The organism is Thalassorhabdus alkalitolerans, assembly GCF_042656525.1.
Classification (GTDB): Bacteria; Bacillota; Bacilli; order Bacillales; family Marinococcaceae; genus Thalassorhabdus; species Thalassorhabdus alkalitolerans.
Genome location: NZ_JBHSOZ010000003.1, coordinates 1 through 57,671, shown reverse-complemented (window position 1 = coordinate 57,671; position 57,671 = coordinate 1). Strand labels below are relative to the sequence as shown.

Genomic DNA, 57,671 nt, shown 5'->3' with positions numbered 1-57,671 from the left:
TAGCAGGCACGGCAGAATTATTCTTGCAGCACAGCAATCTAACTGTCCAGAAGCAATGGACATAGCAAGGGAGAGCTTTTTATGGATTCTTGTTTTGAACAGGATTTACAGATGATAAAAAAAGAGACAAATAGTGACTTTGCCGCTATTGCCTGGACTGAGGAAGGGGGCAAAACCCACCGCTGGAAGGATGCTGTCGGCTTTTCAAATGACAGATATAAAAATATTTGCAAAAGAAATGGCTCAGGTCTTGCAGGTGTAATCTTTACTGCAGGAAGGCCGTTTCGATTAGATAGTGAGAATCCCAATTTAGAGCGTAAGAGGCTGGAATCTCCAATTATGCTTGCAGAGAACCTTTTTGCCGCAGCTGCTGTGCCAATTAAAATGAATGATAAAGTAAAAGGAATTCTTCTCGTCGGAAGCCGGGCTGAAAGACTTTATACGAAGTCGGACCTCTCCCATATGACCAAAACTGCAGAAAAAATCGGTGCCTGGCACCCTGCTCGAATGTCATAAAAAAATGGCAGAATCCTTCTTATGAAAGGATTCCACCGTTTTTTTCTGTTACAGCTGAATCGGGTGCCAGGTACCAGGAAGAAAATTCCATTATTTCAAGAATGTCTTCTTCGGAAATATGGAGCATGCGTGCAATTTCGGCAACATATGGGCTTTTTGATTCTCTTGTAACCAGTACATCGTTTGTTTCTTTTATATCCCTGGGGCTTGGCAATGCTTGCCCCTGCAGTTCTTTTCTTTTATGTTTCATACGCTTTAAAGCGTTTATTCTTATGACTGCCATTACATCTTTTTTGCTGTAGGTCTGGCATGCCTGCAGCTCTTCAATAGAAAAATACATTCCAGCTGATCGGTACAGCGGTATTTCCTCCGTTGATTTGGCAAAGGTTAAAGCAAGGTGTTCAATCTCTTTTTCTACTTCAAGCATTATATACAAAGGTGCACCAATAGAATCAAGAGCCAGCGCTTCAGATGGAATCATCCCCATTGTTTTCCTCCTTTTTTTACCTTTATCTTCATCTTAAGCAAAGAATATATAATATCTAGTGAGAAATGTCACTTTTAGTAAAAAAAGGTACTTATCTCCTACAAACAACCACCTGGACTCCTGGGCCCTCTGTCATATAATAGCGTTCAACACTTTCATATCATCTGTTTTTCTTTCAGAATATTACAAGTGCCTTGGGTGTTATGCACCCTGATAGCGGTTTGGAGGCAGGCCGGTTACGTGTTCCAGAGTGATGACAAAGGTAAACCCTGCCATAGGCTGTTCTTTTTTCTCCTTTTCTGTCAGCTTCACATCGGCTGTAGTGACAAAAAGCTGATTTAAGTCCTTCCCCCCAAAAGTACAAGACGTTACCAGGGAAACGGGAAGATTAATTTCTTCCTGTTTTTCTCCTGTATCAGGATCCCACCTGCTGACTTTTCCACCTTCAAAGTGAGCAATCCACAGTTTCCCTTCTGAATCAATTGTCATACCATCTGGTTTTCCTTTTTCCTCAGTAAAATCAATCACAGGCCGAGGCGTAAAAATATCTCCAGTCTGGAATTCATAGTTAAACACGACAACCTGCTGTTCAGGAGTGTCTATATAGTACATGCAATTCCGGTCTCTATTCCAGGCCAGCCCATTAGAAACTGTGACAGGGGAATGCATTTTTCTCACTTTCCGTCTTTTATTGAGACAATATAAGGCTGCGGCTCCTTTCTCCCTCGTTAAGGAGATGGTTCCTGCCCAAAATCGTCCTTCCGTATCACATTTTCCATCATTAAAGCGGTTATTGGATTTCTCTTCTTCCGGGTCTGAAAGAAAGTGAAAATCGTGGTTATCCATATCAACGATATAAAATCCATGCTGCATCGCTGCTACGAGTTTTCCTTGTGAAGTAGGAGCTACCGCTCCCACCATCTGTCCTGTCTTCATGGAACGAACCTTTCCATTTTCTGGATTGTACTCATGAATCCGCTCCCCGGTAATGTCCACCCAGTATGCTTTCTTTTTTTCATCATCCCAGATCGGACTTTCTCCTAATTCTGAATGGTGGGCAATGACCTGGGCATCCACTTCTCTCTGCCTCACGTTGCATTTCACCTCTCTCCTTGATGTCCATTTACCAATCTCTTTTCACACCATTCCCAAGAGAGGAAGGATTTAACCGGTATTTCTCCATAACATCCTTTTCTCCGGGTTCAAATAACGTAAAATATTTTTAGTTTAAAACATTTGACAGCAGCGCATAAAAAAACGCGGCTCTGAAAAGCCGCGTTTGTCAGGAGGGTGGACTATTTTATCTTTGAAAATTACACAGTAGCTCGTCTGCGAATGGTTAACAGCACTGCAGCCCCTGCGGCAGCTAATGTGCCCATAAGCACCATGAAAGGATTAGCTGTCGCTGTTGCAGGAAGGGCTCCTCCCTCTTCTTCAGAACCATTGTCCTCTTTTACCGGTGCTGCTGCCTCTGCATCTTCCTCAGATGCTTCTTCCTCTGTGCCATCTTCTTCTGTTGCTTCTTCAGCAGCATCCTCTTCTTCTACTGCCTCTTCTTCCTCAGTGGCATCTTCTGTTGTGTCTTCCTCGGTTGTACCAGTCATGGCTTCTTCATGAGCCGTGAATTCTGCTTCATAGTCTGGAAGAGTCAGGCTTTCACATGGGATACCGTCACTGTCACCATCCAGGCCATGTGGATCATTTTGAGAATGATACCCATTAGATTCCCAGAAGTCCCATACTTCAGAACCGGAATTAAAGTCCCCGCAGTTTCTGTCCTGAGCTCCTGCCGGCAATGCAAAAGCCAGAGCGGCCATCAATAAAAATACAAAACCAAATAACGAGATTGATAGTTTTTTCACCATAACTTATAACCCCTTTATTAAGTATTTAGTCCACCCCTTCTTTCATCCTATCAATCTACTACCTTATTTTACAAGTAATATACTAATATGGCATGAAAGATTATATTTCCCAATTTTTCGCTAGTTTAATAGATATGTTTTTTTCCTTACTGAAATGAACTTTCTTCACCGTTTTCTGGAAAATTCCTGCATACAGTCCTGCCTGAAATAAGAGCATGGAAATCTTCTTCCGTTCCTTGGTATAATAGAGGAATTACAAACTTCTCAAGGAGTAAGATATGTTTCCACTAACCTTAGACGACATTAAAAACCTGGCAGGTGTTCCCATTTACTCTAGGGGCCTCACTTATTATCAAAAAGGCTCTGTCCATAAATTTAATATAGATACAGAAGAAGAAGAAACAATCGTAACTGCAAAGGTTACGGGCAGGAGGATCTATGAGGTTGACTTGTTTCTAGAGCATAGGACCGGCCAGGTATCAGGACATTGCAGCTGTCCGGCAGCTGAGATGATGGATACCTGCAAACACATGACTGCTGTGCTGATTAAAGCTGTGAATGCTTTCTCACATGACGATATGCTTCCATACGAGACAGATCCTCTCGTAAATAGAGCAACGGTATCCTACGATCCTCACGTGAGTGAATCATTTACTGAAGAAATTATTTCCCAGCTGACAGATGAACAAGATCCTTCTTTCCATCCTGAGATCCCTTTAACAGTCCAATTCACAATCAAGCCGGATGTGGGAATCACGTACTGGAACAAAGGGACTTTTTCCTTGCGGTTAAAGGCAGGTACGAACAGCAAGCTTTACGTGGTGAAAAACGCTAAAGATTTTCTTGAATCAATAGCCGAGAAAAGAAATCACTATTTTACACCTTATTTCACTTATGATCCGAGTGAACATTATATTGCTGAGCCTTTAGGGCAGTTTTTACAGCTGCTGAAAGAAATCTCTGATCATAATGACTGGTACGGTGAAGACCACTATCGTTACAGCTCGAAAAAGGATGAAATCAATATCCCTCCTATGTTTTCTCAACAGACAATAGACCATCTACTCACCTTAGAGGAAGTCTATGTCCAAGACGACAGGGATTTTTTTCCTTTACAGGTAAAAGAAAGAACCTTCCCTCTTTTGTTTTATGTAAAAAAGGAGAACGATTATATTGTTCTTTCCCTTTCCGATTCATATAAAATCCTAACAAGCCTGGAAGGGACAGACTTTATAATGGATCAGGGAATCTTTTACAAAGTAAATGAAGAGCTTCAATTTTCTGCTTTTTCTCTATATAAAGCCATAAAGAAAACCCGCTCCTCCTCCATGGCTCTTACAAGGCCTCAGTTTGAGAAGATAGCGGGTACCGTGATTCCTATTTTAGAAAAATACAACCTTATCCTTCTTGACCAAAACATTATGACTAACATCCAAACAGAAAAGTGTAACCCTGTTGTAGACATTGAAAAAGACGGAAGCCAGCTGCTTGCTCGTTTGTCGTTTCAATACGGAAGACAAGTCATCTATCCATTTGAAGAACGAGAGGATCAAGAGGTCCTCATTGCACGTGACATGAAAACAGAGCGAAAAGTAGTCTCATTAATTGAAGAGGCCTATTTCCATTGGAACGGCAGTAGATTATCCTTAAACGGTGATGAAAACATCGGGCGTTTCTTTTACCGCATCCTTCCTGACTTAAGAAAACATGCAACCGTTACGCTTTCCGACGAAGCAGAAGAGATGATTGCCTATGAGCTTCCCGACTCTGTCCTTACTTTTGATATTGACCCTTCTAATCAATGGTTTGAAGTCAGCTTCAGAACAGATGATATTTCCGGAGATGAAATAGAGTCTATTTTATCTTCACTGAAAGAAAAAAAGCATTATCATACAACAAAAGAAGGAAAAATCATGTCTTTGGATCAAGATCATTGGAAAGATACCTTGCATTTTTTAGAGAGGACAGGGCTGCATCCGGAAAGCTTAGCTGACGGTCCTTCACTCCTTCCAAAGTATCAGGCTCTTGAAGCAGATGAACTTGCGAAAGGAAAGGGGTCGTTTCACCGCTCTCAGGCATTTGAAACGTTAGTTCAGTCCATTCTCCACCCGGAAACAACAGAGCATAGGATCCCGGCCTCCCTGAATGCCGAGCTTAGAGATTACCAGCTCAGAGGTTTCCAGTGGCTGAAATCTTTGTCTCATTACGGTTTTGGCGGGATATTGGCTGATGATATGGGTCTTGGGAAAACTGTACAGGCCTTAAGCTTTATTCTGTCTGAACAAGAAGAAAAGAAAACCGGACTTCCCTTTCTCGTGGTCACACCCTCTTCTCTTCTATATAACTGGGAAAGAGAAGGGCAGACGTTTTCTCCCTCTCTGCGAATAAAAGTAATAGCCGGAAGTAAAGAAGAGAGAAAAGAGATGCTCAGTGATCTTACAGACACAGATGTATGCATAACTTCCTACCCTCTCTTACGAAGAGATACCGATTTATATGAGCCTTTATCCTTTCAGGGACTCCTTTTAGATGAGGCACAGACCTTTAAAAACCATGCTTCACAAACCTTTAAAGCGATCAAAAAGGTAAAAGCCGCCCAGGCATTTGCTCTTAGCGGTACACCTATTGAAAATCGCATGGAAGAACTCTGGTCATTAATGGCGGTAGTTATGCCTGGCCTCTTTCCTGACAGGACAGAATTTAAAAAAGTATCGTTAGACACGATCCACAGAAAAGCGGCTCCGTTTGTCCTCCGCCGGACAAAAAAAGAAGTGTTAACAGAGCTTCCTGATAAAATTGAACAGACACGCTACTCTGAGTTGACGAAGGAACAGCGTAAGCTTTATTTAGCTTACCTTGAGAGAATCCAATCTGAAACAATGCAGCAGTTAAGCACAGAGGGCTTTCAAAAATCCAGGATGCAGATTCTCGGCAATTTAACCAGGCTGCGCCAGCTCTGCTGTCACCCTTCTCTTTTTATAAATGACTACGAAGGCGAGTCGGGAAAAATGGAAGAACTGATGTCTATACTGGAAGAGTCTCTAGCAAATCAAAGCCGGATTCTTATTTTTTCCCAATTCACCACCATGCTTTCTTTAATTGGAGAAGCCTGCGAGAAAGAAGAAATCTCATACTTTTACCTTGATGGAAGTACACCATCGAGGGAACGGCTTGAATTGGCCAGCCGTTTTAACAACGGAGAAAAGGAAGTGTTTCTTATTTCCTTGAAGGCTGGCGGGACCGGGCTCAATTTGACCGGGGCAGACACAGTCATTTTATATGATTTGTGGTGGAACCCTGCGGTGGAAACTCAGGCTGCCGACCGGGCTCACCGCATGGGACAAAAGCAGGTTGTCCAGGTCCTGAAGATGGTCACTAAAGGAACAATTGAAGAAAAAATCCAGGCTCTGCAGGAAAAGAAAAAATCATTGTTTGACAACCTTATTCAATCAGGAGAAACAAATTTAACCTCACTCTCAGAAGAAGATATAAGAGACATCTTATCCTTGTAGGACGGGCTGGGCCCGTCCTTTTTGTTATGTTACAGAAGCATTACAATCCTTTCGGGTGCCAGGCACCTAAAGAGGGGCGGCGCAGGCTCAGCCGGTTAGCAATAAAGGCTCCTACGGAAAGATTGATGATCATATTAATGATGGGGGGAAGAGCTCCTAATTCTCCGATAAACTCAAAAGCAAGAATAGCCGCAAGTGCTGTGTTGCATAAACCGACGTGAAATAAAACTGCTCTTGCTTCCTCTTCCTTTACTCCTATTTTCTTAGCAATGACGTAGGCGAGCCCCATAGGAAGAACAACCTGTAAAAAGGCAGCTAAGACAATTAGGGGAAGGATCTCTGCTTCTCTTGCAATCGTGTCTTTTCCATCTCCAACGATGGTATGTATGATAAGGAGCAAAGAAACGGATGACCCAAACCTTGTCAGAGACTTGGAGTGTTCTCTGGCCGTTGGGAAAAGGCGCTGAACAATAATGCCAAGAAACAAAGGAATAACCACAATGAATAGAAACGATTGAAGAAGACTTACAAATGATATCGTTACTTGATTTCCTGGAAGCCCTGCCATCGCCAATAAAGTAACAATGGGGCTGATTCCTACATCAAGTAAGGAAGCGGCAATCACAAGTGAGGTATTCCCTCCTGCCAAAAAGGTATAAAGAGTGGCTGCCGTTGCGCTTGGAACCGTCCCTGACAAAATCACTCCTGCCGCTATTTCAGGTCGGCTGGAAAAAAAGAGATAAGCAAGACCGAGGGACACCCCTACCGTTAATGTCCACTTTAACATTGACGCAATAAAAAGCTCTTTTTTCTTTTTTCCCACATCCTTAATTGCTGTGATATCCATGGAAAGCCCGGTAAAAAATATGACGATTCCAAGAAGAACCCCTGGGACCCAGCCAGGAGCATCCCAATAAATAGGGGAAAAATAAGTGAGGATAGCTGCTAAGATGATAAGCAAAGGCAATTTTTTTGAAAGAAATTCAGAGATAAGGTTCATAATTTAATTCCTTTCTTGTTCACATCCACTATGTAAAAAGGAGCTCTTTAGAAACGAGCTCCCTTGCTGCGTAAAACCTAAGGTGTTTTGGCAAACTTTTAAAGCTCCTAGACAGAAAAACGATCATGTCTCTCTGCTTCAACAGGTGTCACTGTACAGCTATGAGCCTGCTGAACAAATGAACTCATTACTTCTTATCTTCAACCATTACTAAAAATCTTTTCTCATCGAAACCGCCTCTGACTCTTGCTTTTTCCTTTCTTATTTCCTCAAGCTTTTCCGGAGAGGCCCCATGTTGATTTGATAAAGCATGGAGAAGTTCAAGAATATCAGCTAACTCATTTAGTGCTTCTTCATCTGTTTCAGCAGATAGATATTCATTTAATTCTTCCTGAAGCTTCTTTTGAGCTTCTTCCTTATACTTCTCGTCTGACAGCTCTTCGGCCTGGTACCCTTTTCCCGACAGCCGGATCATATCAGGAATATGATCACGTACCAGCTTGTTGTAAATTGGCATCCAATCATCCTTTCAAATAATCTGTTCTATAGTATACCTGTTTTTATAGTGTGCGTAACATATCATTTTATCTTCTGGTTTAATACAATTTGCTTTTTCTGTTTTCATTATTCTTTCTCTGAATGAAGAATGATTCCTTTCGATTTGTGACATAGTAAGAAAAAAAGTGGTGATAACAATGTTACGATACAACGTGCCCCGTCTTGTTGTCTGGAGCATGATCCTGACTTCAGTCCTTAACCTGGTAATTATTATGATGACCACCATCCATCACGGACAAGTCAAGCAGCAGTTTCGAGACATCAAAAATATTTTAAAAATAAGGATTCAATAAACAGGAAAAGGAAAAGGAGGGTCTTTTTATTAAGACTCTCCTTTATTACAAACGTGTTACATTCTCATGAGGTGCCAGGCACCCGTTTCTCGTGTTCCTTGCGTATTTTTTTAATTCTTCGATACATTGTTTTGTCGGTGAGCTTATTGAAATTTCTAATGCCAGGGCACAAATTCCCTTCGATGACCCACACGTGTCCCCCTTTATCCACTCCGATATCAAAGCCCATGATGGTATGCTTTTTCCACCGTACAGCCAGTCTTTTGGCAGCGAGTAATGAGACTCGTTCTGCTTCTTCCATTATTTTTTTTCTGCTGACTGACGGATCGATGCTCGCTTTTTTTAATGCTTCGGGAACGGGCAGAATTATACCCTTGCTTATTTTGTTATTCGTTACAATATAGCCTTTTCCAGCAACCTTTGTTACCATCCCGGTCGCTTCCCAGTTTTTCGTCACTTTTCTTTTTTGAACAATAACCCTGATATCAAAGGGACTGTTATTATATTCGGCCAGATCAATGTATCTTTGAACAATGTAGTTTCGCTGCAGTGGATGTTTCCTGGTACTGATATACTTGTAAATAAATGCCAGCATTTTATCTCTGCTGCTGTATGTGACCTTATGACTTCTTTCCTGAACTTCAAATTTGTTATTTTCAAGCTGTGTTACTTTTAAAATATTTCTCCCTCTTCTTCCAATCACAGGCTTTACCATTACCTGGTTGTATTCTTTTAGAAAATTCAGCAACATTGTATGAGTATATTTTTCCGTAGCTGGCAAATGAGGCTGAAGCTCTTTTCTTTTTTGCATGAGTTGATGCTTCTTCCACTTGCTTCCTCCCGTATATCTCATGCCTCTCCCTCTTTCATGAAGACTCAGCCCGTCCGTTTCATTACAACCCATCTTTTTCATGGATGCAGTTCAAGTATTTTTTACGAGACGGATACTATTACTGTTACTTGGTATGATTACTATACGCTTCAGGAAAAAAACAGTTTAGTGAAAGCAACCAGCCAACAATTCAAAATAGAAAAAAAAGACAACAGCCTTTTCTGGAAAACTAGCTATATTTCTTACGGGGAAATGCAAAGAAGCGCAGACCTGAACGGCCTGCACTTCTTTTCCTAAGATTATTTGGCCACCGTCTGTAAAAGCTCATATAAATTGGACTTTGCTTCAAATCCAATTCCGGGCACATCTGGAAGACTTACGTAACCATCTTCTACCGGATGGTTATCAGCAAATCCACCAAAGGGCTCAAACACTCCCGGATAGGATTCATTTCCTCCAAGTCCCAGACCTGCCGCAATATTCAAGGACATTTGGTGCCCTCCATGAGGAATACACTGTCTTGGCGACCATCCATAATCACCAAGCATATCAAGAATTCTTAAATATTCTACGAGTCCATAGCTGAGTGCACAATCAAATTGGAGAATATCCTTGTCTGAGCGCATTCCACCGTAGCGAATAAGATTGCGGGCATCTTGCATGGAAAATAAATTTTCTCCGGTGGCCATCGGGTTTTTGTAATACTTTGCAAGCTCAGCCTGTAATTCGTAGTCAAGGGGATCACCTGCTTCTTCATACCAAAACAGATCATACGGCTCCAGTTCTTTGGCATATTCAATTGCCGTTCCTAAATCAAAACGGCCGTTAGCATCAACAGCCAGATTCTTCCCTGATGGCACTACGTCAAGCACCGCTTCAATTCTCTTTATATCTTCCTTTAAAGAATCTCCTCCTATTTTCATCTTTACGACATTGTAGCCAAGATCCAGGTAGCTTTTCATTTCTTCCTGAAGCTTATCCAGTCCTTTATCAGGCTGATAATATCCGCCCGCTGCATAAACAAAAACCTTCTCATCAACCTGTCCGTTTCGGTATCTGTCAGCAAGCACCTGGTATAACGGCTTTTCTTCTATTTTTGCCACGGCATCCCATACAGCCATATCCAACGTTCCTACTGCAACTGAACGCTCGCCATGTCCTCCAGGCTTCTCTCCTGTCATAAGAACATTCCAAATTTTGTGTGGATCAAGGTTTGTTTCTTCTTCATTTAAGATGTCACCAGGTGATGCATCTAACAGCCTGGGGATAAATCGCTCTCTTAGTATCCCGCTTGGTGCATATCTTCCATTGGAATTAAAGCCATATCCGATTACTGGTTTGCCATCTCTTTCAACATCAGTCACAACAGCCACGACAGAAGCAGTCATTTTACTAAAATCAATATAGGCATTGCTTATGTCAGATTTAATGGGTACTGCCTTTTCTTTAATATCTACAATTTTCATTTTTCTTTCACCTCTGTGTTTATTGTCTCTTGTAGTCACGAAGAGCTGCCTAATTAAATATGCAATATTTGTGCCAACATTTTTAAAACCATGAAAAAAGTGCAGAAACAATACATCCAAGCATTGTGTCTGCACTTTCATTTGCCTATATATTTCATATTTGAAATATCACTTTTCATTATTGAAACTCAACTTCCTCCATAACGTTGATTTACTGATCCTGTATTGTCTGCAGACTTCTTCTTTATCGCCGTCATACTGATCCAGGATTTTTTCCCAAAGTTCTTTTTCCATCAGCTTAATGTCCTGGGTCACTGAGAGCTCAACTTTTGCTGATTTCGTGAGCGGCCTCTTGTTTAACTGTTTTTCAACAAACCCCTTTGAAATATCTTCAGCTGGTGATAACAAAACTAAGCGGTGAACAAAATTTTCAAGCTCCCTTGCATTACCTTTCCATTTATGAGCAAGAAGAGGAGAAAATACATCCTCGCTTTGCCAGCGGAGAGGTTTGCGACCCGACTTCTTCTCTTTTTCAAGAAAAGAAAGCGCTAACGGAACAATATCCTCTTTTCTCTCACGAAGAGGAAGAAGTTCAACCTCTAGTATAGCGAGTCGGTAATAAAGGTCTTCCCTGAATTTCTCCTCTTCTACAAGCTGGGACAGCCTTTGATTGGTTGCACATATCACTCGTACATCCACTGGAGTAATACGGCCGCCGCCAATTCTCTTGACCTCTTTTTCCTGAAGGACACGAAGAAGCTTTGCCTGAAACTCAAGAGAGATTTCACCTATTTCGTCCAGAAATAACGTGCCCCTGTGTGCTAATTCAAACAGGCCTGGTTTTCCCCCTTTTACAGCTCCGGTAAAAGCACCTTCCTCATAACCAAACAGCTCACTTTCAAGAAGAGTTGGTGAAAGAGAAGCACAGTTTATCGAAACAAATGGTTTCTCTTCGCGCTCACTTGCATTATGAATACTCTGGGCAACAAGTTCCTTGCCTGTTCCGCTTTCCCCGTATATCACCACGGTCCCTTCTGATGCGGCAAACAGTGCTGCCTCCTCTAATGCCTCTTTCATTTCTTTATTTTTTGTTACGATATCTGTAAATCGATGCTTTGCTGTGAGTCCTTTCTTATTTAGTTCCTTTCGGATTTCAAGTTCGAGCTTTTGCAGTTTTTTTGTTTCTTCAAAAATAAGGACTGAGCCTTGAAAATTGCCATCTATGTATATGGGGAGGGTAGTGTATATAATTCTTTTGCCTTGAAGTAATTTATTTCTTTGTTCTTTTTTTATATTAATATCCTTAGCCTCAGGGATTGCTTTTCTCACATCGCGGCCTGTTACCTCTTCATTTTCCTTTTTAAAAATATGCTTTGCCGCTTCATTAAAAACAGTAATTCTCCCTTCTTCATTTACTGTAATGACGCCTTCATTTACATAATGAATAACGGCTTCAAGCTCTTTTCTCTTTGCTTGCTCATTTCGCTGAATGGACAGTAAATGCTGTGCGGTATCTAAAGCAGTGTGAAGAGCTTCTTCACCTGATAACAACAGTTCACTGAAAACACCTAGCTTTGTCGCCGCTTTTACAGCCGCTTTATCGCCAATGACAGCTTTCACGTTATTCTTTTCTATCAGACTTTCTATTTTTTTCTTTATCTGTTTTTTGTTTTGATAGCTTTCAAATGTAATTTTAGCATCCTTTGACAAGGAAAGATTTTCTGTGAAGGTCAACAGGTTCTCAGGAGTGACCACGGCAACATCGGTAAACCCTTTATTTACTGTGCTGCTCACTGAACGAAGAACGTCCTTAACCGAGACAGGGATATCAATGACTGGCACACTTCCCTTCTCTCTCAATAAGCGAGCTGTGCCTCCGCGGGAAATAAGAACTTTTGCTCCCCTCACCTTTTCCGGCAAGTCCCTCTCATCCTTTAGGTCTTTTTCCAGGGAAATCAGCGAAAATGGAACATCAGTCTTCAGCCGAAGTCCTTCAAACCGTTCCGCAAGCTCAGCAAAGGGTGTAATCACCACAACGTCTTCCATGAAACTCCTCCTTTCTGACATGTCTATTTATTCTTGCCTTGTAAATGAAAGGCTTTAGAAAGAAGCTCATAAGACCTTATTCTTTTTGCCTTGTCATATATATTTGTTATAATCAACAATTCATCTGTCTGGTAACGGCGGCTCAGGACTAAAAGCTCTTCTTTAACCTGTTCAAGGGTTCCGATAACTGCTCTTTTTCTGTTTTCTATGATTCTTTCCTTGTCATTATCACTCAATAACCTGGCTTTAGCCTCTTCAACAGAAATAATTTGGGTGTTGCCTCCTTTTTCTACAGCTAGCAGCCAGTGATCCTGACTGACAGCAAGCTCCTCAGCTTCCTCTTTGCTTTCTGCACAGACTACGAATACACAGGCATTTACCTTGGGATGCTCCATTCTTGGAGATGGCGTGAAAGATTTCAAATAACTGTTCACTGCTTCTGCCCCGTTATATGGATTAATAAAATGGCCGTACGTAAATCCGGCACTATTCCTCCCTGCTACTTTGGCCCCTCTTTCCGAAAGTCCAAGAACCCAGGTTTCAGGCAGCGTTGAAGTGACTGGGTTGGTGTTAATTCCTTTATAAGGATGGTCATGAGGAAGATTTGAGTCTAAAAAGCCTTGCAAATCAAAGAGCTGGCGGGGAAAATCAATCAAGTTCTTTTTTACTCCGTCAGTAAGGGCTAAGCGTATCGATGGCCCCCCCTCCAGGTGAACGCCCTACCCCTAAATCAATTCGGCCAGGAAAAAGAGCTTCCATTGTTTTGAAATTTTCCGCTACTTTGTAAGGGCTGTACTGGGGAAGAAGTACTCCTCCTGACCCTACCCGTATATGATTAGTATTTGAAGCAATGTGGGTCATCAAGATTTCTGGAGAGGAGCTTGCCAAGCCTGCTGTGCTATGGTGTTCAGCGACCCAGTAGCGGCTGTATCCTAATTGTTCAGCTCGTTGAGCCAGGAAAACAGAATGATTTAGTGCTTGACCTGCACTTTCACCCTTAGAAATAGGAGATTGGTCAAGAATGCCTAACTTCATGTGGACTCCTTTCTTTCCTACGTTTCTATGTGGTTAAGTTTTGATAAAAATAATAATGGAAGTGTGCTGCTAATTCACTGCCAACCCCCGGTACATTTATTTCTCTCTATCATGAATATGAGTAATCCAGCATCCGGATGAAATATGTTCAGCCGTCCCGGCTGGATGGTTCCAATAATAAGTATAAGCTTTGGTTTTCTTTCCAGATGAAGATTCGACAATAATGGTTCTTCTTATATAATCACTGCCCTCTGGTTGTTCGGGATCATATCCTTCTAATAAATCAAGATTTTTTTGGACTTCTTCATAGTACTCAGGGCTTATATATAATAAATCTCCTTTGATTTTCTCTTCACCCTTGCGCATGCAAGGAAAGGCACCACCTAATACCGAATAAAGCACGCCCTTCGCCACGGCTGGAACTTCATCTATCGTTTTGCCTCGAATAAAGGATTCATAATTGTAAAGACCTGGCCGGAGAGTTCCATAAACAAAAAAAGGAATCTTGGATTTCACCTGATTATTCTTCTCCTTCCCGCTTCGATATTTATTCTTTAATTTTTTCATTATACAATACAAGTTTTTTTCTAAAAATAATTCCTATTTAAGATTATTTACCTAAATGTCCTCTCTAATAAAAATAGACGATACAGGAAATTTGTGCTACCATTAGTAGGTATTTTGACTCATAAGATAGATTGGAGTGTTTTGATGAAGGTACATATCTTGTTTCCTTTTGCTCTGCTAATCCTTTTCCTTTCGGGATGCGCAAAGCATGAAATGGTTCTGGACCTCAAGGAGGATGACAGTGCTCAATTTGAGATGAGCGTCTCAGTGGATACTACTCAGGTACCGTTTGGTGAATCTGAACTGAGAAGAGAAATCGCTGAAGCTTCCCAGGAAGCAGAGGAGGAAGGCTTCACCGTTCAAGTTATTGATGAAGAAACTGAAGCAGGGCTCATAGTTTCAAGAACGATTGAGGACGTCACACAATTAGAGGCTGATGATCTGCTTGATGACGCAGCGGAGTTCATAGAGGTCCAAGCTCTTGATGATCACACAAGAGTTCTGAATATCCAGTTTACCGGTGAAGAAGATGAAATGGCAGCGGCTATGCTTGACTCTTCTTTGGTGGTACATTTTCCTTCTGTCCCTGTAAGTCATAATGCTCATTCTGAAGATGGGCAGACTCTTACCTGGTATATTGATGTCGCGGAGGGAACCGAAGTCCATGCTGAATACGAAACAGGAGGCAGTACTTCAATGCTCTTAATTGCCGGGATTATTGCTATTCTATTGGGAGGTATAGCAGTCTTACTCTTAAAAAGAAAGAAACCAAGGAAAGATGAAGCACAACCACCGAAACAAACCGCCTAAATATAATAAGACTGCAGAAGAACTGAACCATACATGAGAAGCATAGCCCCATGTAGAAGCAGTTCAACAGCAGTCTGTTTTTATTACTCTGATTCTTCTCCTTCTTCTTCATCCTCCAGTAGCTCATCTTCTATCAATTCTTCTACCGGCGGCTCCATGTTTTCAGCAATTGTATTGACTATCGTAGGATTTAACTCTGCTCTTTCTATCACTTCAACCTGTGTTTCAGGGGGATCAGTCTTTACCAGCCACTCTACCATTATGAAACCTAATAATAATCCTGCAAGCACCGTACCAGCCGTCACTGCCGCAACTTTCTTCAATGGCATCCCTCCCTTTTCCCTGCTTAAATTGTATCACCGGGCCTGAATGCACAACAACTAGATTCGTCCTCTATAGATTTCTCTTTTTCTCACTTAAACTTGTATTATTTACATTTTTCATCTATTACTATGAATATTCAATCACTTTTTACTTTTTTAACTTTTTTTACTTACAAAACAAATTTCAACAAACTTCTACATATCTGATATCTTATGATTAAGAAAGTGTTTGATCAACCCACCTTAGAGAACTCAGCTCAGACCCACGTAAATATTATTCATGGGAGGCCAGCTGGAAAAATGGAACTAATCGTGCTGAACAGGCAGATAAAGAGTAAAAAGAAGGAAATGTATCATAAAGCCAAGCAATTTGGGATTAATGATCCGAAGACGATTCAATGCAGCCAGGAACTTGATCTGCTGCTTAATCAATATCAGGAACTAAAGATCCCCTCTAAAGAACCATCATTAGTTTAATGGCTCACAAATACTTATTGATGTATGCAGAATTACTTGTCTGAGAAAGAAAAACAAAAAGAAGTTTTTGTTTTTCTTTCTCTTTTTTTAGGTTCATTCGAAATCTTCATCACATTGCCGGCTCCGTCTCTTCAACTATGTAACTTTTTTCCTTGCCTTACTCTCTTACTCTCTTTCTATTTTTCTCCATAAAGATCTCATTGTGAGAGGAAACTCTACCTTTTTCTTCAGCTTGAGGCTCGATAAATTGCTTTGCTTTATTAACAGCGTTTGCTGCATCCTGAAAGGTACCGGCAATTAAATTCAGTTTTCCGTTATGGGAAAGCACATCTCCTGCTCCGAAAAGACCTGGCTCAGAAGTTTCACTGGCCGCATTTCCCGCAATAAGCTTATTATTTTTTAAAGTAAGAGTAAGGCTGCTTTTCTGAAGCAAATCCGAGTCCCTTTCATATCCGTGATTTATAATCACCTCATCCACTGGTAAACTTATTTTTTCCCCGGTCTCAATATATGTTAACTCTACTTGGTCAATAGTTTCTTTATTTACAGCAGCTATAAGTTTGGAAATGAAGGTTTGGAAGTAGCATGTGACAGAACTATTTAACATCTGGCTTACCTGTGATTCATGGCCTTTTAATTCACCATTACGATAAGTAACAAATACTTTTTCAGCAAGAGGTTCCAGCTCGTTTGCCCAGTCTATTGCTGAGTTTCCTCCCCCCGAAATCAGTATCCTTTTCCCTTTAAATGCTTCTAACGATTTCACTGTATAGTGAAGGTTAGTGATTTCAAATCTATCAGCTCCTTCTATGTCAAGCTTTTTAGGGTTCAGTATTCCTCCTCCTACAGCCACAATCACCGTTTTTGATCGGTGAAGAGCACCTGATGAGCCATAAAGGAGATAATGACCCTCCTCATTTTTTATGATATTTTCAACTTTTTCATTCAAGACAACCTCTGGATTAAATGTCATGCCTTGTTCTATCAGCTGCTCCATTAGCTTTGCTCCGGTAATGGGGGTAACTCCCCCGACATCCCAAATCAACTTTTCTGGATAGACGTTTAATTTTCCGCCAAGCGTTGGCTGATATTCTATCAATTTAGTTTTCATTTCCCGCAAACCACTGTAAAAAGCTGAGTAAAGCCCGGCTGGCCCTCCTCCAATAATCGTTACATCATAGAGCGGAGACTGGTTCATCATTACTCACTCCTGCCTTCTCAATTATAAATGATTATCATTATCAATTAAGCTTACTCGTTTTTAACTGTTTTTACAATACAAAATAGTGTTGACAATCATCGAGGGCAGAATTATAGTGTTGTTGTAGTGATATTGATAATCATTTTCAACAAAAGTTATGTAGAGCTGGAGGTAATTTTATGGAACGACTTTTTGCATCCGGCCTTTATGTTGGCTACGGGGAAGAAATAATCGTTAAAGGAGTAAGTACCACCATTCCTGATGGTAAGATTACGGTCATTATCGGCTCTAATGGATGTGGAAAGTCTACTTTACTTAAAGCCATGACACGTATCATTCCCCATCATTCAGGCTCCATCATCTTGGATGGCAAAGATATAACAAAGGAAAAAACGAAAACGTTAGCTAAAAAGATGTCCGCTCTTCCCCAGTCACCGGAAAGTGCAAGCGGGTTAACGGCGGGAGAACTTGTTTCTTACGGGCGTTTTCCTCACCAATATGGTTTTGGGCGTTTAACAAAAAAGGATCGTGAAGCTATTAGCTGGGCCCTTGAGGTCACAGGTACTAGTGAATTTGTATATCGGCCAGTAGATTCTCTGTCAGGTGGTCAGCGTCAGAGGGTCTGGATTGCCATGGCATTAGCTCAGGAAACAGAAATGATTTTCCTGGATGAACCAACTACCTATTTGGACATGGCCCACCAGCTTGAAGTATTAGAACTACTGGAAAGTCTGAATAAAAAGCAGGGGCGGACAATTGTAATGGTCCTTCATGACATTAACCAGGCAGCACGGTTTGCTGACTATATCATTGCTTTAAAAGACGGAGAAATCATTAAATCAGGTTCCGCTGATGAAATTATCTCTCCTTCCATATTACAAGAAGTATTTCAAATTGATGCAGAGATCGGCAGGGACCCACGGACAAATAAACCTCTGTGTATTACTTATAACCTGATTAAAGGAGAACAAGAAAATGAACAAACAACTATTGATTACTCAACTTACACTAGGAGCATTTCTTATTAGCGCATGCGGCAGCCAGTCTGGTTCATCGGCTGAAGAGGATGTTTCCTCATCTTCTGAAACGATCACTTATGTATCTGAAAACGGGCCAGTTGAAGTACCTGCCGACCCAGAGCGTGTTGTGGTCCTCTCTTCCTTTGCCGGAAATGTTATGGCCCTGGATGTAGATGTAGTCGGGGCCGACTCCTGGTCCCTGGATAATCCAAGATTTCAAGAAAAACTAGAAAACGTTGAAGAAGTAACAGATGAGAGTCTGGAGAAGATTATTGAGCTTGACCCTGACCTGATCATCGGACTTTCAAATATTAATAACGTTGATAAATTAAATCAGATTGCTCCCACTGTTACCTACACCTACGGGAACGTTGATTATTTAACTCAGCATATTGAAATTGGCAAGCTGTTAAACAAGGAAGAAGAAGCAAAGGAATGGGTCGATGATTTTCAGGAAAGAGCACAGACTGCCGGGAATGAAATCAGGGAAGAGATCGGTGAAGACGCCACTGTTTCAGTGATAGAAAGCTTTGATAAGCAGCTTTATGTCTTTGGTGCCAACTGGGGCCGCGGTACAGAAATTCTTTATCAGGAAATGAACCTGGAGATGCCTGAAAAAGTGGAAGAGCTGGCCTTGGAAGAAGGATACTATGCCCTTTCAGCTGAGGCCTTGCCTGAATTTTCAGGGGATTACTTTGTCTTTAGTAAATATTCAGATGCTGATAATTCTTTTCAAGAAACAAAAACCTTCCAGGAAATACCTGCAGTGAAGAATGATCAAATGCTGGAGGTAAATGCGAAAGAATTTTATTTTAACGATCCTTTAATGCTTGAACTTCAGCTTGAAGAATTTAAGGAATTTTTTCTTGACGATAAATAAAAATTTTTAAAGGGGCGGGCCATGCGGTTTCTTTTTCTTTCCGCTGAAGTTATCTACCAAATCAAGCTGAATTGATATAAGACTGCCCCTTTCTATTTCACTTTAGAAAAGATGGGAATCACGATGAATAGAAAGTTCCTACCCAAAGTAAGTTTTACATATAAATTAATAGTTTCACTCATCCTTCTCATTGGGATGTTCACGGCTTCTCTGCTTATGGGTGCCGCTGAAACCACTGCTTACGATGTATGGCTGGCTCTTATTTCTGATATTAGAAATGAACAAGTGCTTCTCATTCAGGAGATTCGCCTCCCAAGGGAAATTGGGGCCTTATTTACTGGGGCAGCATTGGCAGTGGCAGGGGGAGTAATGCAGGGACTGACAAGGAACCCTTTAGCAGATCCCGGCCTTTTAGGCTTAACGGCAGGGGCTAACGCAGGTCTTGCAATAACGATGGCTTTTTTTCCTGGGATTAATTACTTTGGAATCATGATTTCCTGTTTTATCGGTGCTGCTGCAGGAGCAGCCATGGTATTTGGCATTGGCGCAGTAAAAAAGGGCGGTTATTCCCCCTTTCGGATTGTTTTAGCAGGAGCAGCCATATCTGCTTTCTTGTTTGCCTTAGCAGAAGGGGTTGGAATTTATTTTCGCATTTCTCAGGATATCTCGATGTGGACAGCAGGGGGATTAATCGGCACGACCTGGGGACAGTTGCAGCTCATTGTTCCTTTTATTACTTTCGGCATCGTGCTCTCTATTCTACTTTCAAGACAGCTCACCGTTCTAAGCCTACATGAAGAATTAGCAGTCGGTCTCGGCCAGCGAACCATGCAAGTAAAGGTTCTCCTTTTTATTATTATCATCATTCTAGCCGGATCTTCAGTAGCACTGGTTGGCAATCTGGCTTTTCTGGGCCTGATGATTCCTCATGTCGTCCGCTGGATGGTCGGCACTGATTACCGGTTCATTATCCCCATGTCAGCAATTATGGGAGGAGCATTTATGCTGTTTGCTGATACGGCCGGCCGTGTTATTCATGCCCCCTATGAAACACCGGCAGCCGCAATCGTGGCTATCATTGGCCTGCCTTTTTTCCTCTTAATTGTTAGGAAAGGGGGAAATAGATTCTCATGATTCATCCAAGCCTGTATCGGAAGCAAACTATAGTACTTATTATTCTCCTTTTTTTAAGTGTGACGACAATTTTCATGTCCACTGTATTAGGCTACTCTTCCTTGTCTATTCATAGAATTATTCCTGTTATTTTAGGACAAGGAACGTTTAAAGAAGAATTTGTTCTCTTTTCTATTAGACTGCCGCGTATAGGGATAACCTTTCTGGCTGGTATGGCGCTTGCCTTGTCTGGAGCGATTCTTCAGAGTATTACAAGAAATGATTTAGCAGACCCTGGGATTATAGGCATTAATGCAGGAGCGGGTGCAGCTGTCGCTGTCTTCTTTTTATTTTTTCCTGTCCAGGCCGGAACCTTTGTTTTACTGCTTCCTGTGGCGGCCTTTATTGGTTCTCTTATTACTGTTTGTTTTATTTATTTCTTCTCTTATCAGCGGCACACTGGACTTCAGCCAATCCGCCTTATTCTTGTAGGCGTAGGTTTTTCTACGGCTCTTTCCGGGTTAATGATTATTCTAATTTCTTCGGCAGACCGCCAGAAAGTAGACTTTATTGCCAAGTGGCTGGCAGGAAGCATCTGGGGAACGGACTGGGTATTTATATGGGCTCTTTTGCCTTGGCTGGTTATCCTGGTTCCTTTTACATTGTACAAAGCAAACCGGTTAAACCTCCTAAGTCTCAGTGAGGAAGCAGCAGCAGGAGTCGGCGTATCCATAGGGAAGGAACGAGTCCTTTTATTACTTACCGCTACAGCCCTTGCCGCTTCTGCAGTTTCTGTTACAGGTGGAATTGCTTTTGTCGGCCTGATGGCTCCTCATATAGCAAAAGCATTAGTAGGACCCAGACACCAGTTGTTTCTTCCTGTAGCAGTTTTGACAGGCGGATGGCTTTTATTACTTGCTGATACAATCGGAAGAAACCTTGTAGAGCCTGATGGGATACCTGCTGGGATTATTGTGGCTTTGATAGGAGCCCCGTACTTTATTTATTTGTTATTAAAACGGTGATTCTCGATATGTGCTAAAAAATTCAAATTCTGAAAACCTTTACGCCTCCTAACTAAAAAATTGGAACAGAATCTATAGTATGGTAGAATATAAATCGTTATCATTACGAAAAGGAGGTACATATGAAATGTCTGTCACTGAACACCGTAACGAGGCCCCTTCCTCGGTAAATTGCATGATTATTACCGTTTCAGACACCAGAACAAAAGAAACGGATAAAAGCGGTAAACTCATTAAAGAATTATTAGAGGGTGAAGGTCACAACATCGTCCGTTATGAGATTGTACAGGATGATTATCAAGGCATCCAGGAATTAATTAAACGTTCTGCCAAAGACAAGAACATCGATTCCATTATGTTAAATGGCGGTACGGGAATAGCTCTCCGTGATACAACCTATGAAGCTGTTGGGTCACTATTGCAAAAGGAAATGCCTGGTTTTGGAGAATTGTTCCGTTATTTAAGCTTTGCAGAAGATATCGGAACCGCTTCGATATTAAGCCGGGCAGTAGCAGGTGTATATCAACATACTGCGGTCTTTTCCATGCCTGGGTCTTCAGGAGCTGTGCGACTGGCAATGAATCGAATCATTCTCCCTGAAATTACACATGTCATCCGGGAAGTACGTAAAGATTTAGCAAAAGACTAGCTGAAAGAAGACATTATTTGCACTAAGGCCCTCCTATCCTTTCTTGAAGAGAGATGCATATTCTCCACTCTTTATAGGTAAACTCGCCATTAATTTGTAAACAAAGACAAACAGGCTCAGCGTTCCTAAGAGAACATACTGAGCCTGAATTCGTTCTACGTTCTACGACCTGCCTTTTACCCCAGGGATTTTCAGTAAGCATATGACCTATGTAGAAAAAGGGCGACATCGAGACTGAGGTTTTGATGTCGCCCTTTTTCTACTTTATTGTTCGTGTGGCTTTCAGAGCTGATATAACTGTTTCGATGCCTATATTACGAGCCCACACACCTCATGTTTCAAGACGTATAAATAAGAAGGGCTATTATGGAAAGCTTTCAAATCATATTGTTAGAAAAAGAGGTGAAATTGAGTGGATATGAATCATAAAAAACTTCCAGGCCTTTTTACTGAAGGTGTAATGAGGGATCTTATACAATACATGGATTCTTATATTGATGAAGCTTTTAAGCACTTTCAATCTTTTCCCGAGAGTAGATTTGTTGAGGGAGAAATAGAGGAAACCGAAGATCATTACTTTTTGAAATTCTATCTCCCCGGATGCAGCAGTGACCAAATTCAACTTGAAGTTATAGACAATTTTTTAAAATTGTCTGTGAACCACTCTTCCATCATTGAAGAAAAGAATGATCTTACCATGTACCAGAAACGAGAACAGTCTTTTCAAAGAATGCAGCGACTTATTCCATTTTCTTTTCCGATCTCGGAAAACGAAATCAACGCAATCTTTGAAAATGAGGTACTGCGGATTACTGTCCCCAAAAAAAGTACTAGTGATAAAGTAATTGAGATAAATAAAACAGATGAGTAAAGAAATGGATTCGTGACACCATTGACCTTTCTTCACCAGTAAAACAAATAATCTTCGTTAGGGATGCTAAGGATATATAAAGAGAACTCTTTGCAAAAAAAATACAGGAAGCATAAATCTATGCTTCCTGTAATATACGGGCCTTATCCTCGTTTTTTTCTTGGGTAGTTTCCTCTTCAAATCCAAGGGACTTTGCCGTAGAAGTATGAATTTCTTTCAAAAGCTCAGGGTTTTCCATTAACGACAAGCCATAAGAGGGGATCATTTCTTTTAGTTTCGGTTCCCACTCTGTAAGATGATCCGGGAAACATTTTTTTAGAACTTCAAGCATAACGTGAACAGCTGTAGAAGCACCCGGTGACGCACCCAATAAGGCTGCAATAGAACCATCTTCAGAACTAATTACTTCCGTACCGAATTGAAGTGTTCCTTTTCCGCCTTCTTCTGTATCTTTAATCACCTGTACCCGTTGTCCAGCTATGACCAAATCCCAATCCTCGCTCTTAGCATTAGGGATAAAATCACGAAGCTCTTCCAAGCGCTGTTCTTTTGACAGCATCACTTGCTGCATCAGGTATTTAGTTAAAGACATCTCTTTTGCTCCTGCAGCAAGCATCGTTAAGACATTATTAGGCTTTACTGAATTTACCAGATCGAACATTGAACCACCTTTTAGGAACTTAGGTGAAAAGCCGGCAAACGGTCCAAACAACAATGATTTTTTATTATCAATATATCTTGTATCCAGATGAGGAACTGACATTGGCGGAGCGCCAACCTTGGCTTTGCCGTATACTTTTGCATTATGCTGCTCTATAACGTCCGGGTTATTACAAACCATAAATATACCACTGACCGGGAACCCACCGATATTTCTTCCTTCAGGAATACCTGATTTCTGGAGTAGATGGATACTACCTCCCCCGCTTCCAATAAAGACAAACTTAGCAGTGCGGCGTTCAACAGAACCATCATAAAGATTCTTCACTTTTAACTCCCACGAACCATCGCTTCTGCGCTTAATATCATTTACGCTTCGTCTATACTTCACTTCCACATCCGTGCTTTCCAAGTGATCGAATAACATGTTCGTTAATGCACCAAAGTTAACGTCAGTTCCCGTGTCAATCTTTGTCGCTGCTATTGGTTCATTTGAATCTCGCTCTTCCATCACAAGCGGGATCCATTCCTTCAGTTTTTCTGGATTATCGGAGTATTCCATGCCTTCAAATAAAGGATTATCCGAAAGCGCTTTAAAACGATTCTTTAGAAACTTAACATTTTGTTCCCCTTGTACAAAACTCATATGAGGCAATGGCATAATAAAATCCTGGGGACTTTTTATAAGCTTTCTGTTAACTAGATAGGACCAAAATTGCATGGAAAGCTGGAACTGTTCATTTATTTTTATCGCTTTACTAATATCTACAGACCCATCTGGCTTTTCAGCTGTGTAGTTAAGCTCGCACAGGGCCGCATGTCCGGTTCCTGCATTATTCCATTCATTGGAGCTTTCCTCTCCTGCATTGTCGAGCTTTTCAAACACAGTTATTTTCCAGTCGGGGACTAATTCCTTCAGCAGTGCACCTAATGTTGCACTCATAATTCCGGCACCAATTAATATAACGTCTGTATCCGTTTGATTGTTGCTCATGTTTACCACCCTCATACGCATAAATTTACAGAAAAGGATGTATGCGTCCTTTTTTAGGCGCCAACATCTAACAAGTCAGGGCGCGACTCGTCACACATCTTTTCTGAATCAATTATAACCTGTTTATAGTGTATCACTATTGGTAAAAGATTAAAATATTTACTATTATATGATAGATTAAAATTTTCTAACACTATTATATAATAGCCCGGTGTTATTTAAAAGCTGAAAAGTGGAAGAATTTCACTTTTATATTATCTCGTCCTCTGTATTTACCCTCTTTTAAAATGATCTGAAGTTTTACTAGTACAGGAGCGGTAAAGATTGTCCTAAAAAAAGACAATTCACCTTGCTGGCAAATTGTCTTCCATGAATCGACCAAGAGTTATCTTTTTATACTTAGATTGAATGTATTGCTTCTTCTACAGGTTTATCTCCGTGAACTATCTGGAATTCTTTTCCAACTGTTTCCTCATTTTCTAATGTGGCAACAATGACTTTTGCCACGTCCTCTCTTGGAATTTCACCTATCTTAATGTCGGCAGCTGCCTTTATTTGACCCGTTCCCTTATTATTTGTAAGCAAGCCGGGATGAATAATTGTATAATCTAAATCTGCCGCTCGTAACCATTCATCAGCATAATGCTTCGCTGCGACATATGGGGCAAAGGAAGCAGGCGCCTCTTGTATCGCTTGGCGGCGGGTATCAAAGGAACTAATCATGATAAAACGTTTTACCCCGGCAGTTTTGGCTGCCTCGATTGTTTTTACAGCACCATCCAAATCAATCATTATGGTTTTGTCTTTGCCTGTATGTGGCCCGGACCCTGCAGTGAAGACAATGGCATCGACTCCCTCTGCTGCTTTCGCTATTGCGTCGACATCCTCTTCCAAATCCACTACCGCAGTTTCAGCCCCGAGGCTTTCAAAATAAGAAGCTTGCTCCTCTTTACGGATCATGGCTCTGGCTTCCAGGCTTTCATTTTCCTGAATAAAAGAAACTAGGTGTTTTCCAATTTGGCCGTTTGCACCTACAACAAGAACTTTCATTTATATCATCCTTTCTATGATTTCCATCTAAATTTTCCCCATTGCCTGATGACTCCAATCCGAAAAGACCCTGTTTCAGTCTGTAACTTCTTTAAAATTTGATTAGGTACTGAAGGTCTTTAAAGTAAAGAATATCAACAAGATCACGTGTAATCAATTAATTTGCTGACCAGTCAGGTCCCTTAGTACATTGACATACTTCCTCTCTGTTACATAAATAATCCATACTCAGTAAAAGATAAAAGGAAGGGACCAATGAAACAGTAGATGGGTGTTGAGAGTCTGCCAGAAAGGAATGCTGGCTTTCCTTATCTGTATGACATAATTAATACGAAGACGCTCTACAGGGGGTATAAGCTAAGGAAGAGAGGAGTGTTCCTATGCTCTCTAAGCACTTTTTGCTTACCGTCACAAGGTGGGTATTAATAGGAGGAATCATTGGCCTGATTATAGGTTCAACCACGGCACTGCTCCTCCATACGAACGACTTTCTTGGAGAATTACGCAAACAAACCTCCTGGCTTATTCTTTTTCTTCCTTTGGGAGGCTTGTTGATTGGATATATGTATATGACTTTTGGGCCCAGTGGGGGAGTGGATTTATATAAAGGAAATAACCTGGTAATTGAAGGCGTTCAGGGGAAAGGAAAAGTCCTTCGCAGAATGGGGCCAATTGTTTACTTAGGAACATTTATCACAGTACTATTTGGAGGCTCAACCGGCAGAGAAGGTGCTGCGATACAAATGGGCGGAAGTGTTGCAGAAGCTGTCATTCGTTTTTTTAAAATAAATGAAATCGATACTAAAATCCTGCTCATGAGCGGCATAAGTGCAGGTTTTGGAGCAGCCTTTGGCACCCCTGTAACTGGCGCAGTGTTCGGGATGGAAATGACAGCTGTAGGAAAACTGAAATACGAAGCTATTGTCCCATGCCTGACAGCAAGTTTTATAGGGCATTTTATAACTGAAAAAGTATGGGGGGTGGAGCACGAGAGCTTCATCATCCAATCCGTACCGGAGTTATCAGTTCTGGCATTTGCCAAAGTCATTTTTCTTGCTGTTATTTTTAGTTTTATAAGTGTGCTTTACTGTCAATTAAGACACGGTATCCATCAGATTTCAGAAAAATATACAAAGAAAAACCATATGCTGCGTGCCTTTGTGGGGGGAATCATCATTGTCGGTTTAACGTACCTTGTTGGTTCCTATGAGTATAATGGACGAGGGTTGGAAATGCTTGAACAGTCATTTACACACGACGTTCCTCCCTTTGCCTTCCTCGCTAAACTGGTTTTCACTGCGGTTACGTTAGGAACAGGCTTTGTGGGCGGAGAAGCCATTCCTTTGTTTTTTATTGGTGCTACTTTAGGAAATACTCTCTATCAATTCTTTGATCTCCCCATGTCATTCCTTGCTGCGCTCGGGATGATTGCCGTTTTTTGCGGCGGGGCAAATACACCAATTGCTGCCTTTCTTTTAGCAGTAGAAATGTTTGATGGAAAAGGGCTGGAATACTTCTTCACGGCATGTCTGGTCAGCTATATCTTTTCAGGACACCATGGACTCTGGCCTTCTCAAACCATTTATGAACCGAAAAGCCGCCTCTACCAGACCGTAAGCGGGGAAACGATCAAAAAGGCAGAGCAAAAGAATAAAGGATCTACGTAAAAGAACCCTAAATAGTTTTAGAATAAACCACCACTTGGTCCTCACCAACAAAGCCCACTTCAAGTGGGCTTTGTTGGTGAAGCTTATGAGTACTTTTCATTTTTAAAATGAATTTTTCCTTTAATCATAAAAAAGATTGAATTTTAAAATATAACTTTCTATTTAGAATGATCTGAATTATTAAACAACATCTTTTCCCTCGTTTCTATATACTTGTTCATTGCTTTTACTGATAAATACTTCTTTTTGCAAGAGAAAGTATAGAAGAAGCCCAACAACAAGGCCGTAAGCTGCTCCATATACTGCCAGCACAATACCCATGACACCTGCAACACCAATTTCCGTTTCGTTTTTTAATTGCTGAATACCTACAGTAATACATAAATATCCGGTTAAGATTAATGTAATTGAAAGAGCAATAGGTAAAAATGGTTGAAATAAAGTAACTAAAGGCAGTATAAAAATAACCAATGACAAAGAAATAATGAGGGAATTTGTACCTGAAAAAATGGATTGCATCGCTTTTTTTCCAAAAGTATATCTTTCAGCGACAGAAGCGGTTCCTGCTGTAAAAATAGGACCTGCTAAACCAGGGTGTGGGAAAAATAATGCATGCATGAAATTTCTAAAAAAAGTCAGGAAGTGAATTTGGTTTGAATCATATTCAATTTTTTCGTCTTGTCTATAAGAACTTGACCTTTCTAAGAGCTTATCTCCTACTATGATATCACCATAGGCTATAATGTAAGCAAGAATAGCAGTAGGAATAGCAGCCATAAATATTTCCCATGCAGGAAAGCCTAGAACAAATGGTGTTACATTCCACGTTTCACTGAACGAAGGTATGGTAATTCCCCATTCTACTTGTGGAGATGGGTATTCAGCTACAAGCCATCCAATAATGATTGCAACGACAATCGAAGGCATAATTCCATAACTTGCTATAAAACGTATAAAACGATTTTTTTCGTGGAGTCGACGAAATGATCTAGAAAACATAATATACAAGCATAAGAAAGCTCCGATTATCAACGTAACTGGCGTCTCTGCCAGCCTTCCGCCTGCTTCAATTTCAGTCATGATTGCAGCAATACCAGCTCCTATTAAAATCCCTGCTTTTAAAGAGACCGGAAGCTTTGTGATAAACACTTTACCTAAACCCGTTACCCCAAATATAAGAAAGATTAAAGCTACGAGTAATTGCAGGGCAATGAGTGCTTGTATTGCTTCAGCTCCCGGCTCGAAACCACTTAAAAAAACAATTAGAACAGGAATTAATGGTGTAATAAAACCTGGAACAAATGGTACACCAAACATAGGAGGTATTAACATAAAAAACTGACCGAGCATAACAATGGTGATGGCCGCCCCATAAGACATTCCTAAAGGACCTGTCATTATTTCAATCATACTTAGCCCAATAGCAAAAATAACAATTCCTTGAATTAGCTCTGGTGTTTCTAGTCTATAGTGAATAAAGGGAAGACGCACCTGATATTTCCCTAACTTCCAATGAGGGTGAACTTTTCCTTTCGTTTCTCTATCCATGGAAATCCTCCTACTAAATAAGTTTTAATTAAACGCTTACAATTTTCTTATTGACTTATTTGCTCACGAAGTTTTCCCTTTTGAATTTTCCCGCTTGCTGTCATCGGAATGTTGTCTGTAAAAATAATCGTTGCTGGAGTTTTATATAGCGCCATATGATCAGCTACATAATCCTTCACTTCTTGTTCAGTCATTTTTTCTCCTGAACGAAGCTGAACTACAGCGTATACTACCTCACCAAGCACTTCATCAGGCATACCTATGATAGATGCAGCCGCAATTTTTTCATGTTTAAGAAGAAGCGATTCTATTTCTTGAGGGTAAATGTTAAAACCCCCGCGTACAATCATTTCTTTTTCTCTTCCTACATAACGAAGATTACCTTCTTCATCTAGTACACCTAAATCCCCTGTATAGTACCAACCTTCTTTATCAAGCACTTCGTTCGTTTTTTCAGGCATTTTATAATAGCCTTTCATGTTCCCAAAGCTGTGAACGGCAATTTCTCCAGTATGGCCAACTGGAAGCTCTTCTCTATGTTCATCTACTATTTTTAGCTTTACACCCTTAAAAGGTTTGCCAACTGTCTCTAGTATCACTGATTCTTTATCATCCATAGAATTGATCGTCACACCGCCACTCGTTTCACTCGAACCAAATGATTGGCACAAATTAAAATCCATTTTCTTCCGTATTTTTTTCATTTGTTCTGGTGAAATCGGTGCTGCACCTACCATTCCGGTTCGCAATGAAGATAAATCATAGGTTTCAAATCCTTCTACTTCTAATTCTTTTAAAAACATCGTAGGAACCCCTTGATGTACAGTAACCCTTTCCTGCTCAATTATTTCAAGGGTCTGCTGTGGGTTAAACTTTTCCAAAAGCACCATGCGAGCTCCAGCAATTATTGCCGGAATCATATTACAGGCAATGCCAAAAATATGAAATAACGGTGCCGGGACCACAAACACATCACTATCATTGCAGGACATTTCCTTTACTACTGCGTCTGCACACTTCGCAACGCTGAGATGGGAAATCATAACCCCTTTTGGTGCCCCGGTTGTCCCAGAAGTATATAAAATACAAAATATATCCTCTGATGGATCAATGACTGCATTTCTTGCAATAATACCGTTATGGGATACAACATGTTCATAAGAAATAAGCTTGTCTTCTACAAAGCGAACAGACACAACCTTTGGTACCAATTGAGAAACAATATCCATATTTACATTGTTCAAAAAATTCTTCATTACAAACAGCACTTTGGGTTCTGCATTTTCTAAGATATATTCAATTTCTTGGGATCGGTACAGTGGATTAAATGGTACGAGTATGGCTCCAATTTTTGCAGCAGCGAAAAATATACAGACTGTTTCATTCCAATTGGGCAGACAAACGCCTACTCTGTCTCCTTTTTGTACCCCTAATGCCAATAACCCTTCTGCCAGCTTGTCACTTTCCTTTACCAGCTCGTTATAAGAAAGTCGATTTTTTTGATCGAAAGCGATTTCCTTATCCCCGTATTGCATTGCTGAAATATTTAACAAATCGTGTACGGTTTGTTCTTTTTGTCCGCATACCATTCATAACACCCGCCTTTTAAAGTCTCATCCAAGATTAAGATTTACACTACTTTTTCCTTTTGGAACCGCTTACTACCAGTATAAATAAATGCAAAAATTACTTTATACCTACTTTCTTGTATGTAGAACAACTGTGAATAATTTTAATTTTTTTAGAATGAAAAAGCTGTTGAGGGATCCCCAACAGCAATCTTACAACACCTTGTGACTACTCAATTTTTAAGATGATAGCAGCACCATTGTCTCCTGCGGCACACCCAGTCACTAATGCATATCCGCCGCCCTTTTCAACCGTTTCTTCAATTGCTTCTATTATAAGACGTCCGACTGTTGGTGCTTGAGGGTGTCCAAACACTAAGGAGCTGCCGTAATTATTGAAGTCGTAAGCATCTATACCCAGGGCTTTCGCTAAATATAAATCATTAACTATGAATGGATTATGATTTTTTATTGTGGAGATTTCTTCTATTCCTACTTCAGCTTTTTCCAACGCCATTTTTACAGCAGGAACCGGAGCAGCGGGCATAGTCCCTTTATCCGCTCTAGCATACCCGTAAGAAACAACTTGAATAGAAACATTTGGATCTGTACTTAATCGTTTTGCATGCTCTTTAGTTGTTACCATAATACCAGCATTCCCATCTGCAGGGTGCGTCTGTCCGCCAAAAGAGACAATACCATTTTCCATAGTAGGATTCAGGCGACGCAGAGATTCTAATGAGGTCTCTGTCACCCCTTCATCTGTTTCTATCGTTTTGGATTGACGTTTCGTTACCGCAACCTCAATGGGTAACATATACCGCTTTTGAAAAGCACGATCATCTTTAAGCGCCTCTCTATATTGTTCATATCTTCGCCAGGTGAGTTCATCAGCTTCTTCTTTTCCAAACTCATTGTCCCTGGCTACTTTCTCAGCTGTCATCAGCATACCTTTACCAGTGGAAGGATCGGCTGCCATGTTATCTAAATTCCAGTTCTCTGCTATAACTTGACCACCAGGCCCATTAGGATGAGGCCAAATCGTATGTGGTCCGTTTGAACATCTATCTGTTAATAAACAGTAGCCCACCGACATATTCCCAACTTCTACAGAAGCTGCAGCATTATAAAGAGCAGTTGTTGATGTGGCACAGGCATGCATTAGCGTCTGTCCTGGTATATCGGGTGCCCCCATCAATGTAGAAGCCCAGGAAGCACCATAAAACACGCTTTTTTGACCAACAGTTATGCCTAAATAAATATAATCTAACTCATTGTTAGGGTCAATATTGCGCTGTTCAAACCATTTTTTACTGCTTCTAGCCCCAAGTTCAAGGGAATTCTCATGTTGAAAGCTACCCTGCCATTTACAAAATGGTGTCGCATAATAACCCCCATAAGGGATATATGCTTTATTTAACATGCTCATAATTATCAGACTCCCCTACAAACACAGGACGACTTCCCGTAAGAGAAGAAACCAATCCATTTAGTGCATCTTTTGTTTTAAAAATCGTTGTTAAATGATCAAGCTCTAGCTCGATCCCTTCATCAATTGTACACTTCGACTGCTCATTAATAAGCTGATTTATCAACTTTAAGGCAATGGGACCTTTTTTGGAAAGAATTTTTGTCAGCTTATCTGCTAATGCTTCATCTACTGCATCTGGCTTTTCACCGTTCAACATTTTTTGGACATTCTCATCAGAAAAAGCTTGAATATATTTATCATAGGAAGATGGAATTTCTCTTCTTATATATTTATCGTCTTGTCCTTTTTCCACTACTGTCTCAATGGTTTCTTCAAGATTCTCCGTGTTAGTTAGTTTCGCTATAATTTTTAAGTTTTCCGCATCTTCAGCACGTATTGATTTTCCTGTCATAACATAATATTTTGTTAGTTCTTTACCAACATGATGATTCATTCGAAGCATTCCGCCAAGTCCTGGGTAAATCCCTAAACCGCTTTCAGGAAAGGCCATCGAACCCTGACTAGTAGCAACGATTTTCTGACAGGCCAATGCCAATTCACTGCCACCGCCAAGAGATAGTCCATCTAATACGGCAATGGTTACTTTTTCAGAGGTTTCTAATCTTCGCAACAGAGAATGACCTTTTCTAGTAAACTCCACGTTCTTTTCTATTTGATTGTTTTCAATACAGTCAATAAAGAATCGAATGTCAGCTCCAGCGATAAAGGCTTTTCCTGAGCCTTGTATAGCTATTCCCTTTACTTCCGCCTGCTTTTCTACTTTATCAAACTCTTGTTCTAATTGCTCAACAACTACTGGGTTTAACGCATTCATTGCTTCCGGACGGTTAATCGTTAGATAGGCTATTCCATTCTTTATCTCTGACTTAATAAATTGGAAGGTAAAAGGTTGGTCCTTTTCTGCCTGTTCTTTTAATAAGGCTGGATTATGAAAACCAGGATAGCTTCCATTTAACTCTTTGACTAGCTTATAAGCTTCACGTACTCCAACCTTGTTCATTAATTCAAATGGACCTAATTTCCACTTCAACCCCACTTTAGCACCGATATCTGTATCTTCAATACTTGCTACTCCTTCTTCAGCTTGCGCTGCCGCAATACCAAAAACAGTGGCATATAAGCGTTTCTGGATAGAAGGAAAGTCCTTTTCAATCACACTTCCACTAAGGTCCCAAATGTCATTTTTATTGACTTGTTCTTTTAATAATGGTGCAGGCTTATAAAATTCGCTAATTTCCTTTGCTAAATAGGAACAAGAATGCTCAGCAATTGGCAGGCCAGTAACATTCATCAATTCAAACGGTCCCATCCCAATTTCAAATGCTTCTTTTGCTGCTTCATCAATTGTCGGAATGTTTGCTACTCCCTCTTCTACTAAACGAACAGATTCATTTAAGAATGGTACAAAATAGCGATTAACAGCAAATCCTGGAGAATCTTTTACAAGAATGCACGTTTTGTTATGAAGCTTCCCAATTAACATTGTCGTTTTTATTGTATCTTCACTGGTTTGTTCGTGAGGAATCACCTCAACCAGCCTGTTTTTAGCGGGATGATAGAAATAGTGCATTCCTATTACTTTTTCAGGCCGGGATGTATACCCTGCAATATCTTTAACAAACAAACTTGAAGTATTCGTAGCAAATATAGTTTTGCTTGCACAAACTTTATCCAACTTCTCAAAAACGCTTCCTTTAATATTTAAATCCTCAAAGACTGCCTCTACTACTAAATCTGCATCCTTTAATGCTTCATAGGAAGGAGAAGCATGAACTCGATTCATAATCTCTGTTAATTGGTCATCACTAAATATCCCTCGATCTACCCCTTCTTGCAAGGTTTCCCTGATGATGTCTATTCCTCGTTGGACTTTTTCTTCATTTATATCTACTAAGGTAACATCCAGTCCCTCTTGGGCCATTTTTTGAGCAACCCCGGACCCCATGTTTCCGGCTCCTATCACACCCACTTTATAATTAGCCAAAACTATTTCCTCCCTTTATATAAATCCATTTTGTCCTTAACCATATGGTTGGAATGTTTTTTTAATAGCCTGTTTATGGTCCGCTTCTTCTTCCCGTTGCCATGAAAAATTTTCCATTATAGGTGTATCATGAACAGAAAACAAATGGGAATGCCCATCTTCGAGATTCACATGTTCATGCCAACACCAGCTTGGAATGATAAAGAAATCTCCCTTCTCCCACTCAAATTTAACACCATCAATCACACTATAGCCTCGACCCTCATGAACATAATAAATCGACGAATTTGTGTGGCGGTGAGCTTGGGAGTGAAATCCTTTAGGCAGCCTTTGCATCCATGCAGCAATATTGGCGTTTGCCGTTTTTCCAGTCGAGGGATTAATAAATTCCACTGTGTAGCCATCGTAGGCATCCGGTTCATATTCCATCATCCCGTTTAATGCACTTTCTGTCTGAGCCCACGTATAGGCTCCAACCGGTGCTTTTTTAGGTTGACGATCTGCTTTCGGACGAACGAGTCCTCCTTGATACTGCTTACTGGAATAATTATCAGGGTGAGTGGCTTTCTCCAATCCATCAGGATGTCCTTCAAAGAAAGTCCCACCGGTCGCATAAACAAAAGGAATATCAAGAACATCCATCCAAAACATCGGTTCTGTACCCTCATGACCGTGGCCATGCCACATTCCCTGGGGGGTGACTACAAAATCCCCTTCATTCATAAACATCCGTTCCCCGTTAATAACCGAGTAGGCACCTTCACCATCCATAATAAAACGCAAAGCACTCTGGGTATGCCGATGGGAAGGCGCTTCTTCCCCTGGGAGAATCAGCTGAACTGCTGCGTATAAATTTTGCGTAGCAGCACCCCATCCCCATGGCTCCCGTTCTTTTAAGCCAGGATTCTGAAGGTAAATTGCCCGTCTTTCCCCTCCACGTTCAGGTGTGAATATCTCTTTCGCCTCCAAGAGGTATTCCTTCAAGGTAGCCCATTTCCAAAGATAAGGAACAGCCAATGGCTTTGGTTCTTTGGAAACCAGTTCAGGTATTGCACTCCATAGCGGGCCAAGATGATCTTTTTCAATTTTATTATTGAAATCTTTTACAAGTTCACTTTCAAAGAAAGCTTGTTTTTCAGCCACTTCCAAGTCCCCCTTTAATGTTCTTGTCTATTTTGATACTGCGTTATAATCCGTTGAAATTGATTTTTGTGAGTTTCCAGATGTTCTACTAAAAAATGCTCTACAAGAAAAGACATAGGCTTTGTCCCAAACTTAGGGATATTGTGTTCTCTCTCTATATTCAGCTCATGCTCTTTTACGTTTTGTAACCTATCAATTGTTGTTTTTTTCGTGTTATGGATACCATTGATGACATCTTCTACCTGACGATCATCTGCAGCAGCGACTGCATCTAGACGGCCTTGATGCTGCATATTTCTTCCCCACTTTTCTGCATGATGTACCAGGACATTTTCAAGCTCTCCCGTAAAATATAGAGGGAATTCTTCTACATGGCAGAGAAGCTCCATAATGGACCACTCTTGGTCAGAGGGTTTCCATCGGATTTGCTCTTCTTGTAAGGAAGCAGACTCATCAATAAAGAATTGGAGCTGTCCTGCAATCTTATCTGCATATTCCTGTCCACTTTTCATGTATACCTCTCCTCACACTTGCCTTACTGTGTTTTCTAACGTCCCAATATTACCAACGTCGATTGTGACTGTATCCCCGTCCTGAAGAAAAACTTGGGGGTCACGAGCTACACCCACTCCCCCAGGTGTACCGGTGCAAATAACGTCCCCCGGCTCAAGTGTCATGATCTCTGATAGGAATGCTACAAGGCGATTTACATTAAATACAAGGTTTTTCGTGTTAGATTGTTGTCTTACTTCCCCATTTACTTTAAGAGAAATATCTAGAGAGTCTGGGTCTGGAACTTCGTCTTTTGTGATCAGCCACGGTCCCATAGGAGCACTGCCATCCAGTCCTTTTCCTTGAAGCCATTGTAAGGTCCTCATTTGCAGATCCCTTGCACTTATGTCATTGACAATCGTGTAACCTGCGACATAATCCAGAGCATCCTCCTCTTTTACATCTTTTGCACGTTTCCCAATGACGAAAGAAAACTCGGCTTCATAGTCCAGCTTATTGGTAATAGACTTTAAGGGGATATCATCCTGCGGCCCGATGATAGCGTTTGCAAATTTAGCAAAAATCACCGGATGCGTCGGAAGTTCCCGACCCATTTCACGAATATGTTCTTGATAGTTATGTCCGACACAGATAATCTTGCTCGGATTTTGCACCGGCGCTTCTATCTTTACTTCTTCTTTTGAAAGGATCCATTCTTTTCTTTCTTCCTCGGATGCATTATTTTCTATATACTCTACTGCTTTACGTGCCAAAGACATGCTTTTTTCACCGCCCTGCAGAAAGCCAACTGCTTTTGAGGGTACTTCTGCTTCTGCCAGCAATTCCGCCCGTAGTTCCCCTTTATCCTTCAAATAGGAGACATAAGCTCCATGTAAATCAATGACTTTATTTTCTTGAATACATGCAAGTCTTGACTCATTTCCTCGTTTGTAATGGATCAATTTCATCATCAATCACCTCGGTAATAGAGTAATAGACAAGTAACTCTGTCTAATCTTTTCTTTTATCTACTACTATTCTAGGAACTTTTTTCATCGAAACCCACCTTGCTTTTCTTTTATACGGAACGTATGATAAAAAAAACAAAAAAAGTTGGGAGTGGAAACATGACCAATCGTTACACCAGCCTTGAAAATGCTGTTCGCATTTTAAAAAGCTTTTCTGATCGCCAGCCTGAGTATGGTGTAAGTGAACTGTCTGAAAAATTACAATTAGGTGTCAGTACTACCCACCGTTTACTCATTTCGCTCGCTGAAGAGGGCTTTGTGGTAAAAAATAAAGAAACCAATAAATACACACTTGGTTTATCTATTTTAGAACTGACAAACACAGTAACAGAACAAATGCACATCATACGAGAATCTTTTCCCATACTTCAACAATTAACGAATAAGACGGGAGAAAGTTCACAGATTAATATCATTGACAGTACGGACGTTTTTTGTCTTCAAAAAATTGAAAGCCCCTATGATCACTCACTTGAGTTCCATTTAGGAAAAAGAGCCCCCGTACATTGTACTAGTGCTGGTCAAACTATTTTAGCTTATCAATCCGAACAAGAGATTCAACAATTTTTGTCGCCACCGTTAGAATCTTTTACTCGATTTACTCTTACCGATTCCAATCAAATAAAAGCAAAGTTGGCACAAATAAAAAAAGACGGATATGCAGTGTCGAATCAGGAGTATGAAGACAATGTATTTACCGTTAGTGCTCCTGTATATAATAAAAACAATACTGTAGTTGCCTCCATAACTATTGTTGGGCCAGCACAACGGATGAAACCACGAAAAAAACTGCTTATAGAAAATACAATGACAGCTGTTCAGACCTTGTCTTCCATAATTAAGAAAAGACAATCAGCAAGTTTACGTAAAGGATGAGAGTTATGTCCTCCGAAAAATATCGTCTTTCTTCAGTCACTAATGCCATGAGAATTCTAAATATATTTAAAATTAATAAAAACAAGGAACTTAGTGTTACTGACATTGCTAGTCAAACGAATGTACCAAAAAGCACAGCTCATCGGTTAATTACAACGTTAAGAAAAGAAGGGTTCCTATCTCAAAACCCTCGTACAGGAAAATATCGTTTAGGCTTAGCCTTGCTTACACTCGGTGGTGTTATTTCTGTTCACAAAGAAATTTACCGAGAGGCGTTTCCTTATGTAGAACAGCTTGTTCGGAAGATAGATGAAACTTGCCATATTTGCCTTCTTGAAGAGCAGCATGTGGTGTATTATTACCGGGTGCATCGGAAAGCCCCTGAACACCTTGTCACCCAAGAAGGACGAAAAAGTCCGGTTCATTGTACAAGCGAGGGGCTGTTATTGCTTGCATTTCAAGAGAGCTCTTATCAAGAACGTGTTCTATCTGAACCACTCTATCGTTTCACCCGTTACACCATCACAGACCCCGAAAAAATCCGTTCCAGGCTTTCAACGATAGCAGCAGAAGGCGTTGCTATTAGTGAAGGGGAATACTTTGAAGGATACACCAGTATCTCCGTCCCTATCAGGGATTATTCTTATAATGTTGTTTCTTCATTAACACTGGTTTCTCAAACAAATCGTCTGAAACAAAAACAGTACTCCTATTATGTGAAACAATTAAGATTAACAGCCTATGAAATTTCAGAAGCATTAGGATATTATGGTAATATATAAAAAATGACTGATTTCAAAAGGTTTACTTTTGAAATCAGTCATCCTTATCTAACAAATTAAAAACTTACTTCCATTAGGACCAATCGGGAAATATCCCGCTTCTAATATCGTAATAATAGAATTAAAAGGGTTTTCTGCCCAACCTTTTCTATCAGATAACGCTTCCCACAGGCATGCCAACACACTCACATACATAACATGCGTAGAGACAAAAGCTACAGTTTTTTCATCTGAAAAAACTGTAAATGCTTTATCAAACGCTTTTACGTAGACAAGTTCAGGCATATGGTATACAAGTTCATCAATAATATCCATTCTGCCAGTCCATTTACTTTCTTCAGCTATACGGTCCGGCAGGTGATATAAAACCTCCCAAACGTCACTTCCTGTGACATTGAATGTACTTATAGTTTCGGGTATATCCTTCAAACTGACCCACTCTATGTTTGGTTGCTTCACCTTTAATAACTTCGTAAACTGGTTTATCTCTCTTTCCACATCGGCATTTGGGGAGCCGACGGCTGAAAACCAGTTTATACGATGAATTCGGTCAACCAGCTCAGCGGCTTGCTCACTTTTTGGCCTAAAGCCATAGGTTTCTTTTTTCACCGTCTGCAACAATTATCATCCTTTCGCTTAATATTTTGTTGTCAATTCCGGCGGCCCGAACTTTGGCCCGTAAGGTCCCTCATCCAACCACCTGCCAAGCTTCGGAGCTACCGCAGTTAAGGAAGCTGCTACCTCTCTTTTTAAATTCATTTCTGGTGAGTCTCCTTGTAAATGATGAAGAGCGGTAGAAGAGCCGTCCCTGTTCCATTTTGCAGCAATTCGACGCTCAATAGCTGATGCATCAATAGATTTTAGTCTTGCTTGCTCCTGGTTTTCTTCCTTTAAAGCCTGATCAATCCCTCTTACCGCTATCAGGGCATCAGGAACCCCTGAGTTTAAACCCCTTGCTCCAAATGGGGCAAATAAATGTGCCGCTTCTCCTGCAAGTAAGACACGGCGGTGTTCATCAGTAAATGAATCAACAACTACTTGATTAAAGCGGTAAGAAGAAACCCATGTAATTCGCTCTGCGTATTTTGGGTCCATGACTTTAGGAAGCCATTTTTTAACTCCCTCAATTTCTGTAAATTCTTCTGGATCATCTTCTGGAAGTAATTGAAGATCTACCCTCCAACCACCTTTAAACGGTACATGCATCACATTACGACCACCCATAGCGGGGTGCTGATAATGAAAAATACGTTCTAGTGGCAAAGGATTATCCTGGTCTTCTTCAATATCTACTACGAGAAATGTATCTGCTGTACGTGGACCTTCAAACTTCAGGCCTGTAGACTGGCGGATCACAGAGCGAGCACCATCTGCACCAATACAATATTTCGCATTCCATTCTTCTCCATCCGAAGTAATAAGCTTGACACCTTCCTTGGAAGTTTGACAGGATTCAATAGGTGCTCCCCATTTAAATTCTACCCCGGCTTCGATACATGCATTATAAATATGTTTTTCAATTTGATCTTGGTGTAAAGCTGTAAAAGGTGGTAGCTTGTCCGAATTATTCGTATCTGTAACTCCGTAATTTTTCTTGTATACTTCCTTGCCCTTATAAAGAGTTCTCTTTACCGGCCATACTATTCCGTTACGAGCTAGTGTGAAACCAAGTCCAGAGGATGTTTTTTCCAATAGTTCTAAACTATGGTTATGAAGATAAATTGCTCTACTGCCAGGCCTTGGATGCCCGAACGGATCGGCTTCTAGTACTACTGATGAAATCCCCTGTTTTTTTAAAGCGAGAGCTGCCGTCAAACCTACAGGCCCAGCTCCAGCTACAATCACATCTCTATGGTTACTCATTTTTCTCTCCCCTTTACCGACTAATTGTAATCGCTTTCTACTACCAGTGTAATCATAATAAAAACGTTCATCTTACTGTTTTTTCTGCTATGTGGGATGCTATCATTTTTCTTCTTTAGAAAAGCAAAACGATGAAGGTTTTCACTGCGTAGTCAGAGCTTCTTTAATGAAATCCGGCACTGGAACAGCTTTCATCTGATCCTTTTCCACTGTTGTCCATGCTCGCTTTTCATATCCATTGGCAATAACGGAATTACCTTTTATAAATTCATGACGAAGTCTAAGTACCTTCCTATTTATCTCTTCGATAAAGGTAATGACCTGCACCTTGTCATTATGCTTTAATGGAGCTTTAAATGTGCAGGCAGCTTCGAGTAAGGGGAGTTGAATTTTATAATTTTTTTGCAGAGCAGGAGTTGAATAACCAGCTGCTTCAAAAAATTCATGCGTTGCTTCATCCATCCACTTATAAAAGTTAGGATAATACACAATAGTTGCTGCATCGGTGTCGCCCCATCGTACTTTAATATGGTAAGTATTCTTCATGTTTCTCATCCTCTCTCTTGTGTTAACTTGATGTTACCTTTGTTTTTACTATCACTGGTATGTACATTTTCTTTTATACGAAATCATTAAAAAAATTAACACTTCATTTACAAATCCACCAAACTTTTATTCTATTGCCTTTAGCTATTAAGTTTTACTAAACATGATTAACAAAAAGAATCTGTTAAAGGTGTATGTTAACTTTTTATAGTTACTTGTTTGAAATTAAAAGCGCTAAACGCCTTATAAAATCTTGTTAATGAAAATAAAGTGAAGCATGGAGGGTACAAGTGCTTATCTTTTAACGAAAATCAAAACTAAAATGTAACAAAGTCAATAAAAAAACCACCAAAATTAATCTGGTGGTTGATCTTTTGTTAAGGGTGTAATTTTATTTGTCCTTTGCCTCAGGCTTAAGTGAATAGCATACTTTATGCTGTTCAAGAGCCATCGTAACTCTCTCGATTCAAAAGCTAAAATTAAGTAATTCTTTTTTCCGTCTTAAAAAGGAGGGTATTTTAATAATCCTTTACTCTTGAAACAGTGAGCCCATCCCCAAGTGGGATAAGCAGGGACTCTAACGAAGGATGTTCAGCTACTGTTTGATTAAATTGCTTCATTACTTCGGTGTACCGTCTAGGATTCACACTATTATCTGCGACACTACCTCCTGCAAGGACATTATCTGTCACAATATATGCCCCAGGTTCTGCGAGCCTTAGGCTGTAATCTAAATAATTTTTGTAGTTTTCTTTGTCAGCATCAATAAAGAAAAAATCAAATTTTTCATTTTCTTTTACAAGCTGTTCAAGGCTTTTCAACGCTTCCCCTGTCAAATATGTAACCTGGTCTCCAAAGCCGGCTTTAGTAAGGTTACTTTGTGCCAGATTTGCATATTTTTCCTCTAGTTCCAAGGATGTCAACGTTCCTTTTGTCCCAAAACCCCTGGCAAGGCAAATACCACTGTATCCTCCAAGCGCTCCTATTTCTAATACCTTTTTAGCGCCAGACATTGAAATGAGCATTGTAAGAAACTTACCAGAAGTGGCAGAGACAGAAATGTCTGGCATGCCGTTATCTTTTATGGATGCAATCACTTCCTCAAGCAAAGGATCCTCGGTAAGAAATACTGACTCAATATAATCATTCATTCTGTTCATACTAACCATTTCCTTTCCTGCTTTCCCTCTTTTACAGCTAGCTTTCAATCCAAATCATTTGACTACATTCTTTGATTATCATATCAATGGCTTTTCGTTCCCAACTAACTTGATGAATAGACTGAAATTCCGGTGTGAACTCTGTAACAGTTTAAATGTAAACAAAAGTATAAAAAACGTCAACCTAATTGAAAATGATTTTCAACTAATCAAATGTATTTCAATATTATAAGTCTTCCATCCGACTGAGCGTAGTATATGATCATTTGGAAGCTTATCCCTCCCTGTGAACAATATGAACAAAATACCGTTATTGTCTCTTATTTTTCTTAGATACATAATCTATTCTCTCTTTGTACAGGCATGATAAATTGTTATACATATCAGAAACTTCGAAAAAAGTGAATATTCCTTGTATGTGTGAAAGCGTTTTCTTGAAATTTTAGTAAGTTATGAAAGGAGAAAAATCTGCATGTTAAGTATCATAGGATTTGCTACAATAATCACGATCGTAGCCTTACTTCTTAAAGGGAAAGTATCACCAATTATTGCTTTGGTAATGGTTCCGATCATTGGAGCCCTGTTTGCCGGGTTTGGGATAGTTGAAATTGGAGAATTCTTTAGTGAAGGAATTGACAGCGTTATTAACGTCGTTATCATGTTTATTTTTGCTATTCTCTTTTTTGGAATAATGCAAGACGCTGGATTGTTTGACCCTTTTATAAATAAGATGATTGCAATCTCTAAAGGAAATGTTATTGCAGTGGCTGTCGGAACCGTTATCATAGCTGCTGTCGCCCATTTGGACGGTTCAGGAGCCTCTACATTTCTTATTACCATTCCTGCCTTGCTCCCTTTGTACAAACGTCTGAAAATGAGCCCGTACCTCCTTCTCTTATTGGTAGGTACAGCAGCCAGTATTTTAAATATGCTCCCTTGGGCTGGTCCCCTGGGTCGTACGAGTGCTGTACTCGGAATGGATCCTACTGAATTATGGAGACCCCTCATTCCGTTGCAGGGAATTGCTCTTGTGCTGTTGATAGGAATGGCTGTAATTTTAGGAATTCGTGAAAAGCGTCGCATTGCTAAACTTAGTGAAACCGAGTCAGCTCATTTAGAAGCAGCGTCTGCCCAAGAAGCGGCCGACATTAATGAGCCTGCGGAAGAAAAAACAAACGAGTGGGCACGTCCGAAACTAATCTGGTTAAACCTTTTACTTACATTAGGCATGATCGCAGCACTGGTCTGGGGAGAGATTCCAGCAGGTTTTGTCTTTATGATCGCTTTAAGTATTGCTCTGCCGCTTAATTACCCGAAAGTAAGCGACCAGATGGATCGCATAAGAGCACATGCACCAAATGCTCTTCTCATGGCCAGCATTATCCTCGCTGCAGGCTCTTTCCTGGGAATATTAGGCGGAACCGGAATGCTGGATTCAATTGCTGTCGACATGGTAGCTATTTTACCCGCGTTTATCGTTCCTTATCTACATCTTGTCATTGGAGCGTTTGGTGTTCCTTTTGAATTGATTCTAAACACTGATGCCTACTATTTCGCACTCCTTCCAGTAGTGGAACAAATTGTAACAGGTTACGGAGTAGACACTTTTTCTGCTGCTTATGCCATGATTATTGGAAATATCATTGGAACATTTGTAAGTCCTTTTGCCCCTGCCCTGTGGCTTGCTCTCGGGCTTGCCGGCTGTGAAATGGGGAAACATATCAGGTATTCTATATTCTGGGTGTGGGGCTTCAGCCTGGTCTTAATGGCCGCAGCTATCATGATTGGTATCATTTCTATATAAGGAAAAAAACGCCCTGCAAAAGTTGCGGGGCGTTTTTCACTCTCCTTATTTGTTTAGGTTTTAATGTACCTTCTTTCTGGTCTTCCTACCTCCCCATAAATTAACTCCGTTTTTGCGCGATTTGTTACAACCAGATACTCTAAATATCTTCTGGCAGTCGATCGGCTTGTTCCAATATGTTGACCTACTTGCACAGCTGTACATCCATTGTTTCTGCTCTCTTCAAGGACTACATCCACTTTTTCCAAGGTCAAGGGGTCAATTCCTTTGGGAAGCTTTTCGTCTCCACCTTCTCTCTCTTCAGGTGAAGCCTTTATTCCTCTTATCGCATCCAGCTCTTCTTGTGTGATTTCCTGTTTCCTATCAAGTAGTTTCTGCTTTTCAACGTACCGTTCAAAGGCCTGGCTGAGCCGGTTAAAATCAACTGGCTTAATAATGTAATCAAAGATTCCCCCTAGCATTGTCTGTTTAATGGTATCTGCTTCTTTGGCTGCCGTTACCATTATTATTTCAATGCCGGCGTATTGTTTCCTGATCTTCCACATCAATTCCAATCCCTCTACATCAGGTATATATACATCCAATAATATTATATCAGGGAGCACACTTGTTTCTTCCAGATACTCTAGTGTTTCTTTACCGGTGTTTGCAATGCCGGCCACCTGAAATCCTGAGATCTTTTCCACGAACTGTTTATTTATATTGGCTACACGAAAGTCATCCTCAACGATAAAGACATTGTATATGTTCTTCTTAGTTAATGAGTTGCTCATATTGACCACCCTCTGCTTTCAACTCTTTAGGGACTGTAAAAATAAAACAGGCACCACCGAGCTCACTCGTCTCTAGAGATAACTCTCCCCCTGCTTCTTCTAAAATCTGCTGTACTAAGGAGAGGCCTATTCCCCTGTGAGTACCTTCCTTCGTTGTAAATCCTTTCTGAAAAACCTTTTCTATATGCTTTTTTGCAATACCCGGGCCGCTGTCTTCAATTTCAAAAAGAATGTCATGGCCCATATCAGTAAAAAACACATGGATAACAGGGTCATTTTCTCCTTCTAACACAGCATCAAATGCATTTTCAAACAAATTCCCTATCACTGTTACTAATCCGTCTCTTTGTTTTTCTGTAAGCTGTGTTACTAATTCACTGTGTGGATGAATTTCCGTTTTAATACCCAGTTCATGGGCTCGATTTAATTTACCTAATAAAACAGCACTGACATAGGAATCACTGACATTGCGAATGAAGAAATGAATCCATTCTTGCTGCTCTTTACTTTCTTTGTTTATATATTCAACAGCTTTTTTTGTTTGATTCAGCTGAAGAAATCCTGATATTGTATTTAATTTATTTGAAAACTCATGGGTTTGAACCCGCAGTGCTTCTGAATATTGTTTAACGTTTGAAAGCTCTTCAGCCAGCTTTTCCACTTCCGTACGATTTCGGAAGGTTGACACAGCCCCCATTAATTTATTTTCATAGTATATGGGAACTCTGTTAACGATAAACCGCTCTTCATTGACCCACAACTCTTTATTAAATTGTCTCTCTCCCGTTTCCAAAACCTCTGCCAGTTGAGTGTGAGGGATTACGTCCTCTATATATTTTCCAACGACCTTATCACTTTCCACCTGAAGGAGTTTTCCCGCCTGATTATTACACATCGTAACGATGCCCCGTCGGTCTACAGCAATCATCGCTTCGTGAATCGATTGGAATACCGATTCTCTTTCCTGGAAAAGGCGTCCAATTTCTTCTGGTTCAAGACCCAGGATTGACCTTTTCACGTGAAGAGAAATTAAAGTAGCGCCAATGATTCCAATTAGCATAAAGAGAAAAATCCAATACCACGTTTCTGTTACATAGTTTCCGATCGTCATTTCAACGTCGTCAAGTAAAAAACCAACAGAAACGACACCGATTATTTCACCCTCAGCCGTAATGATTGGGGCTTTCCCACGGATCGAGGGGCCTAGAGAGCCTGTTGCTTCAGAAACATAAGACTCACCAGAGTATAGAGCCCGGTCATTATCATCGCCTACCATTGTCTGTCCAATTCGATCTTCATTAGGATGAGAATATCGTTCTCCATCTCTATTTCCAACAACAATGAATTCAGAATCTGTCTGAGTGCGTATGGCCTCTGCAATCGGTTGAATCACTTCAGAAGGAGAAGATGATGAGAACGCTTCCTGTACTTCTGGTATTTCTGCCACAGATTGAGCCACACTCAGCGCTCGAATGCCAATTTGCTCTGACACCGTATCTGAGTGTTTTGCATTTGTGTAAAATCCTAGGATAACCAGCATGAAGATAATCAAGGAGCAGATTAATATGATCATTTTCTTTAATAAAGTAAACCGGTAGACAGGGATTCTATTAGAAAAAGGCATTCTATTATTTACCTGGTGCATAACCTGATCCTTTCTTATTCTAATAAGGCTCCGAGATTTATTTTACTACATTTTGCTGTTAGAAGAGTGATGTTCTTGTACAGTTATTTGCTATGACCCAAAATAAAAAGACCTACGCCGCTGTCACAGCACCTCAGGTCTATAAAACAAATCCTTGCTTATGTTATTTCCTTTTCTAATCTTCCTGTGAAATAAACCCAGCTGCCTGTGTTCCGCTTTTTCCATTGATTTTGGTAAAGAAGGATTATTTATGCAAGTTCCCGCTAAATAACTCAACTTGTATAGTCTCACCGTCTTCATTCGTGTATTCGTAATCAACGGATGCAAACCTATCCTCTCTTGCACTCCCCGCATCAATAACAACAGAAAAACCAGTTATCTTTGGAAGAGTAGAAGGATCCATGTATCGTTTAAAGGCAAACACAAAAGACGCTATTGCACTTTTTTTGCGCTCAACATACCACCATTCATCTCCAAGTGGGTAAAACTTTGGACGGTGTTTTTCAAAAAAGCGAAGGATAGTCTTTTCCATAATAATCCCTCCTTATTGTGTTGAATAAGGGCCTTATCAGATGAAAGAATTGATTTCATCGTGTGTTTTTAATCTTAGAGTAAGAGAAAAATTTGTTTGTAAAACAGAGGAAGTTGCTTACGGGCCTTCAAGAACCTGATTAGCGGCTGGATAATAATTCGCAGTATAGACTTTTCTCTTTTTGTCCTGATGTATGATTTCAATTTGATAATCGTTTCCACCCATTTCAATACTGTAACGAGGATATTCTGGAAGAGGATCGAGAGTCATAAACTCGATTTGTCCGGGGATCAGCTTTCCTTTGCCTAAGGGGTAGGTGACACTCATTGCTTTCTGCATTCTTGGACGAACTCTGCGTGGTTTTGTTCTCCGCACCACTTGTACTTCATATAATAACTCTCCATTCTTAAAGAGATTGATCACATCTTTACCTCCTTCCGTTTCTTCCATTATAAGGTTTATATGAAAATAATTACAAGTTGTGAGATGATAAATAGATAAGCATTCACAGAAGCAAGAAAAAGTGGAAAGCTGGATACATAAATGCCCTCTTCACGCCTGGTTATTTTCTTTTTCTGCATTGCACCAATGAGTGAGAAAGCGGGAATACACTTTTGTCACTTCTTTCATGCTTCTCAGATCCACCCACTCATTACTACCATGCATATTGCCCCCGGCAGGACCGTAACATGTAGCCGGAATTCCAAAATATAAATTAAAAAACCTTATATCCGTTGTACAAGTAATAGAGGTTGTTTCAAAAGGTGTGTGGGAAGTCTCTTCATGGCTTTTTCTTAACACTTCAAACAATTCCGATGATTGATCGAGTGAGACACCATCAGCGTGGAAGCCGTAAAAGGTTATCTCCGGTGGATTTTTTTTCAGCCAGCTGTCTTTTACGGCGGCTTTCAGCAGCCATTTCTTAACTTCTTTTTTAATATCAGCCGGGTTTTCATCAGGGTAAAAACCTACCCTGGCTTCTAATACACATTCAGAGGGCACACTTGAAGGCCAGTCACCTGAATGAAATGTTCCGACGTTAACATTCAAGGGATGAGGATGATCCTTATAATCTTTATGTTTACGTCGATTATTTATATAGTTTCTGTATGTTTCAAGTGCTTTGATCATTATATATCCCTTTTCGATGGCATTCACAGCCTGGTAGGCTCGTTCGGTATGAGCACCTGAACCTTTTACTTTTACTCGAAGCCAAATTACTCCAATTTGTGAAATAACAGCTTTTTGAGCAAAGGGTTCCGGAATAAGAGCTCCGTCTGCCTTGTATCCTCTCATTAAGGCTGCCAGTGCCCCATTTCCTGTGCACTCCTCTTCTATTACCGTTTGAAAACTCAGGTCTGCTCCAAGCTCATAACCCGCTTCTTTTACCGCTCTGTAGGCAAAGATCATAGCAGCAATTCCTGATTTCATATCCTGTATTCCCCGGCCATACATTTTGTCACCGACAATGGTTGCTCCCCACGGATCGTAATCCCAGGCTGAAGAAGGCTCAGGACTGACTACGTCTACATGTCCTTGAAGTATTAAACTTTTCCCTGTCTTCTTCCCTTTTCCTTTTTTGCTGCCTATCACTACCGGCCGCCCTTCATAAGACCACTCCGGCACAGAAAAAGCAGGATGAACAGAAAGCTCCTTAACGTCAGGGACAAATGAATCCACTTCAAGCTTCAGTTCATTTTTAAAATAATTGGCGAAAAATGATTGCAAGGCTCCTTCATTCCCTAAAGTGCTTGGAAAACGGCCTATATGCTGAAGAAATCTGACCTCCTCTTCCCATAGATCATCAACCTTCTCATAGATCTCTTGCATCATCTTATTTTTACCGTGATTCACTAAATCTCCTCCTTTATCTATAAGACTGGCAGAAGAAACTTTTTCATGCTTGTCACCTATTATCTTCTAAAAAAATCCTCCCCACTCTGTCCCTTGCTTTCATAGAGGGGATTCTTGTTTCTATCAAAGGACAAATATGATAGAGTAACACTAGCTTTTTTAATGAAATGTAATTGCTCCCAGGTGATCCCAGGGTTTTTACACTGCTATCATTTTCTTCTTACTAAATATCATACTTTTGCACTTTTATATGTATGCTTGGGTGTTGTGTTTTTATTTCAAACCTTCCCCACTCACCCTTCAATTTGTGAGTTTCTGCCTAAATACTTTGAAAGGAGGAACAGTAAGATGGAAACAACCTCGAGCCAAAAAGGCCTTGCTGTTATGGCCGTAATTTTAAGTGTACTCTCTCTTATTATTCCAGTGGTGTTTGCAGTTATTTCAGCTGTTCTTGCCCTTTTTATTACTGGGAAAATTAATGACCCTGCTCAGTACAACTTAAAAATTATTGCGAGATGTCTTGCTGCCTTGGGATTGATTATTAGTGCTATATACTTCTTTTTAACTTTTATGTAAATAGAAGATAAAATAGGCAGAGTATTGACTATGAAAAAAAGAACGTCCCTTACCACGGGAACGTTTTCCTCATACAAACTACTTAATTATTTTTGTTTGCGGGCTTTTTTCAAAAGATTTTCACTAAATAGTATAGAAATACTGTACAATCCAGCCAAACCGACAACCGCATACACTATGCGGGATAGAATAGCTTCCTGGCCGCCAAATATGGCAGCTACAAGATCAAATCCAAAGAATCCAACAAGTCCCCAATTGACTGCAATAATGATGATCAGCACTAAGGCTGTTTTTTGTCCTGCACCCATTTTATGACCTCCTTTGGTTTGAAGCTACTAGTTTATAAAATCAAGGAGTATCCAGCTCCTTGGTTTTACTTAAACTAGGTCGCAAATTAAGAATAAGGTCCCATTGACGCTTCAAATCTCTAGAACCAGCCCCCCTTACACAAGCCTGCTCCCTTTTCTATTAGGCCATCATCCTTCCAACCTCCTTATACCATTACCTCCTGTCGATCAAGCTCAAATCATGACATTTGTATGATTTAAGACTATGGCACTCCTTGCTTCCTATGACTTATATCATCATTTCCCCTATATCATGTCTCCCCACATAAGGAGTGAAATGAGTACAGCTTTTGCTTCTTTTTTAGAGTAGGTTCAGATTATGCAGACCACTCTCCAAATACCTTGCTAGTAAAAAAATAAAGCCGCCCTGAATCAGGCAGCTCTATCAAATGATTTATCTCCATGAGGCAAAAATGGCAAGCAAAGTTTTTTGTATTTTTTTAGATAAAATAAGGTAGAAGCAAGAAGAACAGCTCCCATCACTATAGAAAGCCTCCAGACACTTTCTACTAACAGCGGAGTAGAATCCATAAAGATAGACGCTCGAAACCCCAGTACTGAATAGGTCATGGGAAGCCAACCGTGAAGACTCTGCAAGGGAGAGGCAAGCAGTTCAACCGGGAAGCTCCCTGCGCTTCCGCCAAGCTGAAGAATCAGGAGAATGATAGCTATAAAACGACCTGGGTTATCCAGTATACCCACGAGACAAAAGACGATCGAAACAAATACAATACTTGTAAAAAGGCTAAATAAAATAAACCCAGCAGTATTTTCAACAGACAGGCCAATAATAAAAAGCAAGAATACAGCCACTAGCATAGATTGTAAAATACCGACTGTTACAGCAACTCCAAACTTCCCGCGAAACCACTGCCACCCATTTTCATGAGAAGCCAGCGGGGTACGAAAAGGGTAAATAATAGAAAGTGTGAGACCGCCCACATACAGGCCAATAGACAAAAAGTAAGGAGTGAGACCTTCTCCATAAGAATAATCAGCAGCTGGAGAGGGGCTTTTTGACTGGACAGGATTTGCCACCATTTTTTCCTGGTTTTCAGAAGGTGTATAATCCATCAACATGTCACTTAAATTTGTTAAGCTGGCATTTAAATCTTCAGATCCATCACGTAACTCATGGAGACCCTCTGCGAGTTCAAAGCCACTCTCTTCTGCCTCCCCAAGTCCGTTCGATAGCTCTGTTGAACCTGTCTCAAGAGCCTGTAAACCATTGTTTAAAGCCTTTATTCCTTCATACGCTTCTTCTTCCGCTACAACAACCCCTTCATAAAAGGATTCAATATCTGACAACCCATGGTGGACATCATATAGTACTTCCAGCACTGAATCATTCATGACCTCCAATTCTTCTTCCATCTGTCCTTCATTTAAACTGTGGGGCAGTGAAGATTGAGCTGATTGAATAACTCCCTGGATATCTTCAAGATATAAAATCAGTTCGTCACTCATTTGCTGGATTTCATTATTAACATGACTGATCGTATTACGGTACTCAGCAGCATCCTCTTCAAGTGAAGCTAATACTTGATTTACTTCTTTCTGTTTTGCCCCCATGCCTTCATCAATCTCATGCACCTGATTCTGTAGCGATTGGAACGCCTGCTGTATTTCCTCTCCCTCATGTTCAGGTAAAAGCATGGTAATATTGTTGTACCATGCTTTTAATTCCTCGCTTTCTCTCCATTCCGGGTACTCCTCATCCAGGAGAGATGGTAACTCTTTCAGCAGATAATGAATATCCTCCAGTGCATTCAGTGGGTCCTCCATCTTTCCTTCAATCTTTTTAGTATACTCCTCCCATTCTAGTAGTGCTGTCGAGATTTCATCAATTGAGGAAGTAAGACTGGACGCATGACCTTCCACGGTATAAAGTACCTTATCTATCTCCTCATAAATCTCCTCTGTCCTTTGCTGAACCTCGCTTGCCTTTACAGTGATATCATGAATAGAGTCATCTGCCTGTGCAAGGAGCCCATGGATCTCCCCCAGATGATTGTTTACCTTTTCAAAGGAGTCACCTATTTCTTCAGCATCTGAGTCTTCAAGCAGAACAATACCTTTTTCTGTTTTCTCTGCTGCTAATTCAAATACTTCCTTTATTTCTTTTCCTTCCTCTGTTTCATGGAGGTAGTAATGCACCTCCTCTGCTCCAGCCAGAAGCTGATTACTTCCCGAAGCTGCTTCATAAACTCCCTTATCGACCTCTTCTGAACCTTTCGTCAAAGAAACCAGGCCCTCATTTAGTAATCTTATATTTTCTTCGGCTTTTTGGTTCCCTTCCGCAACATCAAGTGATCCTTTTTGTAAGGCAGAAACAGCTTGAGTAAGCTCACTAAAAGCATCGTTTGCAATTTCAACATAGGCTGCTGTTAAGGCTCTAGACAATTCCTGCTCAATTTCTTCAATAGCAGTTTCGGCAATTTGAGAAGATACATAGTTATAATCTTCATTAATATCATAATAAATGTTTGCCTGGGCTGGGTATGTTTCTGTAACCGAGCCAATTTCTTCAGAAAATGTTTTCGGTATTTCCACGTAAAAATAATAGGAATGGTCTTTTAATCCTCTTTGAGCCTCTTCCTTTGATACAAAGTCAAAGGCAAGAGAAGGATCCTTGGATAATTCTTTAACGAAATCATTCCCAGCTTCTATTTTTTCTCCGTTAACCTCCGCCCCTGTGTCCTCATTAACAACAGCTACAGGTAAATTTTCTAATTGACCATATGGATCCCAAAACGACCAAATGAGAAGCCCTCCATATAACAAAGGCATTAGAATAATGCCAATGATTGCAATGAACAATTTCTTAGATGTAATGATGCCTTTGAGTTCTCCAGTGTACCCTTTCATAATTCCCCACTCCATTTTTGACCATTTCATTCAAGTGGTCATTTTTAGTCTAAAAAAATTTCACTTCGTTTTCTTGTCCAAAGAAAGGAAAAGCAACAGGAAGAAATCTTAATGCCCTATTGCTTTGATGATAGACTTTGTGATCTGTTCTTACTTAAAATGCCTCTTGTTAAATGTTTGTTAAAAAACCGTACAATTTCATCTTTTCCTAATGGCTCATAAATTTCAGAGTATTCCACAGTCACAGCCATATACAGCTTGTAAATTACAAACGCCGTGATGTGAGGATCATCTACATTGATCTTTCCATTGTTTTTCGCTGTTTCAAGCAGCCTTTGAATACACTCAATAATGAATTCCTCCACTTTTTCCAAAGCCTGTTTCGCATTTGCTGAACCAATCGTTGAAACTTCCTGGCTTAGCTTCAACAGCAGCTGATGCTGTTTTCTAAAGGTAAGAATTTCATATAGTGCAACAGAAATGTTCTCCTCTACTTCCTTCTCAGGGTCAATGGAATTATCAAATACATGCTGAATTTCTTGCAGTATTTGTTCGAGCACGGCTTCAAACAAGCTTTCCTTACTTTCAAATGAAGTGTAAACTGTTCCTTTTCCTATGTTAGCCAACTTAGCCACTTGATCTATTGTCGTTTTCTTGTAACCAAACATGGAAAAAGAGGAAGCAGCAGCTTTCACAATCATCTCTCTTTTGTTTTGTAGCATAAGCACAGACTCCTCTTAACTGACCAGTTTTCTGTTTCAGTCACTTTTTTAGTTTATCCAAGTTCCTAGTCAAAAGCAACTTCTTTTTTGTCAATACCTACGATTTTAAATTATGATATATGGTTTATTTGCTCAAAATAAGGGGAATTTAATTCATGATTTCTAAAAACAGTTCTTGCTCCGCTCAGCCTGTATTCCTCTTATCCTAATAAACCTTGTCAATTCCGGGTGATTTTGGAAGAATGGTTGTCTACTATATTAGGAAAGGTTGATCAGATGGAAAATTTATTCAGGAATGATACGTGGCTTGGAGAGCTTGTAGGGCTGGGAAACGATCTCCTTTGGACTTACATACTTATAGCCCTTCTTCTAATTCTAGGTTTTTATTTTACCTTTGCCACAAAATTTGTTCAGTTTCGTTTACTAGGTGAAATGTTTCGCCAACTCTTTAAAGGAACAGACCGTACAGCGTTCAAAGAACGCAAAGGAACCACGCCATTTCAGGCATTTGCCATAAGCACGGCTGCAAGGGTAGGTACAGGAAACCTGGCCGGGGTAGCTGTTGCCATTTCATTAGGTGGGCCAGGGGCTATCTTTTGGATGTGGCTCATCGCCTTAATTGGTGCTGCTACAGGATTTATTGAAAGTACGTTGGCTCAGATTTATAAAGTAAAAGACAAAGACGGATTTCGCGGCGGGCCGGCTTATTACATGGAAAAGGCCTTGGGAGCAAGATGGCTTGGTCTATTTTTTGCCGTTTTAATTACTCTTTGCTTTGGGCTTATTTTTAACGCCGTTCAAACACATACGATTACAGATGCTTTTGTCGGCGCCTATGGGATTAGTCCTGTATGGGTTGGAATGATCGTCGCCCTCTTAATTGGTATCATAATTTTTGGCGGGATCAGGCGGATTGCAGTTGTCGCAGAAGTGATTGTTCCTGTATTCGCCATCGCTTATATTCTTGTTTCGTTAATCATTATGATCATTAATATTACTGAGCTTCCTGCTGTATTTTCCTTGATCTTCAGCAATGCTTTCGGTCTTCAGGAAGTTGTCGGAGGTGGTTTGGGAGCAGCTATTATGAACGGAGTACAGCGCGGCCTTTTCTCTAATGAAGCCGGGATGGGAAGTGCGCCAAACGCTGCAGCTACCGTTTATGTTTCTCACCCAGTCAAACAAGGACTCATTCAGTCTCTCAGTGTATTAATTGATACTCTCGTTATTTGCAGTGCTACTGCTTTCCTTATTCTCCTTACTGATATCTATACTGTGGGCGAAATGGAAGGCATACAGCTGACACAAGCAGCCATGACAGCACACATTGGGGATTGGGCTTCACTGTTTGTCACAATAGCAATCTTTTTCTTTGCTTTTAGTTCACTGCTTGGTAACTACTACTACGGAGAAACAAACGTGGAGTTTATATCAGAAAAGCCGATTTATCTTCTTCTTTTCCGAATTGCGTTTCTTATTATGGTTATGGTCGGTGCGATGAGTGAATTAGAATTAATCTGGTCCATGGCTGATTTATTTATGGGAATGATGGCTACTGTTAACCTTATTGCCATCGCTATCCTGGGAAGAATTGCTTTTAAAGCACTGAAAGATTACCAAACCCAGCGAGACCAGGGAGATGATCCTGTCTTTTACCGAAACAGCATTGAAGGGCTTAAAAATATTGAAAGCTGGGATAACAAACCGGAAAAAAACACATCAAATAAATAATTGTAAAACTGCTTCTTTGCGGAAGCAGTTTTTATTTTGTTCACTGATAATACAAATAAAACACCGGCGCGATTGCCGGTGTCCCCTCAGGTCCTATGAATTATTATAAACCTGCATAATCTCATCTTTCGCAATATCCTCATTTGCCACTTCGATCTCCCGGTGTGCATCGACTGAACCCCCGGTTATCTCTTCTGTGCGAGTAAAAGGCTGATTACTGCTTGATCCGGTTCTTACTCCAATTTCCCCCTTTGCATCTGCCTGGGTTGGAAGCTTAAACTTCTTCTTGGCTTTTTTCACTTTTTTCACCTCCTCTTTTTAGCTTTCACGATTTTCCTCTATCATCACCACCCAGTTATTTCCTATTATAGCTCCATTATGTATATACGCCTTCTCAAATGCCTATCCTGACAGCAAAAGCATTATTCATTCCTGTTTTGAAAGGAGTATTAAGGATGAAAGCTGATAAAGGACTATTTACAAATGAGGAAATACACGCTTTGCAAACCATACAAAAACAAAAAGAAAACGCCAGAAGCATGGTAGAACTCTACTCTCTAGAAGAAAAAGAATGGGATATTTACCACACTGCATTGCGGGAAAGGAAGAGAAGTATATGAAATTTAGACCATTTGATCATTTAAGTCATTCAGATATTTCCACGATAATGAAGCTTAGGGAAAAAGTAAATACTTCTTGTACCCTCCAAGAGAAAAACAAATATGAAGGAGATATTGCTGCTTTGATGCAGAAAAGCTGGATGCATTTCAAAAATCTCCACTTAACCAAAAGATAACCTTAAAGGATATAGTTTTTGTATATATTCACTTCTGCGTCAAAAGTATAATTCCACACCTTCTGCTAAATATATGAAGTAATATGATCTATCTTATTACTTGGCAGGAGGGTATTTTTATGGCTATGACGGCTGCAGAAAAATTAATCAAAGCTCACCTTGTTTCAGGTACGATGAAAGCAGGAGAGGAAATTGGCCTGAAAATCGACCAGACACTCACACAGGATGCAACCGGTACAATGGTCATGCTTGAATTAGAAGCAATGAATCTGGACCGGGCACAAACCGAAGCTTCCGCTCAATATGTTGACCATAACGTAATCCAAGAAGACAGTAAAAACCCTGATGATCATTTATTTTTAGAAAGCGCCGCTCGCAGATTCGGTCTTTATTTCAGCCGGCCTGGCAATGGGATCAGTCACCCTGTTCACATGCAGCGGCTTGCAAAACCGGGAAAAACACTCTTGGGCTCAGACAGCCATACTTGTGCAAACGGCTCCATGGGCATGCTTGCTATGGGAGCTGGCGGAATTGATGTGGCAATGGCCATTGCCGGGGAACCTTTCTATTTAAAGATGCCTTTAATTTGGGGGATTGAAGTAACTGGAGAACTTAGAGACTGGGTCAGTGCCAAAGATGTGATCCTTGAACTGCTGCGCCGCCATGATGTGAAAGGGGGAGTCGGGAAAATCATTGAGTTTCACGGTTCCGGCTTAAAGAATTTAACAGCAATGGATCGCCATGTTATTGCAAACATGGGGGCTGAGCTTGGTGCCACCTCCACCGTTTTCCCTTCGGATCAAGAAATTAAGCGTTACTTAAAGACACAAAACAGACAGGGCGATTGGGTTGAATTATCAGCAGATTCAAAAGCAAACTATGACATTCACGAGAAGATAAATTTGTCTGAGATTGAACCATTGATCGCTAAGCCCTCAAGCCCGGGGAAAGTGGTGCCTGTCAGCGATATCGCTGGAGAACCGATTTACCAATCCTATATTGGCTCCTCTGCAAATCCGGGTTACCGGGACTTTGCAGTGGTTGCTGAAATTGTGAAAGACAAACAAATCGCTAGAGGGGTTTCCTTTGATATTAATCCTTCTTCCCGGCAAATATTAACCGACCTTGTTAATGAGGGGCACATTGCAAGTTTATTATCAGCTGGAGCCCGCCTTCATCAAGCTGGCTGTAATGGCTGTATAGGCATGGGCCAAGCACCAGCCACAGGACGCAACAGCCTAAGAACAACACCGAGGAATTTTCCTGGCCGTTCAGGAACACGTGAGGACAGTGTCTTTTTATGCAGTCCTGAAACAGCTGCAGCCTCAGCCTTAAAAGGAGAGATTACTGATCCGAGGACACTGGAAGAAAAATATCCCAAAATCAAAGAACCTCGACACCCTTCTCAAGACGCGGGACTTCAAGAACCTATTCCTATTGAAGAAGCAAGAGAAGTTGAGCTTCACAAAGGCCCTAACATTGCCTCCATTCCTGAAATGGATCCGATGCCAGATGAGCTGGTACTCCCCGTTTTGTTAAAAATGGGAGACAATATTTCTACTGATGAAATATTGGCTGGAGGTGCACGAGTTCTCCCTTATCGAAGCAATCTTCCTGAAATCAGCAAATTTACATTTGAGATTGTAGATGATACCTATTATAACCGGGCTAAGGGAGTAAAACCTCAAGGAGGACACATGATCATTGGGGGATTTAATTATGGGCAAGGGTCAAGCCGGGAACATGCTGCTCTCGCCCCAAGGTATCTTGGCATGCGTGTTGCCTTAGTGAAAGACTTTGCCAGAATCCACTGGCAAAACCTTGTAAATTTTGGTATTTTACCGTTGACCTTTGTTCATGAAGAGGACCACAACAATATTGAACAAGGTGATGTCATTCGCTTTTCCAATATCATTGATTCCCTGAAAAATAACAAGCCTCTCTATGGCGTGATTGAAGGACAAAATAAAAAAATAGAAGTAAAACATGCCCTATCTCCTCGCCAAATTGAAATTATACTCCAAGGCGGTCTTATTAACTGGGTGAAGGAAAGAGCAAAAGTAAAAATGAAAGAAGTTACCACCTAAACACAAAAAGCGTTGGATTCTTAAAAAGAAATGAGTGAAAAGGAGCTGACCTTAATGAACAGAGACAGTATTTGCAAAGCCTGCGATGGATCCGGCCTTCTTATGGATGATGAAGAATGGCAATACCATTGTACCGTGTGTGGAGGAGATGGGGTATTCAGCATGGATGAGACCCCCGAACCAGACAAGCCATTTTCAGTCGATGAAATGAATAGAACGTTAGAGTAGAGAAAAGACACGAGCCCCCAGCTTCTAAGAGGGGGCTCTTTTGTTTGCTGGTTTCCGTTTTTTTACTTTTTAATAAAACCAGGTCAGCCAAGTGCGTCTCATATCACCTGCCGAAGCCCTTACCCCTGGTTCTTGTTGTGATCACCCTGGGGTAGCAGCCAGATACAAGGGTATAATGTTTTCTCTATAGCCATTACATTGTTGAAAACCCAAAAAAGCACCCACAACATGGGTGCTTTTACTGCCTGGCAGCGTCCTACTTTCACAGGGAGTTGCCCCCCAATTATCATCGGCGCTGAAGAGCTTAACTTCC

At 40.6% G+C, this 57,671-nt stretch carries 56 protein-coding genes and 1 pseudogene (1 of these 57 running past the window's edge); 22 read left to right on the top strand and 35 right to left on the bottom strand.

Annotated features, from left to right (window positions below):
- Together ACFPU1_RS02895 and ACFPU1_RS02890 are read left to right on the top strand one after the other, a co-directional pair.
- Positions 1-65, top strand: the 3' portion of a protein-coding gene (locus tag ACFPU1_RS02895; protein WP_054635819.1) for a hypothetical protein. 190 nt of this gene lie to the left of the window's left edge; only the last 65 of its 255 coding nucleotides appear in the window; the start codon falls outside the window, past its left edge; the stop codon is at positions 63-65.
- 16 nt (positions 66-81) lie between these two features.
- Positions 82-516, top strand: coding sequence for a GAF domain-containing protein (locus ACFPU1_RS02890; RefSeq protein WP_385938398.1), 435 nt, complete (start codon positions 82-84; stop codon positions 514-516).
- Between the two features lie 19 nt (positions 517-535).
- On the opposite strand, the gene ACFPU1_RS02885 is transcribed toward ACFPU1_RS02890, so the two are convergent.
- From ACFPU1_RS02885 to ACFPU1_RS02875, 3 genes are all read right to left on the bottom strand, one after another.
- A complete protein-coding gene (locus tag ACFPU1_RS02885) occupies positions 536-1,003 on the bottom strand; it encodes a hypothetical protein (RefSeq protein ID WP_385938395.1) in 468 nt (155 codons plus the stop codon).
- A 201-nt stretch (positions 1,004-1,204) separates the two neighbouring features.
- Positions 1,205-2,095, bottom strand: a complete 891-nt coding sequence (locus ACFPU1_RS02880; RefSeq protein ID WP_385938392.1) for an SMP-30/gluconolactonase/LRE family protein — start codon at positions 2,093-2,095, stop codon at positions 1,205-1,207.
- 221 nt (positions 2,096-2,316) lie between these two features.
- Positions 2,317-2,868 (bottom strand): excalibur calcium-binding domain-containing protein, encoded by a 552-nt coding sequence (locus tag ACFPU1_RS02875; protein WP_385938389.1) that lies wholly within the window; start codon positions 2,866-2,868, stop codon positions 2,317-2,319.
- A gap of 278 nt (positions 2,869-3,146) precedes the next feature.
- On the opposite strand from ACFPU1_RS02875, the gene ACFPU1_RS02870 reads away from it, so the two are divergent.
- Entirely contained in the window at positions 3,147-6,380 is a 3,234-nt protein-coding gene (locus tag ACFPU1_RS02870; RefSeq protein ID WP_385938386.1) for a DEAD/DEAH box helicase, read from the top strand.
- A gap of 40 nt (positions 6,381-6,420) precedes the next feature.
- Here ACFPU1_RS02870 and ACFPU1_RS02865 read toward each other — a convergent pair whose 3' ends face one another.
- Both ACFPU1_RS02865 and ACFPU1_RS02860 read right to left on the bottom strand, forming a co-directional pair.
- Complete coding sequence (locus ACFPU1_RS02865; protein WP_385938383.1) at positions 6,421-7,380, bottom strand: bile acid:sodium symporter family protein; 960 nt, start codon at positions 7,378-7,380, stop codon at positions 6,421-6,423.
- Between the two features lie 187 nt (positions 7,381-7,567).
- Positions 7,568-7,897, bottom strand: a complete 330-nt coding sequence (locus ACFPU1_RS02860; protein ID WP_385938380.1) for a pyrophosphohydrolase domain-containing protein — start codon at positions 7,895-7,897, stop codon at positions 7,568-7,570.
- Positions 7,898-8,075: 178 nt separating this feature from the next.
- Between ACFPU1_RS02860 and ACFPU1_RS02855 the strand changes: the two genes are divergently transcribed.
- On the top strand, positions 8,076-8,231 hold the full coding sequence (locus tag ACFPU1_RS02855) for a hypothetical protein (protein WP_385938377.1): 156 nt from the start codon (positions 8,076-8,078) through the stop codon (positions 8,229-8,231).
- A gap of 64 nt (positions 8,232-8,295) precedes the next feature.
- Here the strand turns inward: ACFPU1_RS02855 and ACFPU1_RS02850 are convergent, their stop codons facing one another.
- From ACFPU1_RS02850 to ACFPU1_RS02830, 5 genes and pseudogenes are all read right to left on the bottom strand, one after another.
- Positions 8,296-9,084, bottom strand: coding sequence for a YheC/YheD family protein (locus tag ACFPU1_RS02850; protein ID WP_385938374.1), 789 nt, complete (start codon positions 9,082-9,084; stop codon positions 8,296-8,298).
- A gap of 278 nt (positions 9,085-9,362) precedes the next feature.
- Positions 9,363-10,529 (bottom strand): mandelate racemase/muconate lactonizing enzyme family protein, encoded by a 1,167-nt coding sequence (locus tag ACFPU1_RS02845; protein WP_054635808.1) that lies wholly within the window; start codon positions 10,527-10,529, stop codon positions 9,363-9,365.
- A gap of 168 nt (positions 10,530-10,697) precedes the next feature.
- Positions 10,698-12,575, bottom strand: a complete 1,878-nt coding sequence (locus ACFPU1_RS02840; RefSeq protein ID WP_054635807.1) for a sigma 54-interacting transcriptional regulator — start codon at positions 12,573-12,575, stop codon at positions 10,698-10,700.
- 23 nt (positions 12,576-12,598) lie between these two features.
- Positions 12,599-13,610, bottom strand: a pseudogene (locus ACFPU1_RS02835) (LLM class flavin-dependent oxidoreductase).
- Positions 13,611-13,706: 96 nt separating this feature from the next.
- Entirely contained in the window at positions 13,707-14,126 is a 420-nt protein-coding gene (locus ACFPU1_RS02830) for a gamma-glutamylcyclotransferase family protein (RefSeq protein WP_385938369.1), read from the bottom strand.
- Between the two features lie 195 nt (positions 14,127-14,321).
- Between ACFPU1_RS02830 and ACFPU1_RS02825 the strand changes: the two genes are divergently transcribed.
- Entirely contained in the window at positions 14,322-14,987 is a 666-nt protein-coding gene (locus ACFPU1_RS02825; RefSeq protein WP_385938366.1) for an LPXTG cell wall anchor domain-containing protein, read from the top strand.
- 83 nt (positions 14,988-15,070) lie between these two features.
- On the opposite strand, the gene ACFPU1_RS02820 is transcribed toward ACFPU1_RS02825, so the two are convergent.
- Positions 15,071-15,310, bottom strand: coding sequence for a hypothetical protein (locus ACFPU1_RS02820; RefSeq protein ID WP_054635803.1), 240 nt, complete (start codon positions 15,308-15,310; stop codon positions 15,071-15,073).
- Positions 15,311-15,610: 300 nt separating this feature from the next.
- Here ACFPU1_RS02820 and ACFPU1_RS02815 point away from each other — a divergent pair, with 300 nt between their 5' ends.
- Positions 15,611-15,787: an aspartyl-phosphate phosphatase Spo0E family protein gene (locus ACFPU1_RS02815; protein ID WP_100398719.1), complete on the top strand. Its 177-nt coding sequence runs from the start codon at positions 15,611-15,613 to the stop codon at positions 15,785-15,787.
- Between the two features lie 157 nt (positions 15,788-15,944).
- Here the strand turns inward: ACFPU1_RS02815 and ACFPU1_RS02810 are convergent, their stop codons facing one another.
- Entirely contained in the window at positions 15,945-16,985 is a 1,041-nt protein-coding gene (locus tag ACFPU1_RS02810; protein ID WP_385940432.1) for an NAD(P)/FAD-dependent oxidoreductase, read from the bottom strand.
- Positions 16,986-17,167: 182 nt separating this feature from the next.
- Here ACFPU1_RS02810 and ACFPU1_RS02805 point away from each other — a divergent pair, with 182 nt between their 5' ends.
- From ACFPU1_RS02805 to ACFPU1_RS02780, 6 genes are all read left to right on the top strand, one after another.
- Positions 17,168-18,016: an ABC transporter ATP-binding protein gene (locus ACFPU1_RS02805; protein WP_385938362.1), complete on the top strand. Its 849-nt coding sequence runs from the start codon at positions 17,168-17,170 to the stop codon at positions 18,014-18,016.
- Complete coding sequence (locus ACFPU1_RS02800) at positions 17,964-18,887, top strand: iron-hydroxamate ABC transporter substrate-binding protein (protein WP_385938359.1); 924 nt, start codon at positions 17,964-17,966, stop codon at positions 18,885-18,887. Before ACFPU1_RS02805 ends, ACFPU1_RS02800 begins: the two co-directional genes overlap by 53 nt.
- 123 nt (positions 18,888-19,010) lie before the next feature.
- Positions 19,011-20,021 carry a FecCD family ABC transporter permease gene (locus ACFPU1_RS02795; protein WP_385938356.1) on the top strand — a complete coding sequence of 337 codons (1,011 nt, stop codon included), beginning with the start codon at positions 19,011-19,013 and terminating at the stop codon, positions 20,019-20,021.
- Positions 20,018-21,025 (top strand): FecCD family ABC transporter permease, encoded by a 1,008-nt coding sequence (locus ACFPU1_RS02790; RefSeq protein ID WP_385938353.1) that lies wholly within the window; start codon positions 20,018-20,020, stop codon positions 21,023-21,025. The genes ACFPU1_RS02795 and ACFPU1_RS02790 overlap by 4 nt, the downstream gene beginning before the upstream one ends.
- A gap of 127 nt (positions 21,026-21,152) precedes the next feature.
- Positions 21,153-21,674 (top strand): MogA/MoaB family molybdenum cofactor biosynthesis protein, encoded by a 522-nt coding sequence (locus ACFPU1_RS02785; RefSeq protein ID WP_385938350.1) that lies wholly within the window; start codon positions 21,153-21,155, stop codon positions 21,672-21,674.
- Positions 21,675-22,092: 418 nt separating this feature from the next.
- Complete coding sequence (locus ACFPU1_RS02780; RefSeq protein ID WP_385938347.1) at positions 22,093-22,545, top strand: Hsp20 family protein; 453 nt, start codon at positions 22,093-22,095, stop codon at positions 22,543-22,545.
- A 118-nt stretch (positions 22,546-22,663) separates the two neighbouring features.
- On the opposite strand, the gene ACFPU1_RS02775 is transcribed toward ACFPU1_RS02780, so the two are convergent.
- A complete protein-coding gene (locus ACFPU1_RS02775; RefSeq protein WP_385940430.1) occupies positions 22,664-24,238 on the bottom strand; it encodes a malate:quinone oxidoreductase in 1,575 nt (524 codons plus the stop codon).
- Between the two features lie 360 nt (positions 24,239-24,598).
- Complete coding sequence (locus ACFPU1_RS02770) at positions 24,599-25,249, bottom strand: SDR family oxidoreductase (RefSeq protein WP_385938344.1); 651 nt, start codon at positions 25,247-25,249, stop codon at positions 24,599-24,601.
- A 380-nt stretch (positions 25,250-25,629) separates the two neighbouring features.
- On the opposite strand from ACFPU1_RS02770, the gene ACFPU1_RS02765 reads away from it, so the two are divergent.
- On the top strand, positions 25,630-26,916 hold the full coding sequence (locus ACFPU1_RS02765) for a voltage-gated chloride channel family protein (protein ID WP_385938341.1): 1,287 nt from the start codon (positions 25,630-25,632) through the stop codon (positions 26,914-26,916).
- A gap of 180 nt (positions 26,917-27,096) precedes the next feature.
- On the opposite strand, the gene ACFPU1_RS02760 is transcribed toward ACFPU1_RS02765, so the two are convergent.
- The 7 genes from ACFPU1_RS02760 to ACFPU1_RS02730 form a co-directional block, all read right to left on the bottom strand.
- Positions 27,097-28,464 carry a xanthine/uracil/vitamin C permease gene (locus ACFPU1_RS02760; RefSeq protein WP_385938339.1) on the bottom strand — a complete coding sequence of 456 codons (1,368 nt, stop codon included), beginning with the start codon at positions 28,462-28,464 and terminating at the stop codon, positions 27,097-27,099.
- A gap of 47 nt (positions 28,465-28,511) precedes the next feature.
- Entirely contained in the window at positions 28,512-30,053 is a 1,542-nt protein-coding gene (locus ACFPU1_RS02755; protein ID WP_385938336.1) for a class I adenylate-forming enzyme family protein, read from the bottom strand.
- Between the two features lie 208 nt (positions 30,054-30,261).
- Positions 30,262-31,461: a thiolase family protein gene (locus ACFPU1_RS02750; RefSeq protein ID WP_385938333.1), complete on the bottom strand. Its 1,200-nt coding sequence runs from the start codon at positions 31,459-31,461 to the stop codon at positions 30,262-30,264.
- On the bottom strand, positions 31,445-33,508 hold the full coding sequence (locus tag ACFPU1_RS02745; RefSeq protein WP_385938330.1) for a 3-hydroxyacyl-CoA dehydrogenase/enoyl-CoA hydratase family protein: 2,064 nt from the start codon (positions 33,506-33,508) through the stop codon (positions 31,445-31,447). Before ACFPU1_RS02745 ends, ACFPU1_RS02750 begins: the two co-directional genes overlap by 17 nt.
- 36 nt (positions 33,509-33,544) lie before the next feature.
- Positions 33,545-34,651, bottom strand: coding sequence for a cupin domain-containing protein (locus tag ACFPU1_RS02740; protein ID WP_385938328.1), 1,107 nt, complete (start codon positions 34,649-34,651; stop codon positions 33,545-33,547).
- 14 nt (positions 34,652-34,665) lie between these two features.
- On the bottom strand, positions 34,666-35,163 hold the full coding sequence (locus ACFPU1_RS02735) for a DinB family protein (protein WP_385938325.1): 498 nt from the start codon (positions 35,161-35,163) through the stop codon (positions 34,666-34,668).
- A gap of 12 nt (positions 35,164-35,175) precedes the next feature.
- The gene (locus ACFPU1_RS02730) at positions 35,176-36,111 is read right to left on the bottom strand and encodes a fumarylacetoacetate hydrolase family protein (RefSeq protein ID WP_385938322.1); all 936 of its coding nucleotides are present in this window, start codon (positions 36,109-36,111) and stop codon (positions 35,176-35,178) included.
- A gap of 159 nt (positions 36,112-36,270) precedes the next feature.
- Between ACFPU1_RS02730 and ACFPU1_RS02725 the strand changes: the two genes are divergently transcribed.
- Both ACFPU1_RS02725 and ACFPU1_RS02720 read left to right on the top strand, forming a co-directional pair.
- Positions 36,271-37,047: an IclR family transcriptional regulator gene (locus ACFPU1_RS02725; RefSeq protein WP_385938319.1), complete on the top strand. Its 777-nt coding sequence runs from the start codon at positions 36,271-36,273 to the stop codon at positions 37,045-37,047.
- Positions 37,048-37,052: 5 nt separating this feature from the next.
- Positions 37,053-37,829, top strand: a complete 777-nt coding sequence (locus tag ACFPU1_RS02720) for an IclR family transcriptional regulator (protein ID WP_385938316.1) — start codon at positions 37,053-37,055, stop codon at positions 37,827-37,829.
- 48 nt (positions 37,830-37,877) lie between these two features.
- Here the strand turns inward: ACFPU1_RS02720 and ACFPU1_RS02715 are convergent, their stop codons facing one another.
- The 4 genes from ACFPU1_RS02715 to ACFPU1_RS02700 form a co-directional block, all read right to left on the bottom strand.
- Positions 37,878-38,447: a hypothetical protein gene (locus ACFPU1_RS02715; RefSeq protein ID WP_385938313.1), complete on the bottom strand. Its 570-nt coding sequence runs from the start codon at positions 38,445-38,447 to the stop codon at positions 37,878-37,880.
- An 18-nt stretch (positions 38,448-38,465) separates the two neighbouring features.
- On the bottom strand, positions 38,466-39,692 hold the full coding sequence (locus ACFPU1_RS02710; RefSeq protein ID WP_385938310.1) for an FAD-dependent monooxygenase: 1,227 nt from the start codon (positions 39,690-39,692) through the stop codon (positions 38,466-38,468).
- Between the two features lie 141 nt (positions 39,693-39,833).
- The gene (locus ACFPU1_RS02705; protein ID WP_385938307.1) at positions 39,834-40,238 is read right to left on the bottom strand and encodes an acyl-CoA thioesterase; all 405 of its coding nucleotides are present in this window, start codon (positions 40,236-40,238) and stop codon (positions 39,834-39,836) included.
- 518 nt (positions 40,239-40,756) lie between these two features.
- Positions 40,757-41,398 (bottom strand): O-methyltransferase, encoded by a 642-nt coding sequence (locus ACFPU1_RS02700; RefSeq protein WP_385938304.1) that lies wholly within the window; start codon positions 41,396-41,398, stop codon positions 40,757-40,759.
- A gap of 472 nt (positions 41,399-41,870) precedes the next feature.
- On the opposite strand from ACFPU1_RS02700, the gene ACFPU1_RS02695 reads away from it, so the two are divergent.
- The gene (locus ACFPU1_RS02695) at positions 41,871-43,202 is read left to right on the top strand and encodes a CitMHS family transporter (RefSeq protein WP_100398689.1); all 1,332 of its coding nucleotides are present in this window, start codon (positions 41,871-41,873) and stop codon (positions 43,200-43,202) included.
- Positions 43,203-43,255: 53 nt separating this feature from the next.
- On the opposite strand, the gene ACFPU1_RS02690 is transcribed toward ACFPU1_RS02695, so the two are convergent.
- The 5 genes from ACFPU1_RS02690 to ACFPU1_RS02670 all read right to left on the bottom strand — a co-directional run bounded on the left by ACFPU1_RS02690 (position 43,256) and on the right by ACFPU1_RS02670 (position 48,006).
- Positions 43,256-43,975 carry a response regulator gene (locus tag ACFPU1_RS02690; protein ID WP_385938301.1) on the bottom strand — a complete coding sequence of 240 codons (720 nt, stop codon included), beginning with the start codon at positions 43,973-43,975 and terminating at the stop codon, positions 43,256-43,258.
- Positions 43,956-45,599 carry an ATP-binding protein gene (locus ACFPU1_RS02685; protein WP_385938298.1) on the bottom strand — a complete coding sequence of 548 codons (1,644 nt, stop codon included), beginning with the start codon at positions 45,597-45,599 and terminating at the stop codon, positions 43,956-43,958. The genes ACFPU1_RS02690 and ACFPU1_RS02685 overlap by 20 nt, the downstream gene beginning before the upstream one ends.
- A gap of 265 nt (positions 45,600-45,864) precedes the next feature.
- Positions 45,865-46,152: a hypothetical protein gene (locus tag ACFPU1_RS02680; RefSeq protein WP_385938295.1), complete on the bottom strand. Its 288-nt coding sequence runs from the start codon at positions 46,150-46,152 to the stop codon at positions 45,865-45,867.
- Positions 46,153-46,269: 117 nt separating this feature from the next.
- Positions 46,270-46,575 (bottom strand): hypothetical protein, encoded by a 306-nt coding sequence (locus ACFPU1_RS02675; RefSeq protein WP_054635784.1) that lies wholly within the window; start codon positions 46,573-46,575, stop codon positions 46,270-46,272.
- A gap of 129 nt (positions 46,576-46,704) precedes the next feature.
- Positions 46,705-48,006, bottom strand: coding sequence for an ArgE/DapE family deacylase (locus ACFPU1_RS02670; RefSeq protein ID WP_385938292.1), 1,302 nt, complete (start codon positions 48,004-48,006; stop codon positions 46,705-46,707).
- A gap of 348 nt (positions 48,007-48,354) precedes the next feature.
- On the opposite strand from ACFPU1_RS02670, the gene ACFPU1_RS02665 reads away from it, so the two are divergent.
- Positions 48,355-48,582 carry a hypothetical protein gene (locus ACFPU1_RS02665; RefSeq protein ID WP_385938289.1) on the top strand — a complete coding sequence of 76 codons (228 nt, stop codon included), beginning with the start codon at positions 48,355-48,357 and terminating at the stop codon, positions 48,580-48,582.
- Positions 48,583-48,668: 86 nt separating this feature from the next.
- Here the strand turns inward: ACFPU1_RS02665 and ACFPU1_RS02660 are convergent, their stop codons facing one another.
- From ACFPU1_RS02660 to ACFPU1_RS02650, 3 genes are all read right to left on the bottom strand, one after another.
- On the bottom strand, positions 48,669-48,890 hold the full coding sequence (locus tag ACFPU1_RS02660) for a DUF378 domain-containing protein (RefSeq protein WP_385938286.1): 222 nt from the start codon (positions 48,888-48,890) through the stop codon (positions 48,669-48,671).
- Between the two features lie 411 nt (positions 48,891-49,301).
- Positions 49,302-51,797 (bottom strand): YhgE/Pip family protein, encoded by a 2,496-nt coding sequence (locus ACFPU1_RS02655; protein ID WP_385938284.1) that lies wholly within the window; start codon positions 51,795-51,797, stop codon positions 49,302-49,304.
- A gap of 116 nt (positions 51,798-51,913) precedes the next feature.
- On the bottom strand, positions 51,914-52,519 hold the full coding sequence (locus ACFPU1_RS02650) for a TetR/AcrR family transcriptional regulator (protein ID WP_385938281.1): 606 nt from the start codon (positions 52,517-52,519) through the stop codon (positions 51,914-51,916).
- 276 nt (positions 52,520-52,795) lie between these two features.
- Between ACFPU1_RS02650 and ACFPU1_RS02645 the strand changes: the two genes are divergently transcribed.
- Positions 52,796-54,247, top strand: coding sequence for an alanine/glycine:cation symporter family protein (locus ACFPU1_RS02645; RefSeq protein ID WP_385938278.1), 1,452 nt, complete (start codon positions 52,796-52,798; stop codon positions 54,245-54,247).
- A gap of 93 nt (positions 54,248-54,340) precedes the next feature.
- Here the strand turns inward: ACFPU1_RS02645 and ACFPU1_RS02640 are convergent, their stop codons facing one another.
- Positions 54,341-54,547 (bottom strand): hypothetical protein, encoded by a 207-nt coding sequence (locus ACFPU1_RS02640; RefSeq protein ID WP_385938275.1) that lies wholly within the window; start codon positions 54,545-54,547, stop codon positions 54,341-54,343.
- A gap of 155 nt (positions 54,548-54,702) precedes the next feature.
- On the opposite strand from ACFPU1_RS02640, the gene ACFPU1_RS02635 reads away from it, so the two are divergent.
- The 4 genes from ACFPU1_RS02635 to ACFPU1_RS02620 all read left to right on the top strand — a co-directional run bounded on the left by ACFPU1_RS02635 (position 54,703) and on the right by ACFPU1_RS02620 (position 57,358).
- Complete coding sequence (locus ACFPU1_RS02635; protein ID WP_157049779.1) at positions 54,703-54,867, top strand: hypothetical protein; 165 nt, start codon at positions 54,703-54,705, stop codon at positions 54,865-54,867.
- Positions 54,864-55,043 (top strand): hypothetical protein, encoded by a 180-nt coding sequence (locus ACFPU1_RS02630; protein ID WP_385938272.1) that lies wholly within the window; start codon positions 54,864-54,866, stop codon positions 55,041-55,043. Before ACFPU1_RS02635 ends, ACFPU1_RS02630 begins: the two co-directional genes overlap by 4 nt.
- 119 nt (positions 55,044-55,162) lie before the next feature.
- The gene (locus ACFPU1_RS02625; RefSeq protein ID WP_385938269.1) at positions 55,163-57,130 is read left to right on the top strand and encodes an aconitate hydratase; all 1,968 of its coding nucleotides are present in this window, start codon (positions 55,163-55,165) and stop codon (positions 57,128-57,130) included.
- 54 nt (positions 57,131-57,184) lie between these two features.
- The gene (locus tag ACFPU1_RS02620; protein WP_198153434.1) at positions 57,185-57,358 is read left to right on the top strand and encodes a hypothetical protein; all 174 of its coding nucleotides are present in this window, start codon (positions 57,185-57,187) and stop codon (positions 57,356-57,358) included.
- 119 nt (positions 57,359-57,477) lie between these two features.
- Here the strand turns inward: ACFPU1_RS02620 and ACFPU1_RS02615 are convergent.
- Positions 57,478-57,671: hypothetical protein (locus ACFPU1_RS02615; protein WP_385938265.1), on the bottom strand; the 194-nt coding region annotated here is incomplete at its 5' end.

Bases quoted from the DNA above. Each gene is read 5' to 3' on its own strand.
- ACFPU1_RS02890 (WP_385938398.1), top strand. From the start codon at position 82: ATGGATTCTTGTTTTGAACAGGATTTACAGATGATAAAAAAAGAGACA.
- ACFPU1_RS02885 (WP_385938395.1), bottom strand. From the start codon at position 1,003: ATGGGGATGATTCCATCTGAAGCGCTGGCTCTTGATTCTATTGGTGCA.
- ACFPU1_RS02875 (WP_385938389.1), bottom strand. From the start codon at position 2,868: ATGGTGAAAAAACTATCAATCTCGTTATTTGGTTTTGTATTTTTATTG.
- ACFPU1_RS02870 (WP_385938386.1), top strand. From the start codon at position 3,147: ATGTTTCCACTAACCTTAGACGACATTAAAAACCTGGCAGGTGTTCCC.
- ACFPU1_RS02865 (WP_385938383.1), bottom strand. From the start codon at position 7,380: ATGAACCTTATCTCTGAATTTCTTTCAAAAAAATTGCCTTTGCTTATC.
- ACFPU1_RS02860 (WP_385938380.1), bottom strand. From the start codon at position 7,897: ATGCCAATTTACAACAAGCTGGTACGTGATCATATTCCTGATATGATC.
- ACFPU1_RS02855 (WP_385938377.1), top strand. From the start codon at position 8,076: ATGTTACGATACAACGTGCCCCGTCTTGTTGTCTGGAGCATGATCCTG.
- ACFPU1_RS02850 (WP_385938374.1), bottom strand. From the start codon at position 9,084: ATGAGATATACGGGAGGAAGCAAGTGGAAGAAGCATCAACTCATGCAA.
- ACFPU1_RS02845 (WP_054635808.1), bottom strand. From the start codon at position 10,529: ATGAAAATTGTAGATATTAAAGAAAAGGCAGTACCCATTAAATCTGAC.
- ACFPU1_RS02840 (WP_054635807.1), bottom strand. From the start codon at position 12,575: ATGGAAGACGTTGTGGTGATTACACCCTTTGCTGAGCTTGCGGAACGG.
- ACFPU1_RS02825 (WP_385938366.1), top strand. From the start codon at position 14,322: ATGAAGGTACATATCTTGTTTCCTTTTGCTCTGCTAATCCTTTTCCTT.
- ACFPU1_RS02815 (WP_100398719.1), top strand. From the start codon at position 15,611: ATGGAACTAATCGTGCTGAACAGGCAGATAAAGAGTAAAAAGAAGGAA.
- ACFPU1_RS02810 (WP_385940432.1), bottom strand. From the start codon at position 16,985: ATGAACCAGTCTCCGCTCTATGATGTAACGATTATTGGAGGAGGGCCA.
- ACFPU1_RS02805 (WP_385938362.1), top strand. From the start codon at position 17,168: ATGGAACGACTTTTTGCATCCGGCCTTTATGTTGGCTACGGGGAAGAA.
- ACFPU1_RS02800 (WP_385938359.1), top strand. From the start codon at position 17,964: ATGAACAAACAACTATTGATTACTCAACTTACACTAGGAGCATTTCTT.
- ACFPU1_RS02795 (WP_385938356.1), top strand. From the start codon at position 19,011: ATGAATAGAAAGTTCCTACCCAAAGTAAGTTTTACATATAAATTAATA.
- ACFPU1_RS02790 (WP_385938353.1), top strand. From the start codon at position 20,018: ATGATTCATCCAAGCCTGTATCGGAAGCAAACTATAGTACTTATTATT.
- ACFPU1_RS02785 (WP_385938350.1), top strand. From the start codon at position 21,153: ATGTCTGTCACTGAACACCGTAACGAGGCCCCTTCCTCGGTAAATTGC.
- ACFPU1_RS02780 (WP_385938347.1), top strand. From the start codon at position 22,093: ATGAATCATAAAAAACTTCCAGGCCTTTTTACTGAAGGTGTAATGAGG.
- ACFPU1_RS02770 (WP_385938344.1), bottom strand. From the start codon at position 25,249: ATGAAAGTTCTTGTTGTAGGTGCAAACGGCCAAATTGGAAAACACCTA.
- ACFPU1_RS02765 (WP_385938341.1), top strand. From the start codon at position 25,630: ATGCTCTCTAAGCACTTTTTGCTTACCGTCACAAGGTGGGTATTAATA.
- ACFPU1_RS02760 (WP_385938339.1), bottom strand. From the start codon at position 28,464: ATGGATAGAGAAACGAAAGGAAAAGTTCACCCTCATTGGAAGTTAGGG.
- ACFPU1_RS02755 (WP_385938336.1), bottom strand. From the start codon at position 30,053: ATGGTATGCGGACAAAAAGAACAAACCGTACACGATTTGTTAAATATT.
- ACFPU1_RS02750 (WP_385938333.1), bottom strand. From the start codon at position 31,461: ATGAGCATGTTAAATAAAGCATATATCCCTTATGGGGGTTATTATGCG.
- ACFPU1_RS02735 (WP_385938325.1), bottom strand. From the start codon at position 35,163: ATGAAAAGTGGACAGGAATATGCAGATAAGATTGCAGGACAGCTCCAA.
- ACFPU1_RS02730 (WP_385938322.1), bottom strand. From the start codon at position 36,111: ATGAAATTGATCCATTACAAACGAGGAAATGAGTCAAGACTTGCATGT.
- ACFPU1_RS02725 (WP_385938319.1), top strand. From the start codon at position 36,271: ATGACCAATCGTTACACCAGCCTTGAAAATGCTGTTCGCATTTTAAAA.
- ACFPU1_RS02720 (WP_385938316.1), top strand. From the start codon at position 37,053: ATGTCCTCCGAAAAATATCGTCTTTCTTCAGTCACTAATGCCATGAGA.
- ACFPU1_RS02710 (WP_385938310.1), bottom strand. From the start codon at position 39,692: ATGAGTAACCATAGAGATGTGATTGTAGCTGGAGCTGGGCCTGTAGGT.
- ACFPU1_RS02705 (WP_385938307.1), bottom strand. From the start codon at position 40,238: ATGAAGAATACTTACCATATTAAAGTACGATGGGGCGACACCGATGCA.
- ACFPU1_RS02700 (WP_385938304.1), bottom strand. From the start codon at position 41,398: ATGAACAGAATGAATGATTATATTGAGTCAGTATTTCTTACCGAGGAT.
- ACFPU1_RS02695 (WP_100398689.1), top strand. From the start codon at position 41,871: ATGTTAAGTATCATAGGATTTGCTACAATAATCACGATCGTAGCCTTA.
- ACFPU1_RS02690 (WP_385938301.1), bottom strand. From the start codon at position 43,975: ATGAGCAACTCATTAACTAAGAAGAACATATACAATGTCTTTATCGTT.
- ACFPU1_RS02685 (WP_385938298.1), bottom strand. From the start codon at position 45,599: ATGCCTTTTTCTAATAGAATCCCTGTCTACCGGTTTACTTTATTAAAG.
- ACFPU1_RS02680 (WP_385938295.1), bottom strand. From the start codon at position 46,152: ATGGAAAAGACTATCCTTCGCTTTTTTGAAAAACACCGTCCAAAGTTT.
- ACFPU1_RS02665 (WP_385938289.1), top strand. From the start codon at position 48,355: ATGGAAACAACCTCGAGCCAAAAAGGCCTTGCTGTTATGGCCGTAATT.
- ACFPU1_RS02660 (WP_385938286.1), bottom strand. From the start codon at position 48,890: ATGGGTGCAGGACAAAAAACAGCCTTAGTGCTGATCATCATTATTGCA.
- ACFPU1_RS02655 (WP_385938284.1), bottom strand. From the start codon at position 51,797: ATGAAAGGGTACACTGGAGAACTCAAAGGCATCATTACATCTAAGAAA.
- ACFPU1_RS02650 (WP_385938281.1), bottom strand. From the start codon at position 52,519: ATGCTACAAAACAAAAGAGAGATGATTGTGAAAGCTGCTGCTTCCTCT.
- ACFPU1_RS02645 (WP_385938278.1), top strand. From the start codon at position 52,796: ATGGAAAATTTATTCAGGAATGATACGTGGCTTGGAGAGCTTGTAGGG.
- ACFPU1_RS02635 (WP_157049779.1), top strand. From the start codon at position 54,703: ATGAAAGCTGATAAAGGACTATTTACAAATGAGGAAATACACGCTTTG.
- ACFPU1_RS02630 (WP_385938272.1), top strand. From the start codon at position 54,864: ATGAAATTTAGACCATTTGATCATTTAAGTCATTCAGATATTTCCACG.
- ACFPU1_RS02625 (WP_385938269.1), top strand. From the start codon at position 55,163: ATGGCTATGACGGCTGCAGAAAAATTAATCAAAGCTCACCTTGTTTCA.
- ACFPU1_RS02620 (WP_198153434.1), top strand. From the start codon at position 57,185: ATGAACAGAGACAGTATTTGCAAAGCCTGCGATGGATCCGGCCTTCTT.